This window comes from Coleofasciculus sp. B1-GNL1-01, from assembly GCF_040220235.1.
In the GTDB taxonomy this organism is placed as follows: Bacteria; Cyanobacteriota; Cyanobacteriia; order Cyanobacteriales; family Coleofasciculaceae; genus Coleofasciculus.
In genome coordinates this window covers 1-57,671 of the sequence record NZ_JAVJTO010000151.1, presented here as the reverse complement: position 1 = coordinate 57,671, position 57,671 = coordinate 1, and the positions used below count along the sequence as shown (strand labels likewise).

Annotated in this window: 47 protein-coding genes and 3 tRNA genes; 21 read left to right on the top strand and 29 right to left on the bottom strand. The window is 45.0% G+C overall.

The window, feature by feature from the left end:
• Nucleotides 1-29: 29 nt before the first annotated feature.
• On the bottom strand, nucleotides 30-437 hold the full coding sequence (locus RID53_RS33495; protein ID WP_446392203.1) for a hypothetical protein: 408 nt from the start codon (nucleotides 435-437) through the stop codon (nucleotides 30-32).
• A 5-nt stretch (nucleotides 438-442) separates the two neighbouring features.
• Complete coding sequence (locus tag RID53_RS33490) at nucleotides 443-1,576, bottom strand: ABC transporter ATP-binding protein (protein WP_446392202.1); 1,134 nt, start codon at nucleotides 1,574-1,576, stop codon at nucleotides 443-445.
• Between the two features lie 479 nt (nucleotides 1,577-2,055).
• Between RID53_RS33490 and mrdA the strand changes: the two genes are divergently transcribed.
• Nucleotides 2,056-3,846, top strand: coding sequence for a penicillin-binding protein 2 (mrdA, locus tag RID53_RS33485; RefSeq protein WP_446392201.1), 1,791 nt, complete (start codon nucleotides 2,056-2,058; stop codon nucleotides 3,844-3,846).
• Nucleotides 3,847-4,140: 294 nt separating this feature from the next.
• Nucleotides 4,141-5,094, top strand: coding sequence for a GAF domain-containing protein (locus RID53_RS33480; RefSeq protein ID WP_446392206.1), 954 nt, complete (start codon nucleotides 4,141-4,143; stop codon nucleotides 5,092-5,094).
• A gap of 23 nt (nucleotides 5,095-5,117) precedes the next feature.
• On the opposite strand, the gene RID53_RS33475 is transcribed toward RID53_RS33480, so the two are convergent.
• Nucleotides 5,118-5,996, bottom strand: a complete 879-nt coding sequence (locus tag RID53_RS33475; RefSeq protein ID WP_446392200.1) for a universal stress protein — start codon at nucleotides 5,994-5,996, stop codon at nucleotides 5,118-5,120.
• Between the two features lie 98 nt (nucleotides 5,997-6,094).
• Here RID53_RS33475 and RID53_RS33470 point away from each other — a divergent pair, with 98 nt between their 5' ends.
• Entirely contained in the window at nucleotides 6,095-6,229 is a 135-nt protein-coding gene (locus RID53_RS33470; protein WP_446392199.1) for a hypothetical protein, read from the top strand.
• Nucleotides 6,230-6,634: 405 nt separating this feature from the next.
• Here RID53_RS33470 and RID53_RS33465 read toward each other — a convergent pair whose 3' ends face one another.
• The 4 genes from RID53_RS33465 to RID53_RS33450 all read right to left on the bottom strand — a co-directional run bounded on the left by RID53_RS33465 (nucleotide 6,635) and on the right by RID53_RS33450 (nucleotide 12,571).
• Nucleotides 6,635-6,820 carry an NblA/ycf18 family protein gene (locus tag RID53_RS33465; protein ID WP_006101159.1) on the bottom strand — a complete coding sequence of 62 codons (186 nt, stop codon included), beginning with the start codon at nucleotides 6,818-6,820 and terminating at the stop codon, nucleotides 6,635-6,637.
• Between the two features lie 567 nt (nucleotides 6,821-7,387).
• Nucleotides 7,388-8,854 (bottom strand): MFS transporter, encoded by a 1,467-nt coding sequence (locus tag RID53_RS33460; RefSeq protein WP_446392198.1) that lies wholly within the window; start codon nucleotides 8,852-8,854, stop codon nucleotides 7,388-7,390.
• A gap of 451 nt (nucleotides 8,855-9,305) precedes the next feature.
• A complete protein-coding gene (locus RID53_RS33455; RefSeq protein ID WP_446392197.1) occupies nucleotides 9,306-10,628 on the bottom strand; it encodes a glycoside hydrolase family 3 N-terminal domain-containing protein in 1,323 nt (440 codons plus the stop codon).
• A 425-nt stretch (nucleotides 10,629-11,053) separates the two neighbouring features.
• Nucleotides 11,054-12,571, bottom strand: coding sequence for a DEAD/DEAH box helicase family protein (locus RID53_RS33450; protein ID WP_446392196.1), 1,518 nt, complete (start codon nucleotides 12,569-12,571; stop codon nucleotides 11,054-11,056).
• Nucleotides 12,572-12,727: 156 nt separating this feature from the next.
• Between RID53_RS33450 and RID53_RS33445 the strand changes: the two genes are divergently transcribed.
• Nucleotides 12,728-13,081, top strand: coding sequence for a DUF2499 domain-containing protein (locus RID53_RS33445; protein WP_446392195.1), 354 nt, complete (start codon nucleotides 12,728-12,730; stop codon nucleotides 13,079-13,081).
• A gap of 120 nt (nucleotides 13,082-13,201) precedes the next feature.
• On the top strand, nucleotides 13,202-13,501 hold the full coding sequence (locus tag RID53_RS33440; protein WP_446392194.1) for a DUF3593 domain-containing protein: 300 nt from the start codon (nucleotides 13,202-13,204) through the stop codon (nucleotides 13,499-13,501).
• Nucleotides 13,502-13,842: 341 nt separating this feature from the next.
• Here the strand turns inward: RID53_RS33440 and lipA are convergent, their stop codons facing one another.
• Nucleotides 13,843-14,721, bottom strand: a complete 879-nt coding sequence (lipA, locus tag RID53_RS33435) for a lipoyl synthase (RefSeq protein ID WP_446392193.1) — start codon at nucleotides 14,719-14,721, stop codon at nucleotides 13,843-13,845.
• A 71-nt stretch (nucleotides 14,722-14,792) separates the two neighbouring features.
• On the opposite strand from lipA, the gene RID53_RS33430 reads away from it, so the two are divergent.
• Nucleotides 14,793-14,866 (top strand) — tRNA-Pro (locus RID53_RS33430).
• A gap of 461 nt (nucleotides 14,867-15,327) precedes the next feature.
• The gene (tnpA, locus tag RID53_RS33425) at nucleotides 15,328-15,747 is read left to right on the top strand and encodes an IS200/IS605 family transposase (protein ID WP_446392192.1); all 420 of its coding nucleotides are present in this window, start codon (nucleotides 15,328-15,330) and stop codon (nucleotides 15,745-15,747) included.
• 76 nt (nucleotides 15,748-15,823) lie between these two features.
• On the opposite strand, the gene RID53_RS33420 is transcribed toward tnpA, so the two are convergent.
• From RID53_RS33420 to RID53_RS33395, 6 genes are all read right to left on the bottom strand, one after another.
• The gene (locus RID53_RS33420; RefSeq protein ID WP_446392191.1) at nucleotides 15,824-16,000 is read right to left on the bottom strand and encodes a hypothetical protein; all 177 of its coding nucleotides are present in this window, start codon (nucleotides 15,998-16,000) and stop codon (nucleotides 15,824-15,826) included.
• Between the two features lie 95 nt (nucleotides 16,001-16,095).
• Entirely contained in the window at nucleotides 16,096-16,935 is an 840-nt protein-coding gene (locus RID53_RS33415; protein ID WP_446392190.1) for an AAA-like domain-containing protein, read from the bottom strand.
• Nucleotides 16,923-17,444 (bottom strand): hypothetical protein, encoded by a 522-nt coding sequence (locus RID53_RS33410; RefSeq protein WP_446392189.1) that lies wholly within the window; start codon nucleotides 17,442-17,444, stop codon nucleotides 16,923-16,925. The genes RID53_RS33415 and RID53_RS33410 overlap by 13 nt, the downstream gene beginning before the upstream one ends.
• 388 nt (nucleotides 17,445-17,832) lie before the next feature.
• On the bottom strand, nucleotides 17,833-18,921 hold the full coding sequence (locus RID53_RS33405) for a VWA domain-containing protein (protein ID WP_446392188.1): 1,089 nt from the start codon (nucleotides 18,919-18,921) through the stop codon (nucleotides 17,833-17,835).
• A 171-nt stretch (nucleotides 18,922-19,092) separates the two neighbouring features.
• The gene (locus RID53_RS33400; protein WP_446392187.1) at nucleotides 19,093-20,001 is read right to left on the bottom strand and encodes an AAA family ATPase; all 909 of its coding nucleotides are present in this window, start codon (nucleotides 19,999-20,001) and stop codon (nucleotides 19,093-19,095) included.
• On the bottom strand, nucleotides 19,989-21,083 hold the full coding sequence (locus tag RID53_RS33395) for a helix-turn-helix domain-containing protein (RefSeq protein ID WP_446392186.1): 1,095 nt from the start codon (nucleotides 21,081-21,083) through the stop codon (nucleotides 19,989-19,991). The genes RID53_RS33400 and RID53_RS33395 overlap by 13 nt, the downstream gene beginning before the upstream one ends.
• 28 nt (nucleotides 21,084-21,111) lie before the next feature.
• Between RID53_RS33395 and RID53_RS33390 the strand changes: the two genes are divergently transcribed.
• Nucleotides 21,112-21,351, top strand: a complete 240-nt coding sequence (locus RID53_RS33390) for a hypothetical protein (protein ID WP_446392185.1) — start codon at nucleotides 21,112-21,114, stop codon at nucleotides 21,349-21,351.
• Nucleotides 21,352-21,554: 203 nt separating this feature from the next.
• On the opposite strand, the gene RID53_RS33385 is transcribed toward RID53_RS33390, so the two are convergent.
• The 5 genes from RID53_RS33385 to RID53_RS33365 form a co-directional block, all read right to left on the bottom strand.
• On the bottom strand, nucleotides 21,555-21,938 hold the full coding sequence (locus tag RID53_RS33385) for a hypothetical protein (RefSeq protein WP_446392184.1): 384 nt from the start codon (nucleotides 21,936-21,938) through the stop codon (nucleotides 21,555-21,557).
• 403 nt (nucleotides 21,939-22,341) lie between these two features.
• Nucleotides 22,342-22,413 (bottom strand) — tRNA-Val (locus RID53_RS33380).
• Between the two features lie 49 nt (nucleotides 22,414-22,462).
• Complete coding sequence (gene radC, locus RID53_RS33375) at nucleotides 22,463-23,194, bottom strand: RadC family protein (protein ID WP_446392183.1); 732 nt, start codon at nucleotides 23,192-23,194, stop codon at nucleotides 22,463-22,465.
• Nucleotides 23,195-23,720: 526 nt separating this feature from the next.
• On the bottom strand, nucleotides 23,721-24,482 hold the full coding sequence (locus RID53_RS33370) for an HAD family hydrolase (RefSeq protein ID WP_446392182.1): 762 nt from the start codon (nucleotides 24,480-24,482) through the stop codon (nucleotides 23,721-23,723).
• Between the two features lie 168 nt (nucleotides 24,483-24,650).
• Entirely contained in the window at nucleotides 24,651-24,905 is a 255-nt protein-coding gene (locus RID53_RS33365) for a GlsB/YeaQ/YmgE family stress response membrane protein (protein ID WP_446392181.1), read from the bottom strand.
• 540 nt (nucleotides 24,906-25,445) lie between these two features.
• Between RID53_RS33365 and RID53_RS33360 the strand changes: the two genes are divergently transcribed.
• A complete protein-coding gene (locus RID53_RS33360) occupies nucleotides 25,446-25,937 on the top strand; it encodes a pentapeptide repeat-containing protein (RefSeq protein WP_446392180.1) in 492 nt (163 codons plus the stop codon).
• Between the two features lie 740 nt (nucleotides 25,938-26,677).
• Complete coding sequence (locus RID53_RS33355; RefSeq protein ID WP_446392179.1) at nucleotides 26,678-27,256, top strand: fasciclin domain-containing protein; 579 nt, start codon at nucleotides 26,678-26,680, stop codon at nucleotides 27,254-27,256.
• A 318-nt stretch (nucleotides 27,257-27,574) separates the two neighbouring features.
• Here RID53_RS33355 and RID53_RS33350 read toward each other — a convergent pair whose 3' ends face one another.
• A complete protein-coding gene (locus RID53_RS33350; RefSeq protein WP_446392178.1) occupies nucleotides 27,575-30,253 on the bottom strand; it encodes a DUF3536 domain-containing protein in 2,679 nt (892 codons plus the stop codon).
• A gap of 463 nt (nucleotides 30,254-30,716) precedes the next feature.
• On the opposite strand from RID53_RS33350, the gene cax reads away from it, so the two are divergent.
• Nucleotides 30,717-31,835 (top strand): calcium/proton exchanger, encoded by a 1,119-nt coding sequence (gene cax / locus RID53_RS33345; RefSeq protein ID WP_446392177.1) that lies wholly within the window; start codon nucleotides 30,717-30,719, stop codon nucleotides 31,833-31,835.
• A gap of 59 nt (nucleotides 31,836-31,894) precedes the next feature.
• On the opposite strand, the gene RID53_RS33340 is transcribed toward cax, so the two are convergent.
• From RID53_RS33340 to RID53_RS33330, 3 genes are all read right to left on the bottom strand, one after another.
• Nucleotides 31,895-33,691: an alpha-glucosidase family protein gene (locus RID53_RS33340; RefSeq protein ID WP_446392205.1), complete on the bottom strand. Its 1,797-nt coding sequence runs from the start codon at nucleotides 33,689-33,691 to the stop codon at nucleotides 31,895-31,897.
• 522 nt (nucleotides 33,692-34,213) lie between these two features.
• The gene (gene menA / locus RID53_RS33335; protein ID WP_446392176.1) at nucleotides 34,214-35,125 is read right to left on the bottom strand and encodes a 2-carboxy-1,4-naphthoquinone phytyltransferase; all 912 of its coding nucleotides are present in this window, start codon (nucleotides 35,123-35,125) and stop codon (nucleotides 34,214-34,216) included.
• Between the two features lie 100 nt (nucleotides 35,126-35,225).
• Nucleotides 35,226-36,605 (bottom strand): cytochrome P450, encoded by a 1,380-nt coding sequence (locus RID53_RS33330; protein WP_446392175.1) that lies wholly within the window; start codon nucleotides 36,603-36,605, stop codon nucleotides 35,226-35,228.
• Nucleotides 36,606-36,801: 196 nt separating this feature from the next.
• Here RID53_RS33330 and RID53_RS33325 point away from each other — a divergent pair, with 196 nt between their 5' ends.
• A complete protein-coding gene (locus tag RID53_RS33325) occupies nucleotides 36,802-38,253 on the top strand; it encodes an isochorismate synthase (RefSeq protein WP_446392204.1) in 1,452 nt (483 codons plus the stop codon).
• Between the two features lie 132 nt (nucleotides 38,254-38,385).
• On the opposite strand, the gene RID53_RS33320 is transcribed toward RID53_RS33325, so the two are convergent.
• Nucleotides 38,386-38,474: transfer RNA gene (locus RID53_RS33320), tRNA-Ser, on the bottom strand.
• Nucleotides 38,475-39,272: 798 nt separating this feature from the next.
• Between RID53_RS33320 and RID53_RS33315 the strand changes: the two genes are divergently transcribed.
• The 3 genes from RID53_RS33315 (at nucleotide 39,273) to RID53_RS33305 (ending at nucleotide 43,137) form a co-directional block, all read left to right on the top strand.
• Nucleotides 39,273-40,541 carry a glycosyltransferase family 4 protein gene (locus RID53_RS33315; protein ID WP_446392174.1) on the top strand — a complete coding sequence of 423 codons (1,269 nt, stop codon included), beginning with the start codon at nucleotides 39,273-39,275 and terminating at the stop codon, nucleotides 40,539-40,541.
• Between the two features lie 216 nt (nucleotides 40,542-40,757).
• On the top strand, nucleotides 40,758-41,495 hold the full coding sequence (locus RID53_RS33310; protein WP_446392173.1) for a DUF1995 family protein: 738 nt from the start codon (nucleotides 40,758-40,760) through the stop codon (nucleotides 41,493-41,495).
• A gap of 187 nt (nucleotides 41,496-41,682) precedes the next feature.
• Nucleotides 41,683-43,137, top strand: coding sequence for an adenylate/guanylate cyclase domain-containing protein (locus RID53_RS33305; RefSeq protein ID WP_446392172.1), 1,455 nt, complete (start codon nucleotides 41,683-41,685; stop codon nucleotides 43,135-43,137).
• A gap of 130 nt (nucleotides 43,138-43,267) precedes the next feature.
• Here the strand turns inward: RID53_RS33305 and RID53_RS33300 are convergent, their stop codons facing one another.
• Nucleotides 43,268-43,747 carry a GNAT family N-acetyltransferase gene (locus tag RID53_RS33300; protein WP_446392171.1) on the bottom strand — a complete coding sequence of 160 codons (480 nt, stop codon included), beginning with the start codon at nucleotides 43,745-43,747 and terminating at the stop codon, nucleotides 43,268-43,270.
• Between the two features lie 272 nt (nucleotides 43,748-44,019).
• Between RID53_RS33300 and RID53_RS33295 the strand changes: the two genes are divergently transcribed.
• Both RID53_RS33295 and RID53_RS33290 read left to right on the top strand, forming a co-directional pair.
• Entirely contained in the window at nucleotides 44,020-45,141 is a 1,122-nt protein-coding gene (locus RID53_RS33295; RefSeq protein ID WP_446392170.1) for an amidohydrolase family protein, read from the top strand.
• 252 nt (nucleotides 45,142-45,393) lie between these two features.
• Nucleotides 45,394-46,755: a DUF2157 domain-containing protein gene (locus tag RID53_RS33290; protein ID WP_446392169.1), complete on the top strand. Its 1,362-nt coding sequence runs from the start codon at nucleotides 45,394-45,396 to the stop codon at nucleotides 46,753-46,755.
• Between the two features lie 95 nt (nucleotides 46,756-46,850).
• Here the strand turns inward: RID53_RS33290 and RID53_RS33285 are convergent, their stop codons facing one another.
• Complete coding sequence (locus RID53_RS33285) at nucleotides 46,851-47,783, bottom strand: bestrophin family protein (protein ID WP_446392168.1); 933 nt, start codon at nucleotides 47,781-47,783, stop codon at nucleotides 46,851-46,853.
• Nucleotides 47,784-48,022: 239 nt separating this feature from the next.
• Complete coding sequence (locus RID53_RS33280; protein ID WP_446392167.1) at nucleotides 48,023-48,157, bottom strand: hypothetical protein; 135 nt, start codon at nucleotides 48,155-48,157, stop codon at nucleotides 48,023-48,025.
• A 78-nt stretch (nucleotides 48,158-48,235) separates the two neighbouring features.
• On the opposite strand from RID53_RS33280, the gene RID53_RS33275 reads away from it, so the two are divergent.
• Together RID53_RS33275 and RID53_RS33270 are read left to right on the top strand one after the other, a co-directional pair.
• A complete protein-coding gene (locus tag RID53_RS33275; protein ID WP_446392166.1) occupies nucleotides 48,236-48,898 on the top strand; it encodes a GDYXXLXY domain-containing protein in 663 nt (220 codons plus the stop codon).
• 255 nt (nucleotides 48,899-49,153) lie between these two features.
• Nucleotides 49,154-50,080, top strand: a complete 927-nt coding sequence (locus tag RID53_RS33270; protein ID WP_446392165.1) for an alpha/beta fold hydrolase — start codon at nucleotides 49,154-49,156, stop codon at nucleotides 50,078-50,080.
• A gap of 71 nt (nucleotides 50,081-50,151) precedes the next feature.
• Here RID53_RS33270 and RID53_RS33265 read toward each other — a convergent pair whose 3' ends face one another.
• Both RID53_RS33265 and RID53_RS33260 read right to left on the bottom strand, forming a co-directional pair.
• On the bottom strand, nucleotides 50,152-51,693 hold the full coding sequence (locus RID53_RS33265) for a hypothetical protein (protein ID WP_446377801.1): 1,542 nt from the start codon (nucleotides 51,691-51,693) through the stop codon (nucleotides 50,152-50,154).
• On the bottom strand, nucleotides 51,690-52,151 hold the full coding sequence (locus RID53_RS33260; RefSeq protein WP_446377803.1) for a hypothetical protein: 462 nt from the start codon (nucleotides 52,149-52,151) through the stop codon (nucleotides 51,690-51,692). Before RID53_RS33260 ends, RID53_RS33265 begins: the two co-directional genes overlap by 4 nt.
• A 145-nt stretch (nucleotides 52,152-52,296) precedes the next feature.
• Between RID53_RS33260 and RID53_RS33255 the strand changes: the two genes are divergently transcribed.
• Together RID53_RS33255 and RID53_RS33250 are read left to right on the top strand one after the other, a co-directional pair.
• A complete protein-coding gene (locus RID53_RS33255) occupies nucleotides 52,297-56,673 on the top strand; it encodes an nSTAND1 domain-containing NTPase (RefSeq protein ID WP_446392164.1) in 4,377 nt (1,458 codons plus the stop codon).
• Between the two features lie 68 nt (nucleotides 56,674-56,741).
• A complete protein-coding gene (locus tag RID53_RS33250; protein ID WP_446392163.1) occupies nucleotides 56,742-57,395 on the top strand; it encodes a hypothetical protein in 654 nt (217 codons plus the stop codon).
• Nucleotides 57,396-57,671: the final 276 nt, after the last annotated feature.

Here is a 57,671-nt window from a genome sequence, read left to right as displayed (position 1 = left end):
GGACGAATGACAAAGGACGAACAACAACTTTAGCAATAGCGGACAGATTGTTCTAGGGGCAAAGGTTCCCCAGTTTCAGCATCGGTGTTGTGACAGGCAAACATCACCTTGGGGGGAAGTTTCTCAAATTCGAGATCATTCCCTGTCCCTTGCAGAACATAGCCCCGTAATTCTTTGATGGGTAACTGGGTAAATTCGTCAATATCCGGCGTAAACGAACGCAGGATCAACGAACCATGAGGTTGACACCCCCCCAAAAGTTTGGCGACAAAGAATTCCTTGATATCCAAATTCGTTCCATAGGTTACCTTATGTCCCTGACGATTAAGGTCAATGGCAAATGACTCTCCATCACTATTAAGGAACGTCGCGATCGCACTCGAGTTACAGTGCGACTCCAATTCGGCTAAAAACAACCTGACTCCTGATGATGCCATAGTAATTACTCCTCTAACGCGATACAATCGGTCGTTGCCCAACGGGCGTACACTGAGGTATGGGGTTCGGGTAGCTTGTTCATAGCATTATTCGGCAGCATAACCGTCAGGCGATCGCCGGTTAGGAGTTCCACGACCAAGTGAACGTGAGTTCCCAGATACATAACATGTTTGAGACGACCTTCAAAGCAATTCACGGTTGAGTTGGGTGGTGAAAGACTCAAGCGAATTTTCTCCGGACGCACGCTAACCACCATTTCCTTAGAGTTACTCATCCATTCTTTGGCGTCAGGGGATTGCACAACTATCTCTAAACCACTGGGCGTGATAATCTGTAGCGTAGAGGCATCGGCAGCGTGCAGGCGACCCTTAAACAGATTCGTATCACCGATAAAATCAGCCACAAAGGGGGTACGGGGACGTTCGTAGATTTCAGTGGGGTTGCCCACTTGTTCAATTTTTCCCGCCTCCATCACGGCAATCCGATCAGATAGGCTCAAGGCTTCTTCTTGGTCATGGGTCACCATAATAAACGTTAACCCCAACTCCTGATGCAAGTTGGATAGTTCCACCTGCATTTCTTTGCGAAGCTTAAAATCTAAAGCTCCCAAGGGTTCATCCAACAATAGAACAGTAGGACGATTCACCAAGGCTCGTGCTAATGCTACCCGTTGTTGTTGTCCGCCAGACAGTTGAGCCGGAAATCGATTGCTATAAGTTTCCATTTGCACCTGTTTGAGGGCTTGTTTGACTCGCTCCTCAATGTCTGTTCCCTTGAGCTTTTTCAGTCGCAACCCGAAGGCGACATTTTCTGCAACCGTCAGGTGATTGAATAGAGCGTAACTTTGAAATACTGTATTGACAGGTCGGCGGTGAGGAGGTATGTGATTCATGGGTTGCCCTTGAATCAAAACCTCACCTGCAGACGGAGACTCAAATCCTGCCACTAAGCGCAGGGTAGTCGTTTTACCGCAACCTGAGGGACCGAGAATACTAAAAAATTCTCCCCGTCGGATCTTCAAGTCAATTCCCCGAACCGCTGTCTCGCCATTGAAAACCTTGAAAACCTTGCGGAGTTCAACATCAAGCTCAGCCGTAGTATCCGGAGCGCGTTGGTCTTTAACGGAAGGTTGAAACATAATAATTCATTCACTAGCGCAAAGTCGCCCTGATTTAACCAATGAAACCCGATCCAATGTGAATTCGTTAATCCTTTTTTTTATACTTGGGTCTATTTTATCTGTCTACTAACCTGGCGGGGTGGCTTCAAAGAATTGACCCGCTAAAAATTTCACCGCTCCCAGACGTAGCCTTTTAGCTCTGGAACCAGAAGATTGTCTTCAGCATCAGGATAATACCAAATCCGCTTTTGTTACCCCCTTTATCTCTTGGGGACTTTTTCCTTGAGGCTATTTACCCTCTGTCCTCTGCCTTTTTTCGGTCAGGAACATCTACAGCGAATGCATTTGAGGAAAGGATGCGCTATTATTTCACCTTGATGCGACTGGGTTAACGACCTAGTTTGGCACAGATAAGCCACTTCTGTGAAAAAAGCGTCACAATCAACACTAGCTAGACTGAGTACAAACTACTAAAGAGAGTTGAGAAGCCGTTTACTATGACCGTGATTCAGCCCTATTCCGGAGGTCGCCAAACGACACCCCGTACCGTTGGACGCAATTACCAATCGGTCATTGTCATGCTGATTGTCAGTTTGTTCCTAGTCGGGGCAATGGGTTCTCGTCTGGCGTACTTACAGTTGGTTCAAGGAGAACGTAACCGACAACTGGCTGAAAATAACCGGATTCGGCTGATACCGAAGCAACCAGTGCGGGGCAATATTTTCGACCGTAAGGGCAAAGTGCTTGCCAGCTCTCGCTTGTCTCATTCAGTGTTCTTATGGCCCGTGGCACTGAAAAAAACCGAATGGCCCCAAACGCGCCAACGTTTGTCCCAACTGTTAACTATTCCCGAAGATGAGATTCAAAAACGAGTCGAACGGGCTGGCTTTGATTCACCCTCGCTGATCCGAATTGAACGGGGGCTTTCACCTGCCCAAATCACCGCTTTACAGGAGTATAGCCATCAACTGGACGGCATCGAGGTGGATATCGAAGCCGTTAGGGATTATCCCAATGGGGATTTAGCTGCTCACGTTTTGGGATATACCGGGGAACTGAATGATCGAGAACTCGCACAACGTCTCGACGACGGGTATCGCATGGGCGATGTAGCGGGAAAGATGGGAGTTGAAGAAGCCTTTGAACCAACCCTGCGGGGAGAATGGGGGGGTCAACAAGTTGAAGTTGATGGTGCAGGTCGAGTTCTGAGTATTCTGGGTGAGAAAGAGGCAAAATCAGGTAAAGACCTGCAAATTACCCTTGATTTAAAGACCCAGAAGGCAGCCGAAGCCGCATTGGGCAATCAAAAGGGTGCGATTGTCGCCCTTGATCCCAGAAATGGGGCAGTGTTAGCGATGGTTAGCCGCCCTACATTCGATCCCAATATTTTCTCCAGCCGGATTACTCCAGATATGTGGAAGCAATTGCAAGGGAAAGGCAATCCATTTGTCAATCGGGCGATGCGCGGATTTCCCCCGGCGAGTACGTTTAAGGTGGTGACCCAAACAGCGGGTATGGAGTCGGGGAAATTTGGACCAGGTACCGTTTTACCCACCTTTGCCGCCTTGAATGTTGGGGGTACAGCCTTTGGCGAATGGAACCGTGCCGGTTTTGGTCCGTTGGGATACCAGCAAGCTATGGCGTGGAGTAGTAATACGTTTCATGGTCAAATTGGCAAAGGGGTAGGTGGACCAACTCTGATTAAATGGGCAAGGAACTATGGATTTGGTCAACCCACGGGAATTGAGTTGTCTGAAGAAGCGGCGGGTTTGATTGCCGATGATACCTGGAAGCGGGAGCGCTTCAACTGGGAATGGACAGTTGGGGATACCGTGAATATGTCTATTGGTCAGGGATTTACGCAAGCGACACCCCTGCAAGTGGCAGTCATGTTTGCGGTTCCGGCGAATGGTGGCTATCGAGTTAAACCGCATTTACGTAAGGACAATGAGGCGTTAAGCAATTGGCGGGTGTCAATGGAAATGAAGCCTTCAACGATAGAGACACTACGTAAGGGATTACGAGCTGTGGTTGCTGGTGGTACGGGACAAGTGTTAAATGTGCCTCATCTACCGCCGATAGCTGGAAAGAGTGGTACAGCCGAAGCGCCACCTGGAAAGCCTCACGCTTGGTTTGGTGCCTTTGCGCCATTCGATAAACCCGAGATTGTCGTGGTCGCTTTTGCTGAACATTCCGGTGGTGGTGGCGGTTCTGTAGCTGCACCGATGGTTAAGCAGGTGTTGGAAGCTTACTTTGATGCCAAGTCCCCGGAGGAGAAGGAAAAGTAGGTCGGGTGTTGGGTGTCGGGGAGATGGGGGAGTTATCAGTTATCAGTTATCAGTTATCAGGAGCCGGGGGAGCTGGGGGAGATGAGGGAGATGGGGAAGTTGACCCAAAGTTCTACCTTACCTGTTCACTGTTCACTGTTCCCTGTTCCCTGTTCCCTGTTCCCCGTTCCCCGATCCTCAATCTAAGACAAATAACGTAATCATCTTCAGCCAATTGGCTGATGCTAGTTCCGGAAAAGCTATTGTATGATTACGTTAGATTTCCGCTGCTCCTATATGTCAAAAACATTGAGTGTGCACCCTAAATATATCCAAGCTGTCGAACAAGCTTGGAGATATAAGAGTAACGGACAAGAGCAAGAGCTAGCTGAACAGCTAGGTCGTTCGCTGCCTATTGTAATTAATAATCTTTTTCTCAAAGGTCAACCCGTTAATCGGCTAAATTTTCTGCAAATTTGTCAGCTATTAGGACTGGATTGGCGAGAAGTGGCTGGCTTGGAGGGACAAGAATCATCGCTCACCTCTGTATCTTCTGTAGCCTTCAATTCGGGTGAGAATCAAATTAGCTCTTATTTTTCCGTCGAAAAAGACACGGTCGATAAAGCGTTACAGGATTTGGTACGCACTCTTTGTGAAATGTTAGGTCGTATCACTCGTAAAGCAGGAGACTTGCTGAGTGCCGATCGCGCCAGTATCTTTTTAATCGATCAGCACAAGAAGGAAGTTGGTTCTTTAATCGCTGAGGATGGCAAAGGGGGTTCCTTAATCATTGATATCCCCATGAATAAGGGAATTGTTGGTTTAGCTGCCCGCTCGTCCAACATGATCAATATTCCCTTTGATGTCTACGACGACCCCCGTTCAGAACAAGCGAAGAAAACGGATCAAAAAACAGGGTACCGCACTTATACCATCCTGGCGTGGCCCCTGTTGAATCGCCAAAAAGAGGTTGTTGCTGTTGCCCAATTTATCAACAAGCTCAAACCTCATTCAAACCCTCACGAAGACTTATCGCAGCGAATTGACAAAAAGGGATTTACTTCAGAAGATGAATTCGTTTTTGCGAAATTTTCCCCATCAATTATGGGTATTTTAGGCAAATGTCAGCTCTGCCATCAACTGGCGCACAAACTTCAAGCGAAGCAACAAATTACCAGAGGTGGTGTTGTCTTGGGAGAAGAGGAGTTGATTGCTGAACTCAGGCAGCGAACGCAACAGCTACGGCAGGGCTTCGCCAAGCTAGTATAGCAGAAGTTCCCTGATCAACCAATTTAACTCGGTGGTGGAAAGAAGAGAACGGGATGCCAACTACGCCGCATTAATTCCCCAGCAAAGCTACGGATAGGCAATTCAATAATACTGCCGATTGTTTCAGAGGAAACCGCGATCGCGCTGATGTCAAACACTGTCGCCGCATCTAAAACTTCCCGATAAGGATTACCAACTCGGACTTCGGTCTTAACTTGCAAACCCAGCGCTTCTAAGTCCGCTTTAATCTGCTTCAGCTTTTCTTGTGCGACTTGGACTTGTTGTTCCTTGGAAACAGGTTTACGCCCCACTTCTTCAATCACCCACATTAACAAGCACTCAGAGAGTGAGTGATCCGGGCGCTTTTGAGCATAAGCTTTCACCTTTTGCAACAGATACTCCGACGCTTTACCGCCGTTATAAGGAATCAGAAAATAACGGAATAAATGTTGACAGCGCAGCTCGAGTTCTTCACAGGTATAAGTCGAAACCAGTTGGGGACGCAGGATCAGCAAAGGAGTGGTATAGTTCCTCGCTAATCCGGCTGTAGTGCTACCAAACAGCTTTTCTTGTAAAAAATTGCGGCTTTCCATCCCCGTCAGAATCACATCGGCTTCGTAACGTTTGGCAACTTTGGGTATATTATCCAAAGGACGCCCTGAGACAACTTCGATGTGAACCTCTACACCCTCTGGTATAGTTGTCAATCCAGCTTGCAGGCGATCGCGAGCGCGGGTAATTCCTTCCTCATCTATCCGGGGAATTTCCCCTTCCTCCCACAACGGTACGCTATGAAGAAAGATAATCCTTTGGATACCATTAGCCGCTAAACTGGGTACAAACTCAACCAACCGATACAAACCATCGGCAAAATCGGTGCAAATTAAGCAACGCTGAAACATAAGATAGGAAAATGTTTGTTTTATCACAGATCCCAGCGTCAAAGCAGGTTTGGCGTTGGGCTGCTTACGGATTCAAGCTTACCGCTTAGGGGATGTCTATGAGTGAAGTACCCCAACAAGATCCGCTGAAGTTGGGGCTTCCCAACCTTAGCAAAAATCAAGGACGGTTTTATTCGTCTTCGGGATTTCCCGTTTCATCCGCCGATGCCACGTTGGGTACTTTCAGCAAGTGAGAAAGTCCGGAACTGAATCCGGTGATGGTCTTACAAGGGCGTCAACAGGCAGCCGCCCGTCTTCCACAGGCAGTATATTTTGTTAGTGCGCTTGGTTTTCGCGTTTTGTGGTTAGAGTTCTAACCGAATAGAATATTCTTGCTTAATTGTACTAAATCATTGTTGAGCTAATCATTTCAGCCAGTTCGCTACACTCTCTTTTCACTGATGTGGCGTTGTGTGTTTTAGAGAATGAAGCCTTTGAGCCAATCAATCCAACGCTTGATGACGCATTACTTATAACTTATTCCATTCCGACCAAAGCCTTACTAGAGTTGACGCCCCAGCATCCCCAGCCCCTTTCCACCGTAGGAACCGAGCAAGAGACGGAGGTCGCCCACTACACAGGGACCACTGCTCGTACTTTTAACTGGGTTCTAGACCCCATTCATGTTTGAGAAACTCCTTGTACATATTTTCACGCATGATCATTTGCTCGTAAAGCTTAACCAGAAAGTCTTGAGCTTGCTCACGGCTCATTTTCTGCACCTGGGTTTCAAACGAGCGGATATTAAATTGTTGTTCTAGGGAAAGTTGCATGGGTTGGGACATGGTTATCTCCTTGAATGCTAGAAAAAATGGACGTTCAGATGACACAAGCCTGCATTTGGCAAGGGCTATGTTCTGCGAACGGGTCAACCGTTCCCAAGCTATATTAAAAACTGTAACAATTATTTGACAAATTGCCTATACCTCCCAATGTAGATTTCTCTTGAATCCAAAGATGGAGAACCGTTACAGTTACATAAAACGGACTCAAAGCTACCCACAAGTGGACAACTGTGCCGCTTACTTGCTTTACTTCCTGCTTCATCCTGACAGTGACGGCACTCAACACCTCGACGTCGCTCGGTGTTGACCCTGAGCGAAGTCGAAGGGTCAACCAGTCCACAGGCTCTCCCCCACCTAAATGGCGGCGTACTCCAAACGGAGGCGTTCGGAAAAGTTTCCGCTCTTGGATTGAGGCATTTGTATCAGCTTGTTCCTAGAGCAAACTGCTCAATGTGAACAGTTGCTTGAGTATATTTACGGAACATCAGCAAACTGTGACATCATTGCTATACCGGGTTTAAACGGCTCTAATTCTTACAGAGTTGCCAATTTTTATGAGTCACAGCGTCACTCCAGTTCCAAACCTTCGTCAGCAGAAGTATCAGTACCCGACTTGCGTTCCTGAAGCTGTAACAGAATTTCTGCATGAACTTCGCGAGTGATGGGATAGAAATATGCCAAAATTAATCCACAAAGTAAGAAAACGGTAGGCAATGGACCAACCACTAACCGAATCGCTAGCAACGCCGAAGCAGGTTGTTCTGGTATCGGTTGACCCGGTTCACTACTCAAAAACCCCGCAAAATCTAGCGCTTGTCCCACGAGAAACAACCCCAACGCTAATCCCATTTTTTGCAGGAGTACCATAAACGAATAGAATATTCCCTCGCGCCGTTGACCCGTATTTAGTTCATCTAATTCAATCACATCGGGTAACATTGACCAAGGGATGAGATAGGCAATGGCAATGCCAAACCCTGCCATGACAAAGAGGAGATACATTAAACCAACCTGATCCCGTGGTAAAAAAAATAATCCGCCTTGGGCGACAATCCAGGCACTCATTCCCATAAAATAAACTGCCCGTTTACCGACGCGCTGACTCACCCAGTTCCAGACAAAAAGCATCACTAAGGCTACACATTGAACCACTAACGCGGCGGTAAAATAGGACTCTTGACCCATCCAGTTAACCAAATAATAGGGAATAATCGCCGCTGTTAACTGAAAGGCTAACCAAGAAAACAGATAAATCCCGATGACATACAGAAAAGGACGATTGCTAAAGGCAATTTTTAGCTGTTCTAAAAAAGGGATTTCCGTTTCATTACTCTCCTCCACCGTTTGCTGCGATCGCCGTTCCCCCGCCGCCGTTGGATCTGTGGTTCCCCACACGCACCAATAGGTGGGTAAAACAGACAGAAGTGTACAGATGAGTCCTAATACTAGATATTGTGTTTGATCATTGGGAATAGCTTCAAAGATAAATTGACCCAAGGCTAAGGAGAGAATACTCCCACCAATGGAGAAGGCAAAGCGAAAACTATTCAAGCTGGTACGTTCGTTGTAATCTTGAGTCAGTTCTGGCGTCAATGCGGTATAGGGCAAATTGACACCTGTAAACGCCATGTTGAATAAAATACTGACAATCACGTAATACCAAAACAGCGCCAACTGATTGATAGGGGGTACAACCCATTGCAGGAAAAAGAACACACCAAAGGGAATACCTGATAGGATCATCCAGGTATGGCGTCGTCCCCAACGGAACCGAGTGCGATCGCTTAATAGTCCGACAATGGGATCATTAATCGCGTCCCAGATTTTGCCGATTAACAGCACCGTACTGGCTAACCCTGGACTTAATCCAGCTACATTGGTCAGGAAAATCAGTAAGGAGAAGGCTAATAGGGTAGCCGTAATCCCCGCCCCCATATCACCCGCCCCGTAAGCCATTTTCGTGGAAAGATTAAGTTTTTCAGGTTGGGCTGGTTTTGGTGGAACTGGAGAATCTGATGGAGCGGGATTACTCATTGCCGTTTTTTCTTGCTTAAACACGTAAATTTAACACAACTTATTCAGTTTGACGAATCATGAGTATTTTTCACTAACGTATTCCTCCATGTCATGGACGTACCAGTTACCCTATTTGTTCTACTAACTCAACGGTTTCAGCAGAGGACACCCGATCAAATTGAGTGGGCGATAGCTGTTAATTGATGTATGCGGATCACCTCTACAAGTGTCTTTCAGGTGTTTATTTTCTGGCGTCAACCCAACCTACAACCGATTCCACTATTTTAAATGCATGTAAAAAACCTCAGCGCCTTTGCAGAACTGATGTTCTTGTGGTCGCTGAGGGTCAACTGAAGGATGCGTTTGATATGTTTCTCAATACATAAATAATTTTATGCGATCAGGACATGTTGCCAATGTTGCCATTTCTTATTAATTCACGCCTCACCGTTCCTTATTTCTTCATAATTCATAATATTTTCCTGATAGCTTGCTTGAGTCTTGTATTACTTCTTTTCAGAACGGTAATATCTAAACGATTAGCTGATTCGGCCTGAAGCAAAGCATTCATCGCGTTGTAATACAAATCGGTGTCGTAAGCCATCAAGATTAAATCAACTCCAGCGTTGATGGCTTTTACCGTAGCCGCCTCCAACCCATCTTGACTGCTATAAACCGCATGCATACTAAAATCATCTGTAATCAGAATGCCATTATGCTGCCATTTGTCTCGAATAATGTCTGTAACAACTTGTTGAGAAAACGATACAGGATGGTCAGGATCAACGGCAATTAATTGAGCGTGTCCCAACATCGTAAAGGCGTTTGTTTTGCTCATAACTTCCCGAAATGGCATCCAGTCTGCTTGGGTTAATTCCGCTACCGACGTTTTCAATTGAGCATCCTCAAGATGGGTATCCGTATCCACTCGTCCCAATCCAGGGAAATGTTTAATGGTACAGGTTACGCCATAGTCAGCTAAGGTTTGGCAATACCATAATGCCACCTTAGCCACAATATCTTTATCGGCAGATATGGCTCTCAGATAAATTTTAGAATACTTATCTTCAGAACTGATAACCCCATAATTTAAATCCACGACTGGGGCAAAGTTTAAATTAATACCAATTTCCGACAATTCTTTGCCCTGAATACTAGCATAGCGGATAACGTCTTCTTTGGCACTATCGATATCTTTTTCAATAATTGATGATAAGGGAGGTAATTTAGTTAAAGGTGGAGATAATCGCGAGACAATACCACCTTCTTGATCCGTGGCGATCCACAATGGCGATAACCCCTGATTGGCGCGAATGGCTTGTAACGATTGGATTTCTTGCTGGATTTCGTCTGGGGTTTTATTCTGAATATTTCGTCTAGTGATAAAGACACCCGCGATCGCGCCTTTTTCAACCAGAATTTTCACCTCCTCAAGATTGCGATAACCCACGATAAAATGCTGACCCAGAGTTTCCAGTTGGCTGGCTTCTCGATTGAGAATCGCTTGTTTAGTCAACTGGAACTTAACTTCTGTCGTCACCGCCAAAGAAAAACTGAATGACGCGATCGCTAAAATCAAAACGCTGAGAATAACTTGTCTTTTGCTTGAATTTCTCGCCCAGCCTGCAATTTCCGAAACAATTAATCCTAAACTAAGGATAAAGACCAAACCAAATGCCTCACCTCTTAAACTTGCCAACCATGGCGTTCTAAAATAAACTGCCGGAAACACTAAACTGATAGCCAAAGCCAGTTTGACGAGTTTGATCAAAAGTTTAATAAACACAATCATTACTCATAGTTAAAGAAATAGGACATTTCATTAAAGTTAACGGTTGAGATTAGGCAACAGGCAACAGGCAACAGTAAGAGTTTGAAGCTTCTTAACGTTTCTTAGTACAGCGGACAGAATTTATGTCCAGGTACTTATCGCAAAAGGCAGAGGGCAGAGGGCAGAGGGCAGAAGGCAGAAGGGAAAAGATTGACTGGTCAAGGTTTCAGCATTTTGCTGTGTCCTAATCGCCTTGGCGACTGCTATATATCGTTTCCAGTTGTTTCTCAAATCCTATAAAATGTTAAATTTTTTACTCAAACTTCCTCTGCGAACCTCTGCGCTAACCTCTGCGTCCCTCTGCGTTAAAAACGGACTTAATCTGAATGGCACTTATAGTAGCGATGGGAATATTTTTAGCGCTCAAGCGCAACTACCAACCTCTATCATACGTCATACTTACCCGGAGACTCGGCAGCTTTCGGGGACTTAGAAGGTTTCACTTCGTAAGGTTGAGAAGGTAAGATTTCCAACTGTCGATGCTTCGGCTTTTCCACTTCCTTGGGTTTAGGTTTGGGTTTAGCTTTGCCTTTTCCACTGGAACCGCGTCGCCGTTGCGATGTTCCCTCTTCACTGGTATTTTCTGCAACAACTTCATACAATATCGCCAACTTATTCTGATCCGTTCCCTTGCGTAACACTCGCCCTAATCGCTGCACATATTCCCGTTCTGAACCTGTTCCCGATAAAATAATCGCCACTCGTGCATCAGGAACATCAACGCCTTCATTTAAAACATGGGAGGCGACTAAGATTTTATAGTCTCCCTCGCGAAATCGTTGGAGAATCTCGTGACGTTCTTTGACGGGAGTGTGGTGAGTAATCGCAGGAATCAGAAATTCTTGGGAAATCCGATAAACTGTGGCATTATCATTCGTGAAGACCAAGATCCGTTCCGGATAATGTTTCGCGACTAAATCGGCTAATACTCGTAATTTCCCTTCCGTTCCTAAAGCAATTTCCTTAGATTCCCGATGCGCTAACATAGCGCGACGCCCTTGTTGAGAACCCGCACTAGCTTGCACAAACCGTTGCCATCCGTTAATACTACCGAGGTAAATATTTGACTCTCTTAAAAAATTATTCCGCAGTTTCAGACAAGCATCGTAGCGATCGCGCTCTTGGTGTGATAGTTTTACTTTAATCTGCACCACCTTATGTTCCGCCAAGGCTAACCCAGCCAAGTCATCTGGGCTTTTGCGATAGACCTGTTGACCGATTAATCCATCTAAGTCATTATGACGCCCATCAGTACGCTCCGGGGTAGCGGTAAGTCCGAGTCGGTAAGGTGCGATCGCGTATTCAGCAATTGCCCGATAAAAGTCGGTGGGTAGGTGGTGACATTCGTCAAATATTAACAATCCGTATTGATTTCCCAGGGATTCGGCGTGAATTGTGGCGCTATCATAGGTGGCAATTAGGATTGGCGTGCGATCGCGCGAACCTCCGCCGAGTAATCCTACCTCCACATCCGGAAACGCAGCTTCTAGCTGGGCGTACCATTGATGCATTAAATCCAAGGTGGGTACAACAATTAACGTACTGCGAGGCGTCGATTGCATCGCCAGTTGAGCCAGATAGGTTTTTCCGGCGGCGGTAGGTAATACCACCACCCCGCGACGCCCTGCTAATTTCCAGGCTAATAAGGCTTCTTGTTGATGGGGATAGGGTTCCATCTCAAAGCTGCAAACCAACTCCAAAGGAATAAATTCCTTCGCATCATCAATAAAATCAACCTCAGAGGCTTGCAGCACTTCCACCAGGGGACGATAGTGCATCCCTGGAATCCGAAACTTTTCCACCCGATCATCCCACGTCGCATAATCCACCCACGCCTTACCCCGTGGGGGTGGATGAAGGAGTAGAGTTCCCCGGTCAAAAGTTAATTTTGGGGTACGCGCCATTCGTTTGTTCTGTATTAAGTCCCCTCCGTTATTGTATTGTGCCAGAGTCGAGGGCGCGATCAGCTATTTACATACTGTTTTAGACCTAAGGCAAAAGAGCGACAGTGGGGGTTAGAATGATTGAGGTTGTGCGATCGCGTCAAGTAAACTGTTTCTATGCATGCCCTTTCAGTTCCAACATGGATCATTCACGTCTCTAGCGTTATCGAATGGATTGCCGCTATCTGGTTAATCTGGAGTTATGGTGACATTACAGGCAATCGTTACTGGTGGGCATTATCTTGTGCCATGTTTCCTGCCTTAGTCGGTGCGATGTGTGCTTGTACCTGGCACTTTTTTGACAATCCTGAATCGTTGGATTGGTTAGTTACCCTGCAAGCCTCGATGACGGTATTAGGAAATGTTACCCTTTGTACCGCCGCTTGGTGGATTTGGCGCTGTTCGCGAAAAGCTGATCAGAGTGATAGCAGCGAATCGGAAAAATCTAAGACGCCTGTTGATGCTGTTTAGCTAAACTACCCGTTTAGTGATACGATAGATGACTTTATTTTTTGCAAAATCAATCCGATTCGGTGACAAACTAATAAGGGCGCACGTCTATGCGCCCCTATGTTCTGTGAATGTAATGTGATGATTTCTAAAGATACTTTATTTGCGGTTTCCTTATTCCCTTACTTGGGTTTTTTGTGGTTTATCACTCGTTCTGGACAAACTCCACGGTTAGCACTTATTGGATTTTATGCGCTATTGGTGTTTGTTGGCGTTACGATTCCGGCGGGAATTTATGCCAAGGTTGCGTTTGGGGAACAATTAGCCAATGTTGATTGGTTGCATGGGAGTGCTGAGTTTTTTCTCACCCTATCTAATATTTTGGTCGTTTTAGGTTTTCGCCAAGCGATTATTCAAAAGTCACGCTCCAGTCAGCCCTGAACTAAAGTCAGCCCTGAACTAAAGTTCGGGCTAAAAGCTAAAACCCGTTAAAACGGGTTCAAAGATTTACCGAGTCAGCTAAAGCTTACTTGAACTTTAGGCTGGAAGAAATGCATTTTCTGGCGTCCAAGTTCTTAATCACTAAGTAGGTGGACACAATTAAACTTAACGGTTGAGATCAGGGAACAGGGAACACCTCGGCTGCGCTCGGTGTGTCACAGGGAACAGTAAGGGTTTGAGGGCGATTTGTAAAACTTAATACAGTACCATTTTCTTTTGTCCGACTACTTATTGAGCCGCGAGATGGGTTTAATTGTTCCCTACACCCCACACCCCACACCCTACACCGCTTGTCGGGGATAACGCTTCATTAATGATCTCACTTCTCCAGCATGATAGGAACTGCGGGTGAGGGGAGAGGAGACAACTTGTAGAAAGCCGATAGATTCGCCAAACTCTCGCCACATATCAAACTGTTCTGGGGTGATAAAGTCAGTCACACCTAAGTGCTTTTGAGTAGGTTGAAGATATTGCCCAATGGTGAGAATATCACAATTGACGGCTCGCATATCTTGCATAACTTGGCGCACTTCGGCGTCAGTTTCGCCTAATCCCACCATGATGCCAGATTTGGTGTAAATCCAGGGGGCGAGTTCATGAGTGCGTTGAAGAAGTTCAAGCGATCGCGGATAATCTCCTTGAGGACGTACTCGTCTATAGAGTCGGGGGACGGTTTCGGTATTATGGTTGAGGACTTCGGGTTTAGCTTGGAGAATGGTTTCTAGGGCATCCCAATTGCCACACAAATCTGGAATTAATACCTCGATGGTGGTTTGAGGCGAGATAGCGCGAATCGCTTCAATGCAATGGACAAACTGAGAAGCACCCCCATCAGGTAAATCATCCCGATTCACCGAAGTAATTACCACATGCTGAAGTTTCAGTCGCCCTACCGCTTCCGCCAATCGGGTAGGTTCTGTAGGATCAAGGGGTTTGGGTTTCTTCTCGAAATCAATATCGCAGTAGGGACAGGCACGGGTACAGGCAGGTCCCATAATTAAAAAGGTAGCAGTGCCAGCATTGAAGCACTCACCGATATTGGGACAAGAGGCTTCCTCACAAACGGTATTCAGTGCCAAATCCCGTAAGATATCCTTAACGTTGCCCACACGCTGCCATTGCGGTGCTTTGACTCTTAACCATTCAGGTTTAACGACCACTCCTGAACATGCTCCCACGAAAGTACCAGTGTTAATCCTAGCAAGTCTGTGGTAGGATGGATGAGATATTACGGGATGTAGCGCAGCTTGGTAGCGCACCTCGTTCGGGACGAGGGGGTCGCAGGTTCAAATCCTGTCATCCCGATTTTGAGCTAATTAAGTGGTGAGTGGCGTCAGTCAGTTTAAGCCTGGAACTCAAGTTCCGGCTAAAAGCTAAAACCCGTTAAAACGGGTTGGAAGCCTTATTCACTGAGAGGTTCCCGGTTTTGAGCCATTTAAGTAAGTAGTGAGTGGCGTTGATTTAAGCCTGGAACTAAAGTTCCGGCTAAAAGCTGAAACCCGTTAAAACGGGTTGAAAGCCTTACTCACTGACAGGTTCCCGGTTTGGTGCTGACGCGATCGCTCTGAGATCTTAGCCCACAGAGAAATAAGGTATAATCTCGATTAGGCACAACACTATTCATAATAATCACACGTTTATCGGCTCTGGTAAATCTTTGAACCCGTTTTAACGGGTTTAAGCTTTGAGCTGGAAATTTATTTCCTAGCTCACCTCCTAGCTCACCTCCTAGCTCACCTATTTCCTAGCTCACTTCTGTAAAAATAATGTCCTTATGGCGCACCTACTACCATATCATTTGGGCAACAGAATCCCGTCAACCTCTGATTACTCCAGAGCGAGAATCTGAATTATACCGTTATATTATTGGCAAGGCTGATGGGATTGGTTGTATTCTCCATGGGATTGGCGGTATGGCGGATCATATTCATCTAGTGGTTTCAATTCCTCCAAAGTTATCCGTTGCCGATTTTGTCAAGACAATTAAAGGGAGTAGTGCGTATCATTTGAATCATCAGCCATCGGCTTCTTCTTTGGCGTTTAGTTGGCAGCACGGATATGGGGTGTTTACTTTGGGAGGTAAACAGTTGGAAGAGGCGAAGGCTTATGTGCTAAACCAGAAGACGCACCATTTAAATGGCACGGCAATTCCCGCGTTGGAACGGGATTTTGAGGTGAATAAGTGAGTGATTACTCCTGGAAATACGTTTCCTCAAAGCTAAGGCAAACGTTAAAACGGGTTGGTCGTTCTCGCCATAAGATTTAGCCAGAGGCGAAAGCCATTACAACAAGTTGGTCTTTCTCGCCACAAGATTTAGCCTGGAAATAAATTTCCGGCTCAAAGCTGAAACCCGTTAAAACGGGTTGGTAGAGAGAATGATTATGGAGGGTGCGATCGCGTGTTTTATACACCCCATTAATTTGATGACCATTAGGCAAGATATCGGGAATACTGATTTCAGTTTTTACCTAGAAATTTTGGCTAACTCATCTTTGACCCAATCCTTATTAAATATAGATTTATAAATTAAATTTTAGACCGTTAACTTACCATTGCGCTTAACCACTAAACCTGATAAGCATAATTCTTTTTGCTCAGGACTATCATCAGCTAATATTTCTCCTATTCGTAAAATTTGCTGATAATAGCGAAGTAATGATTCTGCACCAATCTTATTACTTTTGACTATGCGATCGCGAATGGTTCTCAGATGTTCAGGATGATCGTTTTCTTCCCAATTTTCAATGATTTGCGACCTGACTAAGTTTTTGATGTTCTGTGCTTCACTACCAGCAGGAATAGTATAGATAATCATTTGGGTAATCCGACAAAGCTTTTGAGTCAAAAAAGGGTGACCGTTTGTCCATTTCAGAATTTCTCTGAGGACAGATCGAGGCTTTTCTACTTTACCTTCTAATCCCCGTGTTAACGCCATCGCTTCGTCTAGGCTAAAACCACGTAATTCAATCGCTTGACCAATATTAAAAGGTGTTTTTGTCTTATCTTGAATCAAATCAGAGGGCGTGGCTACACCCAACAGCGCAAACGTCAAACGCTTGTACTCTGGATTCTGGTCACGTCTGTTATAGCAGTGGCAGATTAGGGCAAAAAGATCATCAGTCGGAAAACTTAAGCTCAGTAGACAATCAATTTCATCGATAAAAATAACAATGGGTTGAGGAATAATAGCTAACAAGACTTCCTCAATAAACTTACCTAAGCGTTGTACAGGCGATAAAGATTCATGCTCAGCCCACCACTGTCGCCAATTGAACCGAGACGCAAGTCGTAATTCACTGATTAAACGGTAAGCAATTCCCTTATACCATTGCTGTTCATTTGCCTGACGACCAATGCGAGTCAACTCAACCACCGCGCAGACAATTCCTTCAGCTTATCTATGTTCTCTCCTTTCACAGTTTCACTGAGAACCTCTGCCAATTTTCGCCCTGCTTCAGCAGGTTGCGTATACGCCAACGCCGTCCATTCCTGCGCCTCTCGTAAATCTTGCGTAGCCGGATCATATTCAGTAAGCTGCTGCGCTACATAATCAATCAAAAATGCACCCAATTCCTCCAATCTTTGCTGCCCAAACTGTTCTTTCAATTCTCTGAGTAACAGATTGCGAACCGGAATATCCATCTCATACATCTCATAGCCAACCTGCCGACATAAACGCGACAGCAGCACCCGCGCTACCGCCGCCCAAGGTGTTTCCGGGATGAAGGTTGCCCAAATTTGGTAGAGTAAGTCAGGGGTGAGAACTAGAGGAAATGCGGCGTGACAAGCTAGATTTAGATGGGCTTCCCCAAATTGTTTGGCAAATCCAACAATCCGCTCAACAGCGATTCGCTTTTCTCGTTCTTGGTTCGTTGTTGCCATGATTTTGATTGGGGATTGGGATTGGGAATTGAGACAGACGCAATACTGACTAATAGTATAAGTTAGCTTTAATAAGCATGATACCTTGAGTAATAGTGCGTTACGCTTCGCTCTCCTCACGATGGCGGACTGATACAGCTAAAATGGTGGAATAGATTTGATGGTTTTTTGGGCGCACGTCAGTGCGCCCCTACAGTTTTCGGACGTAATTCTAATCCCTCAAGTTAGGTGTGCCATGCCATTATAAAGTTGACATGCATCCTAATAATTCAACCCGTTTTAACGGGTTTCAGCTTTAGGTTCCGGAAATTTATTTCTCGGCTTGATTTAGGTTTAGCAGATTTGAATTTGAGGTTCCCAAAATTTATTTTCCGGCTTGATTTACCCATCATCTATACATTTTCTCCCCAACCCCGGATCGCCCGCGCAATACGCTAATCGCCGCATTCATCCCCTGACGACTCATTTCAAACATTGGCACAAAATGGGCAATTTCTGCCGCCGTTGTATATAACCAACTCTCATTTGGCATCGGGTTTAACCAAGCTGTATAACGCACCGACTGCTTTAACCGTTCCATCCAGTTTTGAGTCTGCTTCACCCGTTCAGCATCAAAATTTCCTCGTGCTGCACCCGCATCGCTGATAATCAAGACTACTGCCCGTTCCCCCACTTCTGTTAATACCTCATCCATTAATTGAGCATTCACCAAGGCGGGATGAGGATATAAATACTCATCAACATAATCATGAAAATAAAATACACGAGTTTGTCGCAACCGCCCCCCTCGTTGGGCTGTTTCAACTAACTGTCGCGACAGCCGATGAAACGGCACCATTGAACCTTCCTGATCAATCATTAACACCAAATCTGTGCGATTAATCCGACGCGGAATTAACACGGGTGTCAGTAAAATCCCTTGACGCCCCATCGTTTCCACTGTCGCTTTAATATCCAATTCTACGGGTATTCCTTCCCGTATCGGGCGACGCAAATAACGCCAGCTTTGCTTCATTTGTCGCTTGGTAACGGGGAAATATTCAGTTAGCAACATATAGCGGGGGCGTTTGAATTCTTTATCCGGTTTATAGCGACGCACCGCCTGAACCACCTGCACCGGTTCATCCATGTCTAGGGTTTTACGGGGAGATTCCTCTAACTCCTGATTTGGCTGATCGAGTTGAGAGGGTGGGGATGGAGAGACAGAAGCCTGGGATGCGCGATCGCTCTCTTCCCGTGAATTGGTTTGCAAACGCGCCCACATCTGCTCAAACAGCCGTCGAATCAGTTGACATTCCGCCTCAGATGTCGCCCACACCAGACAGCACAACTGTTCCAACTCCAGCCGACTCCCCACACCCAAACCAGCCTGGAGCGATCGCACCACCACCAAATACTCATCTACCCCCAACGGTAAACCATGGCGCTGGCGCAGGCTGTTAAAAATGTCTATCAATGGCAGTTCGTCATAATTCATAACGCCAATTTAAATTAAACATAAATTAAATCCATTATTGTATATTCAATTTACTCTACTTTTTATAGATTTCCTCTATAACTAACCCGTTAAAACGGGTTTTAGCTTTGGGTTCCGGAAATTGATTTCCCGGCTCTCTATTTCCCGGCTCTCTATTTATTAAATTTTATATTACTTCAAATACCGCAAATGATCCTCCCACTTCTTCAACAACACCTCAGGAAACAGCAAATCTCCCTCAAGCTGCTTTAACACCTCATCCTGGGGAAACTGCTGCAACACCGCCACCCAATCCAATAACTCACTTGTACTCACCTTTTTCCCCGACTTCCCCTTCACCATCTTCTCTCGCAATTCAGCAAATCGCTCTACCGCCGCCTCAACTAACGCTGGCGTCAATGCCGGAAAATGAGCGTTAATAATCTCAACTAACTGGTTTGACCCCGGAAACTCAATATAATGAAACAGACAACGACGCAAAAAAGCATCCGGTAAATCTTTTTCATCATTGCTGGTAATAAACACAATCGGCGGATAAACTGCCTTAACCTTCTCCCCCGTTTCCTCAATAACAAACGTCTGCTCGTCAAGTTCCCGCAACAAATCGTTAGGGAAATCGATATCCGCCTTATCAATTTCATCAATTAGCACCACGGTGCGCTGATGACTTTGAAACGCCCGTCCTAATGCCCCCATTTTGATATAATGCTCTAAATTCTCCACCTGAGACTGGCTTTTTTCACCCATCCGCACCAGTTGAGCATCGTGTAGACGACGCACCGCATCGTAGGTGTAAAGTCCATCTTGCGCCCGACTGGTTGACTTAACATACCACGGCTCATAAGGTAAGCCTAATTCATAAGCCACCGCCTCCGCTAATCGTGTCTTACCGCATCCCGGTTCCCCTTTCAACAACAACGGACGTTTTTCTATAAATATCGCTAAATTCACCGCATTAACCAGTTCTGGCGAGGGCAAATAAGGGGCTATTCCTGTTTTTTTCCAGGCTTCCTCAGAGATGGGCTTACCTGTGTAATAGGGCTTACCTTTCGCCGCAAGTGGGTGGCTTAAATTAACCATTTTGCCAATACTCCTTCCCAACTAAGCCCACAATGCCTACATATTTCTTCATAAACATAGTGAGGAACACCGTTATTAGAACGTTCTAACAAAACTTTGGCAGTCAATCCAGTCGGTATTTGAAGTTGGCTCGACATACTCAGATTGTCTATCCACTCATCCAGGGCTTCTCGTGGAAATAGACTCGCTGGTGGTAAGCGAAAGGGATATTCCGGTTGCTCAAAGTTCTCAGCTAACCTAACATTCGACGATTGACCAACACTGCCACAATTATCCACCAGAAACATCAACAAATGCTTATCGCCCTGGGGTAAACTTTTCTTGGCTCTTGTCACCAACGGTTCCCAGAACTCCTGTAGCCATTCAGAAAGCATACCTGGCGGCATATAATCCACCGTATAGAAGACAAAAATAACATCCTGAGTTTGCCAGCGATCGCAAACTCGATCCATAATCTCCGTAGGTGTCGCTTCTCTGGCTAATTGGAGACAAGCAGTAAGTTCTCGCCACAAGTTTGGGATACTCTTACCCACACCACTAGAGCTGACATCAATTTTAATCGGAGATTGATTCTGCCGCCCTGGGATCAACCGCAACAGTCGATTCAGCAAAAATTGCTGTCCATAGCAAGGCTCACCATGAACCAGAAAGCCTGCGGTGCGCTGAAGTTCAATCACCTGTTTAAATCGCTGAGACTGTTCCTTAAAGTCAATCTCAAGAATGCGATCAAACAGAACCGGAAACCTGTGCTGAGGTGGCGGTTCTACCGGATTAGACGGGGATTGAAGATCAGAAAGTCCCCCATACCCCAGCAACCGTTCTTCTAGGGAAGAAAGTCGCTCAGACGAGTCTGACGGTTCATTCTCCTCAATCTCAAAATCAGCGATTTTTTCCAGATTTAGCCCTAATTTTTGGCAAATTTCCTCGAAGTAGGAGTAACTGATGAACTTGCCATTGACAAATTTACTAATCGTGTCTCGGTTCATCCCCAACTCCTCAGCCAAACGTTGCTGAGTGTGACAGCGACGTTTATAAGCTTGCTTAACCTCCCGGATGTACTGTGGAGCCACTCTAACCGACATCGCTCATATTTGACCCGTAGCTTTCCTCATGTCGATTTTTTGTCGGACTTTTGTCGGAACGACACTGATTCCGACAGTCGCCGAGTTTGATGAAAATGTCGAACCCACCAGAAAACCACTCATGCAAAACGTAGAAGCCATGAAAATCATCCTGGAAATCATTGTAATCTTTCTCACATTTCCAGAATATGTCCCACTTCTCGCCCTCGTCGTGGTTGTGGGGACATTCTACTCCCTGTTTAATAGGGAGGACAAGGGAGACAAGTAATACCGAGTCGCGCTCTTTCCGTAGTAGATAGGAAGAGCAGGAGGATCTAAAAAGGGGGAGTTTCGCTTAGTCTAACAAGCTGTCATGTATTTAAATTGGATATTAGTAGCGAGCAAGATGCAAAGCCTGCGGCATGGCTTCGCTAAACGCACTACAAGGATTTCGTCATTATTGACATTAAGAGCCTTAAATGAACGATGCTTTTATTCCAAGAATCCATCGAGTCCTTCCGCCATTAACTGGAGTTGTGAAGCCTTCAACTCCACTAACTCTGTTTCTTTCGCCTGGAGTTCTTGCTCTAAAACAGACATCTGCTGTGCAGTTATCGCCGCCTGATGAGCCGACTGTCGCCAACCCCTAACCGCAACATATCCCACAGAGGCTCCTAAACTGAGCAAGGTTGCCAAACCCAGGTAAGGAGCGGCTATATCTTTAACTTTACCGGAAAATATCGGTTCATTTTCCGAGGAAATTTGTATCGGCGAAGATCCCACAAATAGAAGGGGAGAAGTTAAAATGAAGAAGGTAGAACCCAAAATCATAACCGGGGTCAAGAAAAACTTTTTCACAATTGAAGGGGGAGTCATAATTCACCAGGTTTGAGAGGATCAATTCAATGAAAGTATCAGAATCGTTTGCTAGTTAACAAACGCATTGACCTTGGGCATCACATGATTTTTCCGTAACTACATCCTCTGACAAAGCGTTACTAATTTATGTTCCAGGATGCTCTAAATCGAGTGTCGCTTCCTGAAAATTAAGCTTTAAAATGCTTGCATTGCCCGCGTTTAAACAATGCGTAAATAGTCACTTTATTTGGGCTGTGCTTTAATCAGTTAATTAAGGATTTATCCTCTTTTGACGGAATACCAGTTTCTGATAGGGTGGGCATTCTGAGAGTGAAAACTAAACAAAACTCTATTGATTTTTGTAGAGGAAAATCAGCGATCGCTGAAAGCGCAATGATTAGGTATTGTCATAAAACTTAAATGGGCGATACTGGACTCGAACCAGTGACCCCTTCCGTGTGAAGGAAGTGCGCTACCACTGTGCTAATCGCCCCTAACCCATTAAATTAACATAGCGCCGCCTGAAACTACAACTCACACCATTAAATATCTTGGGGATATTCCTTCCACAATGAAGTCGTGTGATGTAGACTCCGGTGATTGCCATTTCCCAAAATCAGGTGATCCACTAAAGGTGTTTCGATTAGCAGTGCCCCCTGCAAAAGCCGTGTGGTCAAATCAATGTCATCCTCAGAAGGTTCAACACTACCCGTTGGATGACTATGCCCCACAATAAACCGCGTCGCCCCATGGCGCAAAACAGCTTGTAAAATCTCGCGAGGACATGCTAATGTCTGTGTTGCTGTACCAACGGAGATGAGTTTAATCCCCAATAAGTGATTTTTCACATCCAACAGCAACACAGCAAAACGTTCCTGAGTTTGCCACATTAACTCATGACTGAAAGCCGCCGCCGCCGCCATGGGACTATCAATTATAGTACCTTCTGTAGGGCGAGACTGAAAGGCGCGTTTCCCCAGTTCAATGGCGGCTAGCATCGTGGCGGCTTTGGCGGGTCCAACGCCATGAATACGCATCAACTCTTGGGGTGAGATATCTCGCAATACCGCCATGGGATCGCGTTCATCTTGACTCAATTGCTGCAAAATATATTGTCCCAAACCGACTGCTGAAAGTTTACCTTTCCCCTGACCTGTGGCAAGTAAAATGGCAATTAGTTCCGCTGTCGCCAAGTTTTTGGCACCGATCGCCATTAATCGTTCGCGTGGACGTTCGCTAGCAGGAATATCGGTAATTCTAAGGCTATAGGTCATAATGCTACCCCATCACTCCGGGACAAGCCGGTCATTAACTAGGTGGACATAATTAACGTGAACGGTGAAGAACTCGCTCCCTTGAGAAGCAAGCTACGTCATTTGTCATTTGTCATTTGTCATTCGTCATTTGTCATTCGTCATTTGTCATACTCGCTTCCTTGAGAAGCAAGCTACGTCATTTGTAAGGGTTTGAGGCTTGTTGACAAAACTTAGTGGACGTGCTGTTTTCTTTTGTCCGACTACTTATCAGGTTCGGTTGAATACTTACACGTTGATACTACTTGATACTACCGAAGGCAGATGGCTCCAAGGTAAATACTAAGGTGGCACGGTAAAAGTCAAGAATCACTGTCTAGAGGAACATGATATCATGGCTGAGATATTATTGCTATAATAATAGAATTTTGAACTCAGATTTGTAAAGTTAGGTGATTGGCGATTGGGGAATAGGGAATGTGGCGTCTTACCCCCTATTAACTGTAGTCTTTTCACCGCACCGTTAACTGTGGTGACTGCAAACATCCTAACGGTGATGGAGATGATTCAGGAGTTCTATATCAACATATTGGTTATCTCCAGCATCTCCGGCGAGAACGGTAAAGGGTTGATTCGGTTCTCCGAGATGATTTAACACGAGTACCGCTTGGGTAAACTCTTGGTCTTTTGTATAATTGTTGACTGTAATTAGGGTGGTGATACCTGCTTGCGTCGCTGCAATTAAACCCTGATCAGAATCTTCGATCGCCAAACAATCGTGGGGTGGCAAATCCATTTGCCGCAGTACATAGTTGTAAATATCGGGGGCGGGTTTTTTGGCGGGAACGATATCACCCGCCGCAATCAGGTCAAACCACGCCGGACTCTCATCCCCTAGGGTATGCTGCAAAAGGGCAGTTACATTAGTAGGGGCGGTAGTGGTGGCGATCGCTAACCGTATTCCTTGCGATCGCGCCGCTTTAATCAATCGTTGCACACCCGGACGTAGGGGGATAGAACCCGTGGCGATAAGTTGCTGATAATGGTGAGTTTTCGCCCGATGCAGATTGGCAATGAACTCGTCGAAATTAGCCGAAGGTTGGAAATCAGAGCGGTATTGCTTCAAATAATAGCGGATACGTTCTTTCCCACCAGCAACTGCTAATAGTTCACCATAGAGGGAAACAGACCAATCCCAATCGAATCCAGCTTCGGCAAAGGCGTGGTTAAAGGCGACGCGGTGTCCGTCTTGTTCTGTATTGGCTAATGTCCCATCAACGTCAAAGATTAATGCTCGAAGTTTGGTCATTGGTCATTGGTGATTGGTCTTATGTCAGCAACTATACCGACAGAAGATGTAAACACGCAAGCGGCTTTTGGAAGCGAACAAAATCTTTCTTTGGCAAAAGACTCGGACAAACAAGGTAAAATCCCCCGACTTTTAAACGAGGGATTAGCTTATCCAATCAAGGGATTATTATGCGTTTTTCGTAACCAGACCGTAGATGAACAAGACGACCATCGCGCCCACAATTGCCACCAGTAAACCCCACCAAGTAAAGCCTGTAAAACCGACTCCAAAGAGTAAGTTACCAATCCAGCCTCCAACTAAAGCACCAATGATTCCCAGTGCCATGGTAGCGAGGATGCCACCGCTTTGGTGACCTGGATAAATCGCCTTCGCGATCGCGCCAGCGAGAATTCCTAAAATAATCCAGGCTAAAATTCCCATAGTAATGTCCTCCTTGGTTTAATAATTTGATGATTAATTAATCGTATTTTAATCGGCACAGTTCTTAGATTATCAAGAAACCTCTTGAAGCTTATCTACCCTAAGAAAGAAGGTTTATGTGCTATTTACATTACTTAAATAAATGAGAGATTATTTTCCTCTCTTAACGTGAAAGACTGTTTGGTATCCTTGGATGCACATCTCCCTTAGGGGTGGAGTAGGGTGAGGATCTTGTGTGCTAACCGACCTAAGTCTTCTGCGCTAATCTATCTAGGTATTCTGCGCTGATCTACCTAGGTCTTCTACGTTAACCTACTGGCGTGGCACACCTTATTTGATAGATTAAGCTGACGCCCAGAAACTGTAGGGGCGCAAAGCTTTGCGCCCGATTCAATGGTAAAGTCTATTCCGCAATTTTAGCTGTGTCAGTCCAATCCATAAGTCTTGCACGTCTGCTACCTCCGCTTCCTGAATTTGACCGACTTAACACCAATCAGATTTAATAGGGGACAAGCATTAAGGTCAATCAGGCAATTTGAGATGATTCTTCGGCAACTGATAGCATTCCTAGTCGCGATCGCTCTAGTCATTCATCCTCTATCTGCTCAAGCGGCTGACTATCCGCCTCCCTTATCCTACAGTCACGCCCAACTCACAGGCAAAGACTTCTCCGGTCAAAATTTACAGACGGCTGAATTTGCCAATGCCAATTTACAGTTAAGTAATTTTGCCTATGCTGACTTACGAGGGGCTATTTTTAGTGGTTCGGTGATGACTCATGCCAATTTGCATGGTGCGGATTTAAGCTATGGCATGTTAGATCAGGCAGATTTGACGGGAGCAGATTTAAGTGATGTGATTTTAGTCGAAACCCTTTTACTGGGTTCAGTGTTTGATAATACATTAATTACGGGGGCTGACTTCACTGATGCTCTGTTGGACGGCGCACAACTGAAACATTTATGTCAGCAGGCGTCAGGGATTAATTCTAAAACAGGTGTAGCCACCAGTGATTCTCTCGGTTGTTCTTAATGTCTGTGTATGGGTTAACTTTGATGGTCGCAGGGCGAGACTACACCTGACGAAAGGCTTAGCAATGAATGCTCATAAAATAAATGAACAATCAACACTAGCGAATATTTTCTATAATTGGTTAAACCAGCATTCGGATACTATCACAGTTCATCCTAAAGGAGCAATTATTCTTTCTCCTGCCTCGTGGTTCAAATAGTTATATGCTATTGCCTCGGTTGACCACGAGGAAGGGCGGGTTTTGCCTTTGAAGTTATCGGTATATACCAAAATTAAGCGTCTAAACCCGCCCCTACAATTGACTTCCTGAAGAGTCTGATAATCTTATTTATTATCATTACCCTATAGTTTTGTGTTAACAATATTTCCCTCGGTACTAAACCCAGACAGATCCCCGACTTCTCCAAGAAGTCGGGGATCTTGCTTAAGGCTGTACCTCATCAACCTGAAATCTGCTGTAACTGCTCTAACAGATGCTTGATGTAGTTTCTTGTAACTTCAGCGTTTTGAGTCAGGCGCGTTGCTTCAGTCATCATTCATTCCAACGGCGATCGCCGCTTAACCCGAACTTGGCGCTGCGGTCTAAATTGACTCATTAGTGAGCTGATCGCGCCATAATCCAAACCCCTACTGAATCAAAACAGACGTAACACTGTACCTGAGAAAGAAGCATAGGGTCGGAATCCAGACTAAAGTAGTATACAAATCGTTATATATACCTGCTCCAAGGAGAAAAATTCATGCCAGCCCGCTCTTTTACTTCCACATTGAGGAAACTAACCGCCTGTTTAGGTCTAGCCAGTCTCGGTACCGCGATCGCATTACCCGCCAACAGCGTCACCGACTCTCCTCGTCTATTAAAGGCAGAACCTGGACTCCATCTGATTGCTCAACAGGGTGTGAGCAATATAGCCGATGAACTCGAAACCGCCAGCGACGCTTTCTCTACCCTCACGGCTGCAATTAAAACCGCCGGACTCACTTCAGCACTGGCGGGGAGGAGACCCATTACTATTTTTGCCCCCACTGATGAAGCCTTTGATACTTTACCCGAGGGAACTGTAGCAACGTTACTTCAACCCCAAAACCGATCGCGATTAACTGAAATCCTTACCTATCACGTTGTCCCCGGTAACATTAACACCTTTGGCTTAACTCCTGGCTCCACCTTGCGGTTAACCACTCTAGCCGGTAAACCTGTAACCATACGAGTTAGCGATGCTAGCGAAGTTTCGGTGAATGGTATACCCGTCGTGATGGCAGATATTCCTGCCTCTAACGGTATGATTCACGGGCTTAACGGGGTTCTATTACCCTAATGGAGACTAATGGAGATTCGCTGTAGGGGCTTGGTAACCAAGCATTGGTGTCAACTTAAGCTAGACCCCTCTGCCCCAGCCCCTCTCCCAACCCCCCTCGTTCCCCCCTACAAGAGGGGGGAGGACAGAGGATGTTTCACTTTTTTTGCACGGGGATGACAGAGGATGCTTCGCTTTTTTTGCACGGCAGAGGGGTGCAAGAGAGTCCGGTTCCCCTTCTCCCCTTTGTGGGAGAAGGGGTTAGGGGATGAGGGGGAAAGGATTAGACGAGTATACAGACACAGCTTAAACACGGATGGGTTGCCAAGCCCCTACTATCTACATCAACTGACTCAACCAAGGACTCACTTCCACAGACAGAAGTTGACCAAGCTGAAGCAACTGGCGTAGTCGGATAATTGTCCAAGGATTTGCCGCCGTAAGCTGCGCCTGATCATGTCCATTCTTTTGGTCACTCAGGCGTTGGGCTTGAATTGCCAGTTCACACTGCGGCACGATTGAGGTGTGTAAACAGTTGAAATAGAGTTCCTGACAACGGTCTAACGCTAAACCAAGGCTTAACCGATTGCCAATCTCAATCAACCGATCAATCTGGCGGATATCATCGCCGAGGGTATCGGGATCACCCTCATGCAACAGTTGCCACAGCGATCGCCAAATTAAGGTTTCTAGAGTTGGCTTGGCTTCTGGGATATTCAGGTGACAGCGTAGATGTCCCGCTTCGGTGGCGATCGCTTCCAGTTCAGCTATCTGAGCGTTGATAGCTTGGGGATCACTCACCTCCATGTCTAGGGCTTTAATCGCAATCAGACAACGGTTGGATAACGCAATTTCTGCTGCCACTTGCAATTCCTTGGGTACGGGCAATTCATCCCGATGGAATGCCATCAACACGCCGTAATTATCCCGGTACATCTGGTTATACAGCTGATCTAATCGGGTCAGAGTTTCCTGACTAATTAGCTGCATAATCCGTTGTCGTTCCTCAGCAAACAGATTCTGTAAACTGAACGACTGCTCACCAAACATCTGATTCATTGCCAGAATCGTATGGGCAGCACTGGCTTGCTTGAGGGCATCAAAAATCTTATCCCTCAACTGGGTATATGCCCGACGTCCGGTAAAGGGTTGAATACAGCAGTGGAAGTCCCAGCCCCCGATATGGAGAACGGCAAAGACCAATTCCATATTTTCCCAGGTAATCTCCGACACCAGTCGCAATTGACCCACTGCCAACGTCAGTGAACCCATGCGTTGGAGTTGATAGTCAAGCTGGTGGGCTTCGTAGCAGTAGAGGCGTTCTTGTTGGGAATAGTTGGTAAATAAGGAACTAATCGCGTAATGGGCAGCAACTTGTTGAAAGGTAATTTGCGACGACACAACCAGTTGCCGATAGACCACATCCCCGGTTTTAAAGGAGTCTACATTACTGGGTGCTACAAGTAGGCGTTCCAAGAACCCTAGCTCAAGCTGGATACCTGCCACCTCCCCCGCTAACTCCAACGCCCGTGCTGCATAGCGCAAAATCTGTACCCCTTCTGGACGAGATAGTTCCTCAAAGAACCAGCCGCAACTGGTATACATGAGCATGGCGTGGCGTTGCATTTCCAACAGCCGCAGGGCATCGATTTGGTCGGTGGGAGAGAGAGGCGCAACGCTGTGACGGTTCAGAAATTGCTTCACATTTTCCGCCGAGCGATTCTCGTTCCGAGACGCGGCGCGATCGCGCAGCACTTGGATATACTCATCCCGCGCCGCCCAAGGATCACGGAAAAACTGACGCCCCCTCTCGTCATACACCGGAATCAACTGATCCCGCAGCCAGTTTAAACTTTCTCGCAGGGGACGCCGCCATTTCTGATGCCAACCCCCGCCGCCACCACAGCCGCAGTCATCTTGCCAACGGTTGACACCGTGGGAACAACTCCAAGCGGTTACGGGTTTGAGAATCACTTCCCACGTCGGCGGACTGATACTGAGATAATGAGCAAAATTGGTTACCGTCCAGTTACGGCGGGGAAAGACTTGGGTAAAAGCATGGGCGATACACATTTCCGTGTGGCGTTTGTGATGTCCGAAGGTTTCCCCATCGGTTGCCACACTAATAATCTGAGAGGGACGGTGATCCCCATGAATTGCGATTCCCAGACGACCCGCAAAATGTTCGGAACTACTGAGAACATCGCTAAACCCCATATCCCGTGAGATGGGACCGTCGTAGAAAAAGATGTCGATAAATTCACCACTTTCCAAGAAACAACGGTAAGGGCGGCTGGGATCAATCTGACCCCCACCCACTTCATGCCATTTAGGATCAGGATTGTCTTCGGTTGGCAAAACCCGACAGCGTTCAGCTTGGGAGGGAGCAAGAATAATAAACTTAATCCCTTCTGCCACTAACGCTTCCAGGGTGGGGTAATCTACCGCCGTTTCCGCCAGCCACATCCCTTCGGGATCACGACCAAAGCGAGAGCGGAAATCTTCCATTCCCCAACGGATTTGGGTGTATTTATCCCGTTCATTGGCGAGGGGAAGAATGATATGGTTATAGACTTGGGCGATCGCATTACCGTGACCGTTGAGCCGTTGACAACTCTTGCGATCCGCTTCTATTATCCGCTCGTACACTTCCATGTCGTAGCGTTCCAACCACGACATCAGCGTCGGACCAATATTAAAGCTGAGATATTCAAAGGTATTAACGATCCCCACCACTTCGCCGTAACCATTTAACACCCGGGCAAAGGCATTGGGGCGATAGCATTCGTGATGAATCCGCTCATTCCAGTTGTGAAACGGTGCAGCTGAGGGCTGACGTTCAATGGTATCCAGATAGGGATTTTCACGAGGGGGTTGATAAAAATGCCCGTGAACAGTTACGTAGACGCCCCTGGCTGTCTGCAGGGGATCATGTTCTAGCCCAGCCTCCTCTGATAAGGTAGCGATGGGATTGATTGCCGCAGCTTGTGAAGCTGAAAGTTCAGCAGCAGAAGTCATTTAGATCACCAAATTCCACAGAAAACGAGTCAGACCGATGCCCTTACTCTACTAATTTTCGCTGAGAGTAGGGATTAGTTGAGAGATTACTAAACGAATTTTGGGTTGAAAGCTAGCCATTTAAGTAGGGAACGCCAGCCCCGTCTATAAAAAATCACTCGCACAAGTTACTAAACTTGCATTTTGGGATGAACTTGTAACAATCTGTTCCTTTCGTCCTTTATTCAACCGCAATATTTACTTACAATCGATGAAACTTCATAAACGTTTCGATAAGTTCACAGAACTTAACCGCACCATAACAAGTTTTATCGATTATTGCACATCTGGCTGGGGATGTGTAGGGGGTAGGGGTGCAGGAAGTCTCCATGTCCAGGGGAGCAAATGACCAATGACCAATGACCAATGACAAATGACAATCCTTACCGTTAACTTTAATCTGTGCCTATTTGCTTATTTTTAGATGCTGAACAAAAACACGATTCTGTCACTGTTGTTACTTTTTGTCCCCATTTCCATCGCCGCGCATTTTCTGGAATGGGGAGCCGCTATAGTATTTATTACCTCCTGTTTGGCGATCGTTCCCCTAGCGGCGTGGATGGGAACCGCGACGGAAGAAATTGCGGTTGTAGCAGGACCTACCTTTGGTGGGTTGCTGAATGCCACGTTTGGTAATGCGACAGAACTGATTATTGCTCTGATTGCCCTCAATGCTGGCTTAGTCAATGTGGTTAAAGCCACAATTACGGGATCAATTATTGGCAACTTGCTGCTGGTGATGGGCTTATCTATGCTTTTGGGGGGATTACGCTACAAGGAACAGGACTTTCAACCGATTGTGGCGCGGGTGAATGCGTCTTCGATGAATTTAGCTGTCATTGCCATGCTGCTACCAACGGCGATGGATGCTACAACGCCTGAAATTGATGAAGCAACGTTACAAGGATTATCGGTTGCTGTGGCGGGGGTATTGATTGTGGTTTATGCTCTCACCTTATTATTTTCGATGAAAACCCACAGCTATTTGTTGGATGTGGGCATGGTGGAGGTTGAATCCCAAGAGGGGGATGGTACTTCTTCCCCCACGGAGGAACCAGAACATAAGGTGAATTTAGGCTTGTGGATTGGGGTGTTACTCGGAGTCACCCTGCTAGTAGCGTTAGAGTCGGAACTGTTGGTGGGGACGTTGGAGGAAGCGACGTCCCAGTTAGGATTAACTGCCCTGTTTACAGGCGTGATTCTATTGCCCATTATTGGCAATGCCGCCGAACATGCCACGGCGGTGACAGTGGCGATGAAAAATAAGATGGATTTGTCGGTGTCGGTGGCGGTGGGATCAAGTTTGCAAATTGCCCTATTTGTCGCCCCTGTCTTGGTGATTGCGGGTTGGTTTTTGGGTCAGCCGATGGATTTGGATTTTAACCCCTTTGAACTGGTGGCGGTAGCGGTAGCGGTGTTAATCGCTAATTCCATTAGTTCGGATGGAAAGTCGAACTGGTTGGAAGGAATTTTGCTAATTGCGGCTTATTTGGTGTTGGGGTTGGCATTTTACTTCCATCCGGTTGTGGAAGGGTTGGCATAACCTTGTAGAGACGTTGCATGCAACGTCTCTACAGGTTGGCGCGTCTATACACGCTACGCTTAATTCGACTTCAGTTGATAATCACAGGTTGGGGGCATATTACAAAAGAAGACACTATAGCCGGGAATTTCGAGCGTATCACCTTGGCGATGGGTGATAAAGCCTAATCCTTCGGTTTCTGCACACCCTGGATATGCCGACAAGTCATAGCGGGCAGATTCGTTACTCAAATTGAAAACACACAGGATTCGCTGTTCTGCATAGTCCCGGATAAAGGCAAAAATCGGTTCCTCCGTATCCAGAATTTGCAAATTACCTGCTTCTAATGCCGGTTGTTTTTTGCGCCAGTGAAGTAAACGACGCCAGGTATTTAGGAGTGAATTCGGATCTCTATTTTGCAGATTTACCGCCCGTTGATAATGACCATCGGGAACAGGTAGCCACGGTTTTTCCGCTGTGGTAAATCCGGCGTGGGGGGCATCCGCTTGCCAAGGCATTGGCGTGCGGGAACCGTCTCGTCCTTTAATCGCTGGATAAAGGGCTTGACCAAAGGGATCTTTAATATCGTCCACCGGAATATCTTCCGGGATTCTTGCCTCAGTTAACCCCAGTTCATCTCCCTGGTAGAGACAGATTGCACCCGGTAAAGAGAGGAGTAGTGCGGCGATTAGATGATAAAATTCTTCCGGATAAGGATTTCCCTGAGCATCCTTTCCTGTCCAGCGCGATCGCAGGCGACCATAGTCATGATTACCGACAATCCAACAATCACCACCTTGGGTAAAGTGACTTAACACTTTTTCCATCATCTGGCGCATGAGTCTGGCGCTGATGGGTTCATCGACGAGAAGCCCACTATGATATGCCATGTGTAACCGCTCATCACCTTCTACAAACTCACTGGCAAGGGCAATCGAATCTTCACAGAAGGTTACTTCGCCTAAGGCAACCGTACCCGGATACTGATCCATTAGATCACGGATAGGTTTGATGGCGTCTAAGGTTTCTCGACGGCAGAAGTTGTACTTAAACAATTGCCGAACCACAGGATTATCAGCAGCGACACCATCCGGTAAAGAAGCATCTTCTGGGCGAACGGGGTTATCTCGCAATTGGGCGTCGTGCATGAAAAAGTTAGGCGCATCGACGCGGAAACCATCAATTCCTAAATCCAACCAGAATTTTGCCCGTTCCAAAATGGCGTTAACCACATCTGGATTGTGCCAGTTCAGGTCAGGTTGGCTTTCTAAAAAATTATACAGATAAAATTGTTTACGTTCGGGTCCCCATTGCCAAGCACTGTGACCCATAAATGCGGATAGCCAGTTGTTGGGGGGTGAACCATCAGGTTTGGGGTCTGCCCAAATATACCAGTCTGCCTTAGGATTATTTTTATTTTGCCGACTTTCGAGAAACCAGGGATGCTTATCAGAGGTATGACTCCAAACTTGATCCAACAGCACTTTCAATCCCATGGAGTGAGACACTGCCAGCAATCGTTTAAAATCTTCTAGAGAGCCAAAAATTGGGTCGATATCCCGCATATCGGTGATGTCATAGCCAAAATCCTCCATCGGGGATTCATAAATCGGACACAGCCAGATGGCATCGACACCTAAAGAGGCAATGTAATCAAGTTGTTCAATAATCCCATTCAAGTCACCGACACCATTGCCGTCACTGTCTTTAAAACTCTGCGGGGAAATCTGATAAATAACTGCATTCTGCCACCATTCGCCTTGGTGTTTCACATTACGCGCATCTTCCCACGTCCATGCCCGACGATTAAGTACAGGAGTTTGCCACCAAGCTTCTCTGTTTGTTGAGGTACTTTTGTGGGGTTTTGACATGTCCATAAGTTGCATAATTGAATCCTTTGTTGATGATGAGGTTAGAAAAAAGGACGAATTAAATTGGCTGAAACTCATTGACTTCAACCTCAATAGTTGTCCTTCTTTTTATTTAGGTTGGGATTCTATTAAAGGGGATGAACCTCAGCCGCCTGCCAATCTTACACTCACAGTCAGCATCTATGCGAGATTCTTTCCTGAGTATTAACCAACCCTAATACTGGTGCATGAACTTCACTCAGCTTAGAGCGCTTCAGCCTACTCAGGTGAGTGAATCATGGACGACTAACTAAATTGTAGACTTCTGGCTCTTAGACTTACCTCTCTCCAAGGGATTAACACTGACTCACCCCCATATCGTTCAGGAGATGGAAATTAATCTCGGCAATTTTGTAAATAAATGTAAACAAAAAATCTCCTAGCTTCAACGCTGGAGATTGAGCCAAACCTTTAAATAGTTGGATTTAATTTTTTATACCTTATTTTAAGGTACTCCTGTCCGATCCGAGTGGATCATTGAGAAACAGATCAATACCAAAGATTGGGGACAACAAAGCCCAACCCCAAGAATAATCCACTCCAAAAATGCAGCTTAACGGCGATAAATTTACAATTACTGACTTTCGTCGGTTGATCATGATAGCAGCCAACATGCTGCACTAACTCAAGGGCAAAGGGTAAACTCAGAACAATTAATCCTGTCCAAACCGGAAACATCCCCAATACGATCAACAAACCCGTCAGGGCAAAAAGGCTGCCACTCAACCAATAGAGTAGTTTAGCACCACTTTGAGTTCCCAAGCGCACAATCGGCGATCGCTTTCCGGCGGCTATATCATCTTCGACTTGGTGGAAATGGGAGCAAAATAAAATAATCGAGGTACTAATCCCAATAATGATTGAAGCCGCTAACCCCATTGACGAGAAGGATTGGGCTTGGGAGTAGTAAGCCGCCGCTACTGCCATTGGACCGAACGTAAAAAAGCAAATAACCTCGCCTAACCCTTGATAACCCAGGCGAAAGGGAGGACCTTGGTAACTATATCCCAAAGCGCAGCACAGTAAGACAATGCCAATCACCGTCCAATCCCATTGCCACCACGCGATCGCGATGATTCCTAGGATACCTGCGGCTAAAAATAGATTACTCAACCAAAAAATTAGAGATTTGTTTCCGGTTAAATTTACTAATGAATGATGTTTGTTGTGATCAATTCCTGTTTCTGAATCAAAGACATCATTACTAAGGTTCAGCCAAGCAATAATTAAAATAGCGGACAGTAAAAATGTGCTAAAAATTCCCCAATGCATATTTAGCGTTTCCCCGTAGGCTACAGCCGTACCAATCCAAATGGGAATGATAGCCACGCTATACATCGGTGGTTTAAGCGCCGCTAACCATAATTTATTTGGGGACTGAGCAATGAACTTTGTGGTCATGAGAGCAAGTGAGACATCCAGTAGACTAGCGCTGATCCATTCTTGTTTCCCGTTTTGGGTCGAGCAATCAGATCAAAAAGGTACTCTATTTTACAACGGATTACTGATAACTTATGACTTTTTCTCTAGATGAGTGAACGTGACGCTGGGTTTTCACCACCATGGGACAAGCCTGAGAAGGAACGATGGTAATCCCTCGTCGCCACGGTTGTACAGACGTGTTGGGGGCAATCGCCAACTGATAGCGGGATAGAACCGTTGCCAGAACCAGCTTCATTTCAAATAGGGACAAAGCCATGCCGATACAGCTACGACTACCGCCGCCGAAGGGGAAATACTCATAGGAGGAAAACTGCTGATGCAGAAAGCGTTCAGGTTTAAACTGGTCAGGTTCAGGATAGACATCCTGGCGACGGTGGGTTAAATAAATACAGGGTACTGCGATCGCTCCTGGCTCCAATTCATACCCTTGGATCTGCACGGATGCTTTCACCTGACGCGGTTGAGCAATTAAAGCAATCGGGTACACTCGTAGCGCTTCTTTACAGACAGCCGTAAGATAGGGGAGTTGTGCGATCGCGTCAGGGTCTGGATTCTCACCCAAGCTGTCTAACTCTTGTGTTACTTTCTCTAAGCATAACGGCTGACGATGCAGCCAGTAAAACGCCCACGCCAAAGCAGACGCCGTGGTTTCATGACCCAGCAGTAACAAGGTGATTAACTGATCCCGTAACTGGACATCAGTCAGCGATTGACCCGTTTGATCATGGGCAGACATGAGTAGAGAGAGGATATCGTCTCCCTCCGGTTGAGTGCGACGGTGGGCAATCTGTTCATAAATTAAATCATCAATTTGCTGCCGTTGCCTGACAAACTTGCCCCAGGGACTCCACCCACCCCAATCTTGCTGCAATGGTGTCCAGAAAAAATGGATTGAGTTCAGGGGGGAGGTGATATCGTTCAAGAATGGTTCAATGAGTTGTTTAAGTCTGTCATAGCGATCGCCTACATTAAGACCAAACACCACCCGTAAGATCACCTGGAGGGAAATTTCTGACATGTAGTCCCGAATGCGAAGGGATGATCCGGGCTGCCAATCCGCGATCGCGTCGGTTGCAATATCACGTATAAGCCGACTGTAGGTGGGCAACCGTTTCCCATGCAGAGGCGGCATCAACAACCCCCGCATGACCTGGTGTTGCTGTCCATCTAACATAATCAGCGAGGTAGAACCCGTCAGAGGGCGGAAGACATCGGTGACTTTACCCAACTCAAATTTATCAGAGGACGTGGTAAATATGGATTGAATTGCCTGGGGGTGGCTGAAAAAGACCACAGGTGGGGAGTTCCGACCCAGTAAGCGGAGGGTAAAGGCATCGCCGTAACGCTGCGTACAGGTATCGAGAAATTTAAGCGGATCAGCGATGAGTTGCAGCGTTTGCACAAAAAACGGCAACGTTGGACCATCAGGCAATTTCATTCCACTTTTTCCGGGCTTAGGCAACAGGTAACACTTTACCCATAAGGCGGGGGATTCAGTCAACTGGATTAACTCCCGTATGGCTGACTGTGCAAAATATGCAATGGTAGATAGAAAGGCAGACGTTGAGTCGTGTAGCCGACATCTGGGGCAACTGTCTTGCCTGGATCACCCAAAATCTGCAATCCTCTTGTACATGGCGTATTTATCATCTCATACTGATCGCTTGCCAGACCACAAGGAGCTATACCAGTTCCTTGTCGCTTGTCAGCAGGCATCTCTTGAGAAAGGCTGTACTCAAATTGCCAGTATTTCTGTGCCAATTCCCCGGGTTGATCCACTAGCGGTACTGCAAATTTTGGGTGAAACTCCACAATTCCAGTTTTACTTAGAAAAAAGAAAGGACAATGAAGCGATTCTGGCTATTGATGCCACGATCTATGCTGAACTAGAAGGAATTAATCGATTTCAACACGCTAAGACCGTTATCCAGAATTATCTAAAAGACACTTGGATTTGGAGCGAACGAAATAAAACTATTTCTTTTGCCGGACCGCACTTTTTTTGCTTTTTTACATTTTTTGCTTTAAATCCAAATTACCCGTTTCGAGCCGCTACGATTTTTCTTCCCCGTTGGCAAGTGGCGTTTCGGGGGAATAGCGGTACATTAGTGGCGAATGTTCAAGTTGATCCTCACGTCAATATTAAACGACTCTTACAACAACTCTATAATCAAATTGCTGAACTTAACTTTTCCGACCCTAAACCCAGTTCGCTGACCCGGATTAATTCTTCTCCATTGATCCAGCCCAAATCCATTAATACGGAAGCGTTTAAGTCAGCGGTTGTCGCTGCATTAAACTTGATCCATGCCAATGAATTTAGTAAGATTGTTCTGGCTAATGCCGTTGATATTTTTTCGCCCCAGCCCTTTAACGTCATCCACTCCCTGGAGAATCTGCGCCAACGCCATCCGGATTGCTATATTTTTTGTGCCAGCAATGGTAAAGGACAGAACTTTCTCGGTGCGAGTCCTGAACGGTTAATTAGTATTCGTGACCATCTCGTGGTAACGGATGCCTTAGCTGGATCAGCGCCGCGTGGAAAAACTGCCAGTGAAGATGCTGAGTTTGGCGATCGCTTGCTTGGTTCGGAAAAAGAGCAGCGCGAACACCAATTTGTACTTGATTTTATCACTCGACGCTTATCTGAGTTGGGACTCATCCCCCAATGCTTACCTGCGCCTCAACTGCTGAAACTCTCTAATATCCAGCATCTGTGGACACCGATTCAAGCACAACTGTTTACCAATGTCCACCCCCTAGACATTGTTGCCCAGCTTCATCCTACCCCTGCTGTAGCTGGTGTTCCTACCCAGATTGCTCAAGCACAAATCCGCCGCTACGAAACCTTTGACCGTTCCCTCTATGCCGCGCCGTTAGGTTGGATTGACTATCAAGGCAATTGCGAATTTATTGTTGGTATTCGTTCAGCTTTAATCGACAGCAACCCGTCTTCTCTAAATCATGACAACACCTACCGCGCTAGACTCTACGCCGGGGCGGGAATTGTGGCTGGTTCTGACCCCGACAAAGAACTGGCAGAAATTCAACTCAAGCTTCAGGCATTACTCAAAGCTTTGCTTTAGTCATTCGTCATTTGTCCTTTGTCCTTTGTCATGTTCGCTGGTATCCCAGCCACTGTCATATCAGGATGACTGATTTCTGGCTACGGCAAACGCTGAACCAATAGCTTAGTTCAACTTGAGGAGTTAATAAAACGGAGAGGGAGGGATTCGAACCCTCGGAAGCGCCTAAACACTTCAACAGATTAGCAATCTGCCGCTTTCGACCACTCAGCCACCTCTCCAAGGTGGTGTCTGAACTATCATAGCAGATTATAATCCTTTTTTGTCTAGTGGTGACTGGATGCAAATTCCTCACCCGATCAAGTTGCGTGCGGTTAAATACGAGTACATATAGTAGCTACCAAGACAGGTTATACCAAGTTGCAGTCTAATGTAGAACTTTCTTTTGCTCCCCCTCACCCCCTCACCCCATCTACTCTATCTGCTATCTTTGAACGCAACTGGGTACTAGGATATTCTTTACTGTTCCCTGTTCCCTATTGGCAGCAACTGCGGACTGCCTGTGGTGATATCTTCATATAACTAAATATTTTGTTACATATTGCAACTTTTAATTCTAAAAGCTATACTCTCTTCAAATGAGTACAACTCAGCTCTTTTGATCATCTATTGCTACGTCTGCACCCTTTAAGCTGTATACAACAATGATGAGGTTTGCTATGAAATTTGGTGTAGTCTGGTGAAGCCGTCCATGTTCTGAAAGCGGAAATCCTTTCTCAAGCTCTATAGTTGGGAATTACCAGCCTGAACCTAGGTCGTTTCAGTTACTTAATTATTTCTCTTGAAAAGTACAAGGGAGGGAAACGTGGTACAAATATTCCCACTGATATAGTTAGTTCACCCTTTGTTTATCGCAAATTAAGGGTTCATCGCATTTACCATCCTGTAGTCTGATGCGGATAAAGCCCTCAGCGTTTAAGGTTTTCTCAACCCAAAACCTGAACGGAGGGAAAAACCGCACAAGTATCAAACGCTTACTTCAGCTTAACCCTTGTTGAAATCGAGGATTAGACCAACTTATGAACAGTAAACATAGACAGCATATTGCTCTCATCTCAGTTCATGGCGATCCCGCTGTGGAAATTGGTAAGGAAGAAGCGGGTGGACAGAATGTTTACGTGCGCCATCTGGGTGAAGCCCTTGCCCATCTGGGATGGCATGTAGATATGTTTACCCGAAAAGCCAATGCTGATGATCCGACAATTGTAGAACATAGTCCCCGTTGTCGGACTATTCGTTTGAAAGCCGGTCCAGAGGCATTTGTGCCACGGGATAAGATCTTTGGCTATACCGGGGAGTTCTTAGATAATCTGCTGCGGTTTCAGGAGTGGGAAGGTGTTCGGTATTCCCTAGTGCATACCAACTATTGGATTTCCGCTTGGGTAGGGATGCAGTGGAAAAAGCGGCAATCGATTCCCCAAGTTCATACTTACCATTCTCTCGGTGCGGTGAAATACCAGTCAGTTGAAGCGATCCCCATGATTGCGGGTACTCGCTTGGAGGTGGAAAAAGCGGTGTTAGAGACAGCCGATCGCACGGTGGCTACGTCTCCCCAAGAAAGAGACCATATACGATCGCTGGTTTCGAGTAAGGGTCATATTCAGATCATTCCCTGTGGCACAGACATTGAACGCTTTGGCGCGATTGACCGTCCTCAAGCAAGACTTGAATTAGGATGGAATCCTGATGACAAAATCATCTTTTATGTGGGACGCTTTGATCCGCGTAAAGGCATAGAAACGCTAGTTCGCGCTGTGGGTTGCTCTCAGATACGCCATGATCCCCAAGTGAAACTGATTATTGGTGGGGGATCTCGTCCGGGTCATAGTGATGGGATTGAGCGAGAACGGATTGAGGCGATCGTGGATGAATTGGGGATGAGGGATATTACCACATTTACCGGACGCATTAGCGATGAACTTCTATCGGTTTACTATACGGCGGCTGATGTCTGTGTGGTTCCCAGTCACTATGAACCCTTTGGTCTGGTGGCAATTGAAGCCATGGCCTGTAGTACGCCAGTTATTGCCAGTGATGTCGGTGGTTTGCAATTTACTGTCGTACCCGAAGAAACCGGATTACTGGCACCGCCTAAAGATGAGGTGGCGTTTGCTGAAGCCATAGATCGGATTTTGTCACACCCTGATTGGCGCAATCAATTGGGTCAAAGGGCAAGACTGCGAGTGGAAGAAAAGTTTAGCTGGGATGGTGTAGCGCATCAACTTAGTGATCTTTATCTCCAGTTAGTCCGAAATTCCTCCCAGGTGTTGGAACAAGCCAGCGCGTGAACTACCCAGCGCTGACCTGTTGTATTCTGATTCTTGCAGCTAGGCGTTTCAGACGGTAGGGATTTGGTAACTAAACCCCTACCGTCTTTTGATGCCTTTTTCAACACTCAAAACGACTCCCTGTTCCCATTTGTGATTCATAGTTCGTTACAATCGAAAGGACACGACGAACAAACAATCAAGGATAAAGGACAAAGGACTAAGGACAAATGACCGATGGCTGAACTTCCTCAAACGTTAGACGAAGCGATCGCTCAAGCTCGCGAAGCGACACAAGCTGCCCTCAATGATGGATACACTCGCCTGCAAGTCGAGTTAGTGTTTCCAGAGATTGCTCTGCAAGCCCAATCCATTGCATGGCAATTTACCCCGATCTTTGAACAGTATGGTTCGGGGCTAAAGGTTCTCTTCCCTGATGCTGGGGCGGCGGCACTTGCCCGTCGAGACTGGGGAGAAACGCCGTTTAAAGTAACAGACATTGGTACAAGTCGCTCCCCTGTCGAAAGTAGGATTCAACCAGAGGATGAGGCATTTTTGATTGTGTCCCCTTCGGCGGTGGAAGTGAGTCAAGTGGAAAAACTCTGCAATTTGGCAGGCGATCGCCCCTGTGTCTTACTCACGCCTCAGCTTGAAGATCTGAAAGTGGTGGGTATTGGCTATGCCGCCCGTCAACTCCGTGAACGGTTTCTCAGTACCATCACCTCTTGTTACTACGTCCAACCTCTGGATGGGGCGGCTCTACTTCGGGTTTATCCGGGACTATGGCAAATCTGGCTGGAAAAGGAAAATGCCTATCAGCTTATTGCTGAAGAACCGCAAAAACCTGTAGGAGATGCCTTAGAATTGATTATTGCTAAAGTAACGGGTAGCGGTGACTCAGAAGATACACCTGCTGCAAAAAAACCAGGGTTTCTCTCTACGCTACAGAGCTTTTTAGATGCATTGAGTCGTTAATTAAAAATCTAAACGCTAAACGTCAAAAACCCACTATATCTAGCGTCTTTTTCGCAAAAATGTTGAAAAAGCGCTATCTATAATATGATTCTACACTTTATGAAGTCAATGTAATAATTGAAATTGCATAAAAAATTTTGATAGAGGGTGCAAAAACCGACCGTAAATCTTCCCTGGAACATGTCCAATGAATCCTTCTTGTGAGGAGAATGAGCCAAACCTATTCCATGGGGAAGCATCTCTCCAAGCCTTTTTCGATCTTTCTGCTGATTTGTTGTGTATCCGTGACAGTAACGGGTATTTTAGGGAACTCAACTCAGTTTGGGAAAAGACTCTAGGCTGGACGTTAGATGAACTGCGATCGCGCCCTTGGTTAGAGTTTGTTCATCCTGATGATGTGGCATTCACCTTTGATATGGAGAATCAATGTCACACTCTCCAGGATAATAAAACCCCAATCTGCCTTAAAAATCGCTTTCGTTGTCGAGACGGAAGCTATCGTTGGCTGTTTTGGCGTTTGGGAGCCTATCAAAATAGTGTAAGCCATGGTATTGCCCATGATGTCACCGAAAGCAATTGGCGAGGTAGTCAGGCATATCGCAAAAGAGTCCAGGAAACCGTTAAGCTACGGGATCAAGCGATCGCGGCGAGTAGTGTCGGCATTGTCATTGCTGATGCGCGTTTACCAGATATGCCGCTTATCTATGTTAATCCTGCCTTTGAGGAAATAACAGGTTACTCTGACGCTGAAGTCCTAGGTTATAATTGTCGTTTCTTGCAAGGAAAAGATACCAGTCAGTTGGCAGTTGATCAACTCCGTGCGGCGATTAAAGCTGGAGAAAATTGCACCGTTACCTTACTCAATTATCGGAAAGATGGAACACCATTCTGGAATGAGTTGACAATTTCCCCCATTTATGATGACCATAATAACCTAACTCATTTTGTCGGCATCCAATCCGATATTACCGATCGCATCAAAGCCGAACAAGCCCTGCGTTTAGAACAAGAAAAGTCAGAACGGTTATTGCTCAACATTTTACCCAAGCCAATTGTTGACCAATTAAAACAGTTTGAGGGAAGTTTAGCCCAACAATTTACAGAAGCGACTATCTTATTTGCTGATATTGTCGGCTTTACGCACCTTGCGGCTCAAATGTCTCCCTTAGAACTGCTTAATTTATTAAATAATATTTTCTCTAGTTTTGATAAATTAGCCGAAAAACATAGCATTGAGAAAATCAAAACGATTGGCGATGCTTATATGGCGGTGGCAGGTTTACCGATCGCGAATGATCACCATGCTGAAGCCATTGCGAACATGGCGTTGGATATGCAACAAGCCATTCAACAGTTTAAAACACCACAAGGGGAACCTTTTCAAATTCGCATTGGCATTAATACGGGTTTGGTAGTGGCTGGTGTAATTGGGATCAAAAAGTTCAGTTATGATCTTTGGGGAGATGCAGTTAATGTGGCGTCTCGCATGGAATCATCTGGACTTCCGGGAAAAATTCAAGTCACGGCGGCGACGAAAGAGCGTTTGCAGGATCAGTATGTATTTGAAGAACGAGGTACGATTACGGTTAAGGGAAAAGGGAAAATGATCAGCTATTGGCTGGTTGGGAAGCAGGAGTTGTAGAGACGTGCCATGGCACGTCTAGGAGATGAGAGGGTTAATGCAAAATTCAGTCAGGGCGGGTTTTGTAATCCAGTTAGGGTCAATTATAAAAGTTAGTCCCTAAACCTGCCCCTACACACTCAAAACTATACTATAGTTGTTTAACATAAACGCGATCGCACCGCTTTGTCTCTACCCCTGTGGTTGGCTGATAGCCGCTATTTTCATAAAGCTGGATGGCTTCTTTGAGGGCGCTAGCGGTTTCAATCCAAATTTCTTGGAAACCCCGGTTGGCAATTGTTTCCTCAAGCTGTTGCAACAAAAATTTACCGAGTCCTTGTCCTCTAAACTCTGGAAGCAGGTACATTTTACGGATTTCTACAGCGTTTTTGCCGCGTTCGACTGGATAATACGCCGAGGTTCCCACAACTTTACCTTGGTATTCGATTACCCAAAACTCTCCTCCAACCGTTTGATAGAAGGTTTCGACGTCAACCACATCGCGATCAGCTCCCCTAGGTTCCCAGGTTAAACCATATTCTGACAAGACTGAACCAATCACCTCGGCGGCGTTGACGCGATCGCGCGGTTCCCAGTCACGAATTAAAAAGTCACGGTAATAGGTTTTCATTGTGTACGAAATAAAGAATATCGAGTTTTATTATCGTCTTTGCTTGCCTTTCGAGCAAATGTCAGAACTCACAATTGTGGTACTCTGTCAAGCTAAGCTGTTCCACATTTAAAGCTTAATGTCAATAATGGTGAAATCCTTGTCGTAGTGTGAGCATCTTGCTCACTACTAAGTAGTCGGACTTATTTAGGGTAAATGCTGGTAAAATTATCAGACACTACACTAAATTAATTCACAATAGATCACGAAAAATTAAACATCAACCCCAAATAATGCTCGACCTCTGGGATATTGCCGCGATCGATCAACATGCTCACAACCTACTGAACCCCTCCGCCACAAAGCGTTATCCTTATACGGCGGCTTTTACAGAAGGGTATCACCCTGATATTGTTAATCATCATGCCCGTTATAGCCTGTTCTACCGTCGTAGTTTACGGGATATTGCTCAACTTTTGGATTGTGAGCCAACAGAAGCTGTAATTCTTGAACATCGCAGGCAACTGGGGTTAGAAAAACTCACGCAGAAATGTTTTCATGCCTCTAACCTTGAGGCAATATTTCTCGATGATGGCTTTTTGCCCGGTGATATTCTGCCACTGGAATGGCATCAGAAATTTGTTCCTGTGCAGCGGATTCTACGATTGGAATATCTAGCAGAAAAGCTGATTATAGAGTCAGACAATTTTAAGATATTTTTGGAACAGTTCCGCAGTCAGCTTGATCCACCATCGGCTGAAATTGTGGGATTTAAAAGTGTGGCTGCCTACCGAACAGGTTTAGATATTCAATGGACACCCAAGGAGTTTGCTAAACAACGATTTGATGAAATCAAGCCAACATCAAGTCAATCCTTACGCCTATCAGACAAGCCATTTATTGATTTTGTAATCACCCAAGCTCTAGAAATTGCTGGCAAATATCAGTTACCGATACAATTTCATACAGGGTTTGGTGACCCGGATTTGGATCTGCGCTTTAGCAATCCTTTGTATCTGCGATCGCTCCTTGAAGATAAACGTTTTGAAAACGTCCCCATTGTCCTACTACACGCGGCTTATCCCTATAGTCAGGAAGCTGGATATTTAGCATCTGTTTATCCGCAAGTCTATCTAGATTTTGGATTAGCCGTTCCGTTTTTGAGTCATGCTGGAATGCGTCGAACGGTTCAGCAACTGTTAGAACTGACGCCAACCAGTAAACTGATGTATTCCTCCGACGCTCACAATATTCCAGAATTGTATTATTTGGGCGCAAAATGGGGGCGAGAGGTGTTAAGTCAGGTGTTAGATGGGGCGATTCAGGATGGTGATTTGACAGCAAAGGAAGCTGAATCAGTTGCTTATGCGATTCTCTGTGACAATGCCCGAAAACTTTATTTGGAAAAGTCATAAATAATAATTAATGGGTCATAATAACAATTGCATTTCAATTTTTATTTCGCCTAGATTTAGATAGTATTTGTAGGGGCGGGTTTAGGGATTAACATTGATAATTGCCCATGACTGGAGTACAAAACCCGCCCTTTCCCTAGAATTGATAGAGGCGGATTAGCTTATTGGATAACGCTTACGCTCTACCCAAACGACTCGAATGTTCAAAATGTTACAACATTTTAAGAGGTAGAACCGGACTAAAATGCTAATATGCCTTCCCAGAAGTTTCGTCGTCAGTTGCGTCAAGAAGCACAGCAATGGCAAAGTGAGGGGTTAATTGATCCCTCTGTCTATGAACAACTTGCCCAACGCTATCAATTTGGGGAACTCGAAACGGCTTCCCGTAACCAATTTGTCTCGATTCTGCTGCTGATCGGCAGTATCCTTTTAGGCGTAGGCGCGATCGCGTTTTTCGCCGCCAACTGGCAAGTTTGGTCGCGAGAGTTGAAAGTAGCGTTACTCCTGCTGCTGTTTATTGGATTCAATACAGCAGGCTTTGTTTTGTGGCAACGTCCTAAAGGAGGACAACGCCGTTTAGGACAAATATTGCTGATGCTAGGGGCGCTGATATTGGGGGTAAATATGGCGCTGATATCCCAACTCTTTCAGCAAAATAGACCCGCTTACCAATTGCTGCTGCTTTGGGGAGTTGGTGTCTTGGGGATGGCGTATAGCTTGCGGCTAACTGGGTTAGGCATACTTTCTGCCCTTTTGATCGGAATTGGATATATTCAGGGACAAGGACAACCCGAATTTTTGGCGATTGGAGAGATAGGTTGGCTGCGGCTGATGGTACGATTTATGCCCGTACTCGCGGGTGTGATGTTTATTCCCTTAGCCTACTGGTGTGGTTCTCGGTGGATATTTCGCCTCGGTGCGATCGCGGTGATTTATTCATTGGAGGTGAACTTAGTACGCCTCAACATTTTAATCGCCCCCGCCTGGGTTAGCGCGATCGCTTGCGCCCTTCCGCCAGCCTTATTATGGGGGTACAGGGATAGATTCTGGAGACGGTATCTTCCTCATGCTAAGTCCTTTGAGACGACAGCCCGCACACTTGCCATTATTTTCCTCAGTCTTTTATTTTTCCTCTTATCGTTCTACTGGATGTGGAATGTTTCCTTTATGCCATCTGCCAATAACGCCTTTCATGTACCGTGGTATATTTTGGTCAATCTGTTTATCTTCGTCAGCATAACAATTTGGGAATGGCTGCATCGTTGGCGTCAGTTCAACCGAACAACTAGCTTTGTGGCTTTCATGATTGTGATTAGCGCCGTCATTCCCTATTGGCATCTCAGGACGGGTTCTTTAGATATCGCGGCAGTATTAACGTTCAATTTAATGTTACTCGTTTTAGCGATCGGTATAATCCGTAAAGGAATCACCCAAGCCCAACGACGTTTTTTCTGGGGAGGGTTGGTGCTGTTAACGTTGCAAGTCTTAAGTCGGATGGTTGAGTACAATACCGATTTACTGTTCAAATCCCTAGTTTTTTTACTGTGCGGTTGCGGTATTATGGTGGCTGGGGTAAGTTTTGAATACTATATTCGTACTCAACACTCTAAATAGGGGCTGCTGAATAAGTGTTGTGGTGGGGATAGGTGTTAGGGCGTCTGCATCAATAATTCGATAACCGTTTAGCATGGCAAGTAAGTTATCATTTTTTATTGGTTATTGGTCATTTTCCAATGCCTGACAAAAGGCTCTAACGTGATTAAATCTTCAATATTGTGTTGCATTGTCGTGCAAATTGTATCTAAGGGTAAGTCATTGGTATCATAACCAAAGGGATTTTCGATTTCAATGCCAATTTCCTCAACCCCAAACACAGCAAAACTAATCACTCCCACAACTATCCCAGTTAGCCAATTCAGTTCGCTAACCATCGGAAATGGCAGTGATAGGCAATAAATTAATAACAATTGCTTCAAATGAATCGAATAACCTAAAGGGATAGGAGTCTTGAGAATCCGTTCACACATCCCTAAAAGGTCAACCATTATATCGAGTAATTTCAACATGGCAGTGAGTTGATAGGTGTTGAGGTAATCCCGTTCGTGCTGCTTTTGCAGATAATCTCCAATCCAAAAAGCAATTTCCAGGGGTGGGTGATTCATGGATTGGAGAATTTGATACCGTTCTGCTGACATCAACGGTTCTAACTCACGGTGCGATCGCTCTCCTCGGAGATGTTGCTTAGTCGCTACAGCAAACGCTACTAATAAGCGCAAGGTTTCTTCTTTAGCCTGTTTATCTTCTGAGTTATTTTCGGCGATAGCAGTCCAAATCTGGCGAGCCAAGTTACGAACTGTATTAACTAACATTCCCCAAATTTTACGACCTTCCCAAAAATGTTCGTAAGCCGTATTGGTTCGGAAAACTAAGAGTAAACCTAAGACAATACTGGGAACCAGTCCACTCAAAACGGGCAAAGATACGGAAAATCCAAGCTCATAAAAGAGTGAAATAACCAAACCAAAAATACTGCATAAGATAACGCGAGGTAAAATAGCTATAATGACTGACCCTTTTACGCTTAAAGCAAGACGAAACCAATTCCGTTTCTGCCAATCCGGATCATTAATTGAAGTTGGCATCAATTCGTTGTTTTTTCTACCTGTTTTTCCGAAAAATATTTGACTTAATTTCCTCATTTTTTTAATAAATCAATTGTTTTTAGTTTTGATTTTTAAATTATTTACATAACTTGAGTGTTGACAGGAAGACAATTATGTCTTCAACTACAATTTCGCACAGTAAGCACCAAAAACCACAAATTTTTTAATTTTATGATTACTGGTCTCACTTCCTTTTGTCAAGCATGATTGAGCTACTCTTATCCTATATCCGCTTCATCAACGATTTTGAATACCTTAGACTCTTCTGGTGCAGGGTTAAGTACATCATCAGAGCCATAGCGAACAATACTCACATTCCGCACTTCAAGTTGAAGTAGTTTTTTGTAGTACAATAAAAGCGAGTAATCTCAGAACCGTATTAAAATATTTGTACAGACTTTCTAACACAGTGTAGTAAATGATTATTTCAAATGACAAATAACACGACCCCTTCTATTCCTTTCCGACGATTTGGTTTGACTCTATTATTCCAGACTGTGTTAATTTTGTCAGTTCCTGCCCAAGCGATTTACACTCATATCACAGGTAAAATTATCATTTTGCAAACAGCCCCCTTAGAACCCTACAATCTATTGCGAGGCTACTCTCAGACTATGAGATATGACATTTCTAGTCAAGAGCAATTGCGTGGTTTACCAGGTTGGAACAATTTACCTAAACAACAAAGTGATGACAACACCGTAATGTTTATCAAGCCAGGAACTCAGTTTTATGTAATTTTAGCAGAACCGATTTCACTCAGGTTGCCTGGACTACCACAACCGTGGGAACCTATTTCTCTTAGTCTCAAACATCCTACCAATCTCAACAACAATCAGGTTGTTTTGAGAGGAATTGCACAACGGGGATTAATTGAGTATGGACTCGAAAATTATACTATGCCTGAAGCAGAACGGAATCAGATTAATGATGATCTGCGGGCAGCAAGACTTGCCAATCCTGAACAAACCCAACAAATTCCGCCTATTGTTATGGAAGTTAAAGTTGATGCTTGGGGAAATGCCGTTCCGATTAGTCTTTGGGTACAGACTGGTGAAACGAATCAACAAAAGATTCGGCAGTATCGTCTCTGATTGAGTCATTCGTCTTATGTCATTTGTCCTTAATAGTAGAGGTTGTAGGTTGGGTTTCGACTTCGCTCAACCCAATCAAAGGCTAAAGCCCTTACTACGAACTGTGTCACACCCCGACAATTGAATCAGGGCGGGTTTTGTTGATATGTTATCAATAAGTTAGGGCGGGTTTTGTTGTTCATTTATTGATGACAAGTCCTTTTAGTGGCTAAACCCGCCCCTACAGAATTTATTGCTTTTGACTGTTGAGTGTTTATGACGATTACTTCCAACTTCCCCATCCCGTCAGCAACAACTGAGTTTTACAGTTGGCGTAATTATCGTTGTGCTTACGACTATTATCAGCCGAATCAGGCTAGCGATACACCATTGGTGTTACTGCATCCGATTGGCGTCGGATTATCCCGTTGGTTTTGGTATCGTTTTTGCCAACAGTGGTATCAAGCGGGATATTCTCAACCCATCTATAATCCTGACTTACTCGGATGTGGTGACAGTGATATGCCCCATGTTGCTTATCATCCTACGGATTGGGCGCAGCAGTTAAATTATTTTTTACAGACTATTGTCAAAAAACCCGCTATTGTGGTGGTGCAAGGTGCAGAATTACCCGTAGCCCTTTCTCTCGTCCAGTTGCCAGATACATCTAATCATCTGAAAGGATTGGTATTATCGGGTCCACCGTCTTGGGCTGTAATGACCCAGGAAACATCTGCTTTGAAGCATAAATTTGCCTGGAATCTATTTGATTCGCCGTTTGGTCGTCTATTCTATCGCTACGCCCGTCGCCGTCAATTTTTACGTTCGTTTTCCTCGAAGCAGTTATTTGCTGAACCAGACGATATTGATGAGCAATGGTTAGATAGTCTCAGAAAAGGTGCTACTGATACCGCTAGTCGCCATGCTGTTTTTTCGTTCCTATCTGGGTTCTGGCGACAAGACTATCAACAGGTTATTGCTTCCATTCAACAACCGACGTTAGTGGTTTTCGGAGAACAAGCTAGCAGTATTAGTCGCGAGGGGAAAACGGAAACACCCGAACAACGATTAGATTACTATGTCAAGCATTTTCCCCAAGGTCAGGGGTATACAATTGCGGGTAGAAATGTTTTACCTTATGAGTCAACGGCTGCTTTTGTCTCGGTTGTCGGCGATTGGATTAATCAACAGAAGTTAACCTAGTTCCTGACAAAAATTTAGTCTAAAGTCCAGTGGTAAGTTGCTATGGGTAAAAGGATTGGAGTACATCAGCTTTAGCGCGATCGCTCTTTTAACCGAATCACCAACCAAGTGAGTAGGGCGGCTAAAATAGCGGTACTGAGGCTGTATACTAAAGGAATAGCTGGTTCTAACCAGGGTGGTTGGATTTTTAGGGAATGGGTGAGGACAGACCGAACTGGATCATTTTTTCCCTCGCCTAATTTATTCAGAGACACAACCATAGAACCTGCGGCTAGCCCTACGCCGACAATTGCGACAGTATTTTGGAACGTGCGATCGCGCTGTGCCTGATCCAAATTTGTGATTCCATAAATCGAATTAATTAATTCCTCCAATAGAATCAAGCCAGGACTTAATCCCTCATAGTCTTTTTCTACTTGTAACATATATTTGTTACTAAAATCTTGCCTAAACTTATCCAAAAAAGTAAAATCATGAGGAGATAAAAAGTCAAGAATTGAGTTAGGAAGTGACTGCCAATCTAAAGACCTTAAATTCCATCCCCATAAAGTTAAGTAATCATAATCTGAGATAGCTTTTTCCTGGGTTTCTTTCCTGGCTTTCTCCTGAATAACCTTAACTCGTCTCTCATAATTTAATAAGTTAACTTCCATTGTCCGAATCTGATCAGCCAATTGATTTAAGTCAATAGAATAGTGATATAAACTATATTGTGCTTGTAATAATTGATTTTTTAATTGTCTAAGACTCGGGTTGCTCTGGCGCTCTTTTTGAAACAATCTCATAAACTCTTTAATAGTTCTATAACCCTCTTTCAAGTCCTGTTTAATAAAGCGACTCTGAGTATAAGCAAACAAAATTTTATGTCGATAACAAAATAATCTTATCCAATCAAAATTGAAGCGAGAGGCTATCTTAGCGGCTGAATGATTCGGACATAACTCAATCAAAACATGATTAGATACCTGTAGTTCAGCCAAATAAGTCGAATTATAATTTGAAAAATTAGAGCCTTTCCTATGACTTCTATATTTCAAGTTTGGACGGATGTAATATTGGGATAATTCAAAAAGAGTCCCCCCTAAAAATTTTCCTTGACCTACTAAGTCAGTTTCCCAATCAGCGGGGGTCTGAGGGTCGGAATTTTCCATTAAGGCTTGATAGCAGTCCTGAGCAACTTTAGACCGATCTTTATGATAGTTTTCAGGGAGATGAGCTAAGATTAACCAAGTAGTTCCTAACGTCCCCGGCTGATCCGCCAGCTTGTCATCAATTTTTTTTTTGAGATTAGCAATGACTTGATTAGCAGAATAGATGTGATAATTTTCAGGAGGAGAACAGGCAACTAAGAGTCCATAGGTGTCATTTAAACGGACAGGGTAGTAATATCCTGTATAGCCATCTTCGTGGTCTGTGAACTTGTCAATTTTTGTCGGTAAAAGTTCATGATACTCCGTTTCAAAGCTGTGATCATTTTTAAAAACATAAGAGAGATGGGGAAGACGGCGAGCAAAGTTTGCTTGGGCATCCCTTAACTCTTCATTGTTAAACCCTAATCCTTCTTTGATATCATAAACAAAACAAAAGAGATTAGGATAGATGAGTTGACTCATGAGCGACCGAGAGATTTTAGATATTCCGCCAGACGCAGAGCCAGACTTAATTTTTGACTGGTTTCGGCTGGGTTGGGACTTTTGACAACGCTACTGACAAAGTTACAGATTTCTTGACTGCTCTGATCCGCTTTACCCTCAAAGTAGGCTCGCTTCACAACTGGTGCATCAGGAAAAATTTGCTTAACCTCTTGTTCATCGGGTAAAATATTAGGGATCTCTTCCGACGACAACTGCCCTAAAGCTTGAGAGGCTTGATGATAAGACTTCAGAAAATCTGACTCTTCAGGAAAGACTGTCAAGAGCTTTTCAAGGTGAGATGACCACTTTTGGGGTTTGGTTCCTAACCGTTGACCCATTTGATGCAAGGCTTGCTGTTGCTCCTCAGTTAGACACTGATCTGAATTTTCAAGAGCCACGAGAATCGCCAGTAACGATTGATTAACGGTGGTAGCCATAAATCCTAAGCTGAGAGAAAGGGGGTCGGGGGAGTCATTGTCGTGCAGTTTTAGATAGATAAATTTTAGATTTAGAGTCCAAAACAGCTAGGCTATTAGAACTATGTTACCGTAAAATTACTCCGTTAAAGATGTAGGTCAGTCCATGACTCGTGATGCCCTGGTCATAGGGATTAATAGCTACCCAGAACTGCCTAACTTATCCAAACCGGCTCAGGATGCGGAGGCGATCGCCCAACTTCTGGAACAACATGGAGGTTTCCGGGTGCGACGATTGCCCGAAGTTAACCGGGAAGGTCGATTGCGGGTGCATAAAGGGGCAGAAGTCCGCTGTAAGCAAGTCGAAGAGGCGATCGCGACGCTCTTTAATCCTGATGGGGATGATGCTCAAGTGCCAGAAACGGCACTGTTATTTTTTGCTGGTCATGGCTTACGCAAAGTTCGTGGGGGCATAACAGAAGGTTTCCTTGCCACTAGCGACTGCAATCCGGAAGAAGAAATCTGGGGAGTCTCCCTGCAATGGTTAAGGCGATTACTCCAAAAAAGTTTGGTTAAACAGCAAATTATTTGGTTAGATTGCTGTCACAGTGGGGAATTACATAATTTTGACGAGGCAGATCCGGGAAACTTAGGACAGGGAAGAGATAGATGTTTTATTGCTGCCTGTCGTCCTTTTGAATTGGCTTATGAGTCTTTGGGTGGAAAGCATGGAGTATTGACTCAATTTTTGTTAGAAGGACTTGAGCCTAGGGAGAATACTGAAGGTGTAATTACCAATCATACCTTAGTTGATTTTATTAAGGAAAAGGTGAGAGGGATTCCCCAAGCACCGATTCATAGCAATTCAGGTGATCCCATTATTCTCACTACTCGCAATATCGAACAAGTCAGTCCAATTCGAGAAGGCATTTGTCCTTATAGGGGTCTGAGGTATTTTGATTTTAACGACGAGGACGCTGAGTATTTTTATGGACGCACAGAGAGAATAGATGAATTAATTGAGAAAGTTAAAAATAGCAATTTTTTGGCGGTTTTGGGACCATCGGGATGTGGGAAGTCTTCTTTAGTTAGAGCTGGACTACTGTATAAGCTAAAACTGGGACAAAACTCATCAGGAAGTGATTTGTGGAAAATTTATCCTCCATTTACTCCTGGAGAACAAGATAAAACCCCACTGCAAAAATTAGCTAAAGTCTTTGTTGATGCGGAAATCAATTTATCCCCTATTGAAAGAGCCAGTCAGCTAAAAAAGGCTGAAGAGTTGATTTTAGCCGGAAAAGAAGGATTAAAGCGATTAGTTGAAGCCACTCAAGCTCCTCGCGTAGTTTTGGTGATTGACCAATTTGAAGAAATTTTTACTCTCTGCCCGGATGATTCAGAAAGGCAGCGGTTTTTTGAATGCCTATTAGGGGCTTTAGAAGCAGCCGAAGGTAAACTTTGTCTGATTTTAGTAATGAGAGCAGATTTTTTAGGAAAATGCGCGGAGAATGAATATTTTGGCTTGACTGAATACATTAACCAAAATCAGTATTTAGTTCCTACTTTAACAGCTTATGAGTTAGAAGAATCTATTATAAAGCCAGCACAAAAAGTTGGATTAGAGGTAGAAAGAGGATTAGTTGAGCAAATGGTTGACGATGTTCAAGGTTCTCCGGGTAGCTTGCCACTTTTGCAATATACTTTGACAGAGCTTTGGTATCAAAAAACGGTGACTCGATTAACCTTAGCTGAATATAACCGCTTAGGAGGGGTTAAAGGAGCATTACAAAAGCAAGCTAATTTATTTTTTGAATCTTTGTCGGAAACAGAACAGAAAATTGCCAAGCGAATTTTCTTGGAGCTAACTCAGTTAGGAGAGGGGACAGAAGACACTCGCCGCCGTGTACTCAAAACTGAGTTAGTTACTACAGAGTATAGTGAAAAAACTATTGATAATATTCTGCAAAAATTAGTGAGGGTTCGCTTAGTAGTTACTGATGAATTACAGGCTAGAGGTCAAGCAGATCATAACGCTCTAACCGTTATTGATGTTGCACATGAGTCCTTAATTCGTCACTGGCCACAACTCAAAAACTGGCTGGAAGAAAATCGAGAGATGCTGCGTCGGAAGCGACAAATTGAGCTTCAAGTTAGGGAATGGTTTGAGGGTGGAAAATCTCGGCAACGCGGTGATTTATTAGCGGGGAGTCGTTTAGCTGTTGCCCAAGATTTTTGGAAGGAGAATCCGGCAGAGCTTTCTCCAATTGCTGTGGAGCTAATTCAATTGAGCCAGGAGGCTGAGACTCAGGCTAGGTTGGAGGAAATGCAAGCTCAACTTACTTTAGAAAGAGAAATTCAGGAAAAAGAAACGGCTCAGAAAGAAAAACTAATTCTTGAATCTGCAAACCAGAAAGCCAAACGCAGGATTAAAATTGGTTCAATCTTTTTGGGGGGGAGTTTAATTTTAACTGTTGCATTTTTAGGAACTGCCACGATCGCTCGTTATCAGCAACGGGAAGCGGAAGAAGGAACTAAGCTAGAACAAGCGGGGGTGAGTGCCTTGCGACAATTGCGATCGGGAGAATTAGAAGCACTCCTTTCCGCCATGCAAAGCGGTCAACGATTGCAAGAACTGGTTAAAAATGGTCGTCCTCCCCAAGATTATCCAGCCGCCAGTCCGATCTTAGCATTGCAGAAAATTCTCGATACGATTTATGAGCGCAACCGCTTTGATCGTGGGGGAGATGAAGTGAAAGCCGCCACCTTTAGTCCTGATGGACAAGCCGTTGCTACAGCCGGACGAGATGGAGTGATTAGAATTTGGGGACTATCAGGAACCACAGAAGCCGTTGAACTCCGGGGACATAAACAGGGGGTGCTAGGTGGAATCAATGACATCAGTTTTAGCCCCAATAGCCAGCGAATCGTCAGTGCTGGGGGAGATGAAACCGTTCGCCTCTGGGAGAGTTCCGGTCAACAACTGATGCAGATGGAACATCAAACTGTTGTTAATACCGTGGCGTTTAGTCCTGATGGAGAGACTTTTGCCTCTGGAGATGATTATGGTGTCGTGGTTTTGTGGAATCAGTCGGGAGAGAAAAAGGCAGAATTTGAACATCCTGGTGGCGTGAACCAAATTACTTTTAGTCCTGATGGTCAGACCTTAGCAACTGCTGGAAAAGATGGTAAGGTTCGCTTATGGGAAACTTCCGGTCAAGAAATTGTCCAGTTTCAAGCTCATCCACAACGGGTTTTTAATGTTAGTTTTAGCCCCGATGGTCAGGAGTTAGCAACCACAGGAGACGACGAAGCAGTTCGTCTCTGGACTTTATCCGGTGAAGAAGTGCAGCAAATTGAGGGACATCAAGGGTGGGTGATTGCGGTGAATTTTAGTCCCGATGGAGAGCAGTTGGCAACCGCAGGAGATGATGGAACTGTTCGACTATGGGAACGTTCCGGTCGAGAAATTGCCCGGTTACAAGGTCATCGAGGGACGGTCTGGCGAGCTAATTTTAGCCCTGATGGTCGCTATCTCATGAGTGCGGGACGAGATGGCAGTTCTAGACTCTGGGATCTGTCAACAGCAGCAACTTTACAGTTTCCGGGTCATCAAGAAGATGTTAATACAGTCAGTTTTAGTCCTGATGGACAGGAAGTAATTGGTGCTGGGGATGAAGGAATTGTCCGCGTTTGGAGTTTATCCGGAGAAGAATTGGCTCAATGGACTGCTAATTCTCGCGGTGCAATCTGGAGTATCAGTCATAGTCCCAATGCGAATATCATTGCCACAGCGGGATTTGAAAACACGGTACGACTATGGGATCGTTCTGGCACTTCCTTGGGACAGTTGACAGGTCATCAATCTTGGGTGAACAGTGTGGAGTTTAGTCCCGATGGTCAATATATTGTGACTTCAGGAGCCGACAAAACAGCGCGACTCTGGACAGTTTCTGGTGAATTGTTGGTAACTCTAGAGGGACATGAAGCGGTTGTGGGTAAGGTGGCGTTTAGTCCTGATGGACGACGGATTGCGAGTACGGACTGGGATGGAACAATTAAGCTATGGAATCTATCCGGTCAGTTGCAGAAGGAATGGCAGGGTCATGAGGGACAAATCCGCAGTATTAGTTTTAGTCCCGATGGTAGTCAGTTGGTGACGGCAGATAACAATAGTATGGTGCGGGTATGGGATAGGTCAGGACGGCAGCAACTGGAGTTTTTTAGCTATCAGAGTGGGATTAATGCAGTGGGTTTTCGTCCCGATGGGTTGTACGTTGCTACGGGAGGGATGGATGGCACGGTGCGATTGTGGGATTTGCAGGGGCGACAAGTGGCTGAGTTTACCAATGACCAAGGGGCTGTTTGGGGTCTGACGTTTAGTGCTGATGGGCAATTTATTTTAGCGGGAGGAGATATGGGGAGTTTGCGGTTATGGAAAATCTTAAATTTGGATGAGTTGTTGGTGGTAGGGTGTGACTGGTTGGAAGGGTATCTCGCTGTGGCTTCTGAAACTTTGGCTTTGAAGAATTTTTGTCAGCAGTGATTTGAGTTTTTTCGGGGAAAGCAAAGGCAGAACATATCAAATTTTCAATTTCAAAAGGTTACTGAATTATGAAGGTCAAGATTTTTGCCTTACTTTTTCAACTGAATCTAGTTTGGCTTTTGTCAGGATGTAACCTAATTGAGGGTGTTTTAAATTATAGAAAAACGCCAGAATTTTCTGAGGATAATCTATCTTATAAGCAGGTTTACTCGACCCAAGAGATTGCTGAACTTTCAGGGTTAAATGATTCTCAAATAAGAGATTTACTACGTCTACAATCAGAAGATAGTCATCGTGGTAAATTTAAAGCAATTTTGCCGACTTATGTTCCTAGTGGGTTTGAAGTTACTGATTTTGCAATTCGAGATTGGAAGCATGATCGTTATACTGTTGCATACGATGTAGTAATTACTTACTCTAATCCTAGTCAAGTTTGTTTCGATATTTTTATGCAACTTGAGGGAGCTGGTGGTTCACCAATGGCTCTTGAGAACATTGACGTTTTTTCACCAGCTTTAGGAAATGTAGTTGCTGAAATTACAGAGTTTAGTACAGAAAGTGAAACGTCATACATGACAGTCGAAATGTGGCATGGAGTTATTGATAGCAAATATGTCTATAGTGTAAATTCTTCTAGTGCAAATGAGTACACAAAATGCAATTTAATAAACCGACGTGAATTTATAAATATTGTCGAAAGTTTACACTATTTAAGTCCTTAATTCATAACTGATACTACAATATATTAATCGTGTATTGTGTCTCTCAATAAAATTTTACATCAACATGATCAGTCAAGGACTATTTGACATGCCATAATTTAAAGCCTGTAGTTTGATGTTGAGTACAGCGATTTCCATTCACTTTATGGAGCCTCAATAATACTTGCTTCACCGATTTCTACATTGACAAATTCTGATTGAATAAACTCCTTGAACTGATTGGCGCGTTCACGTCCAATAAAAGAAGAAACTTGAATATACTCTTTATCTAAAGAT

What these genes read in the sequence shown, in the direction of transcription:
- RID53_RS33495 (WP_446392203.1), bottom strand. Translation starts at nt 437, where the DNA reads ATGGCATCATCAGGAGTCAGGTTGTTTTTAGCCGAATTGGAGTCGCAC.
- RID53_RS33490 (WP_446392202.1), bottom strand. Translation starts at nt 1,576, where the DNA reads ATGTTTCAACCTTCCGTTAAAGACCAACGCGCTCCGGATACTACGGCT.
- mrdA (WP_446392201.1), top strand. Translation starts at nt 2,056, where the DNA reads ATGACCGTGATTCAGCCCTATTCCGGAGGTCGCCAAACGACACCCCGT.
- RID53_RS33475 (WP_446392200.1), bottom strand. Translation starts at nt 5,996, where the DNA reads ATGTTTCAGCGTTGCTTAATTTGCACCGATTTTGCCGATGGTTTGTAT.
- RID53_RS33470 (WP_446392199.1), top strand. Translation starts at nt 6,095, where the DNA reads ATGAGTGAAGTACCCCAACAAGATCCGCTGAAGTTGGGGCTTCCCAAC.
- RID53_RS33465 (WP_006101159.1), bottom strand. Translation starts at nt 6,820, where the DNA reads ATGTCCCAACCCATGCAACTTTCCCTAGAACAACAATTTAATATCCGC.
- RID53_RS33460 (WP_446392198.1), bottom strand. Translation starts at nt 8,854, where the DNA reads ATGAGTAATCCCGCTCCATCAGATTCTCCAGTTCCACCAAAACCAGCC.
- RID53_RS33455 (WP_446392197.1), bottom strand. Translation starts at nt 10,628, where the DNA reads ATGATTGTGTTTATTAAACTTTTGATCAAACTCGTCAAACTGGCTTTG.
- RID53_RS33450 (WP_446392196.1), bottom strand. Translation starts at nt 12,571, where the DNA reads ATGGCGCGTACCCCAAAATTAACTTTTGACCGGGGAACTCTACTCCTT.
- RID53_RS33445 (WP_446392195.1), top strand. Translation starts at nt 12,728, where the DNA reads ATGCATGCCCTTTCAGTTCCAACATGGATCATTCACGTCTCTAGCGTT.
- RID53_RS33440 (WP_446392194.1), top strand. Translation starts at nt 13,202, where the DNA reads ATGATTTCTAAAGATACTTTATTTGCGGTTTCCTTATTCCCTTACTTG.
- tnpA (WP_446392192.1), top strand. Translation starts at nt 15,328, where the DNA reads ATGTCCTTATGGCGCACCTACTACCATATCATTTGGGCAACAGAATCC.
- RID53_RS33410 (WP_446392189.1), bottom strand. Translation starts at nt 17,444, where the DNA reads ATGGCAACAACGAACCAAGAACGAGAAAAGCGAATCGCTGTTGAGCGG.
- RID53_RS33405 (WP_446392188.1), bottom strand. Translation starts at nt 18,921, where the DNA reads ATGAATTATGACGAACTGCCATTGATAGACATTTTTAACAGCCTGCGC.
- RID53_RS33400 (WP_446392187.1), bottom strand. Translation starts at nt 20,001, where the DNA reads ATGGTTAATTTAAGCCACCCACTTGCGGCGAAAGGTAAGCCCTATTAC.
- RID53_RS33395 (WP_446392186.1), bottom strand. Translation starts at nt 21,083, where the DNA reads ATGTCGGTTAGAGTGGCTCCACAGTACATCCGGGAGGTTAAGCAAGCT.
- RID53_RS33390 (WP_446392185.1), top strand. Translation starts at nt 21,112, where the DNA reads ATGTCGATTTTTTGTCGGACTTTTGTCGGAACGACACTGATTCCGACA.
- RID53_RS33385 (WP_446392184.1), bottom strand. Translation starts at nt 21,938, where the DNA reads ATGACTCCCCCTTCAATTGTGAAAAAGTTTTTCTTGACCCCGGTTATG.
- radC (WP_446392183.1), bottom strand. Translation starts at nt 23,194, where the DNA reads ATGACCTATAGCCTTAGAATTACCGATATTCCTGCTAGCGAACGTCCA.
- RID53_RS33370 (WP_446392182.1), bottom strand. Translation starts at nt 24,482, where the DNA reads ATGACCAAACTTCGAGCATTAATCTTTGACGTTGATGGGACATTAGCC.
- RID53_RS33365 (WP_446392181.1), bottom strand. Translation starts at nt 24,905, where the DNA reads ATGGGAATTTTAGCCTGGATTATTTTAGGAATTCTCGCTGGCGCGATC.
- RID53_RS33360 (WP_446392180.1), top strand. Translation starts at nt 25,446, where the DNA reads ATGATTCTTCGGCAACTGATAGCATTCCTAGTCGCGATCGCTCTAGTC.
- RID53_RS33355 (WP_446392179.1), top strand. Translation starts at nt 26,678, where the DNA reads ATGCCAGCCCGCTCTTTTACTTCCACATTGAGGAAACTAACCGCCTGT.
- RID53_RS33350 (WP_446392178.1), bottom strand. Translation starts at nt 30,253, where the DNA reads ATGACTTCTGCTGCTGAACTTTCAGCTTCACAAGCTGCGGCAATCAAT.
- cax (WP_446392177.1), top strand. Translation starts at nt 30,717, where the DNA reads ATGCTGAACAAAAACACGATTCTGTCACTGTTGTTACTTTTTGTCCCC.
- RID53_RS33340 (WP_446392205.1), bottom strand. Translation starts at nt 33,691, where the DNA reads ATGGACATGTCAAAACCCCACAAAAGTACCTCAACAAACAGAGAAGCT.
- menA (WP_446392176.1), bottom strand. Translation starts at nt 35,125, where the DNA reads ATGACCACAAAGTTCATTGCTCAGTCCCCAAATAAATTATGGTTAGCG.
- RID53_RS33330 (WP_446392175.1), bottom strand. Translation starts at nt 36,605, where the DNA reads ATGAAATTGCCTGATGGTCCAACGTTGCCGTTTTTTGTGCAAACGCTG.
- RID53_RS33325 (WP_446392204.1), top strand. Translation starts at nt 36,802, where the DNA reads ATGGCGTATTTATCATCTCATACTGATCGCTTGCCAGACCACAAGGAG.
- RID53_RS33315 (WP_446392174.1), top strand. Translation starts at nt 39,273, where the DNA reads ATGAACAGTAAACATAGACAGCATATTGCTCTCATCTCAGTTCATGGC.
- RID53_RS33310 (WP_446392173.1), top strand. Translation starts at nt 40,758, where the DNA reads ATGGCTGAACTTCCTCAAACGTTAGACGAAGCGATCGCTCAAGCTCGC.
- RID53_RS33305 (WP_446392172.1), top strand. Translation starts at nt 41,683, where the DNA reads ATGAATCCTTCTTGTGAGGAGAATGAGCCAAACCTATTCCATGGGGAA.
- RID53_RS33300 (WP_446392171.1), bottom strand. Translation starts at nt 43,747, where the DNA reads ATGAAAACCTATTACCGTGACTTTTTAATTCGTGACTGGGAACCGCGC.
- RID53_RS33295 (WP_446392170.1), top strand. Translation starts at nt 44,020, where the DNA reads ATGCTCGACCTCTGGGATATTGCCGCGATCGATCAACATGCTCACAAC.
- RID53_RS33290 (WP_446392169.1), top strand. Translation starts at nt 45,394, where the DNA reads ATGCCTTCCCAGAAGTTTCGTCGTCAGTTGCGTCAAGAAGCACAGCAA.
- RID53_RS33285 (WP_446392168.1), bottom strand. Translation starts at nt 47,783, where the DNA reads ATGCCAACTTCAATTAATGATCCGGATTGGCAGAAACGGAATTGGTTT.
- RID53_RS33275 (WP_446392166.1), top strand. Translation starts at nt 48,236, where the DNA reads ATGACAAATAACACGACCCCTTCTATTCCTTTCCGACGATTTGGTTTG.
- RID53_RS33270 (WP_446392165.1), top strand. Translation starts at nt 49,154, where the DNA reads ATGACGATTACTTCCAACTTCCCCATCCCGTCAGCAACAACTGAGTTT.
- RID53_RS33265 (WP_446377801.1), bottom strand. Translation starts at nt 51,693, where the DNA reads ATGAGTCAACTCATCTATCCTAATCTCTTTTGTTTTGTTTATGATATC.
- RID53_RS33260 (WP_446377803.1), bottom strand. Translation starts at nt 52,151, where the DNA reads ATGGCTACCACCGTTAATCAATCGTTACTGGCGATTCTCGTGGCTCTT.
- RID53_RS33255 (WP_446392164.1), top strand. Translation starts at nt 52,297, where the DNA reads ATGACTCGTGATGCCCTGGTCATAGGGATTAATAGCTACCCAGAACTG.
- RID53_RS33250 (WP_446392163.1), top strand. Translation starts at nt 56,742, where the DNA reads ATGAAGGTCAAGATTTTTGCCTTACTTTTTCAACTGAATCTAGTTTGG.